Here is a 57660-nt window from a genome sequence, read left to right as displayed (position 1 = left end):
AAACACTCCTTCCCATTCCGAACAGGAAAGTTAAGCTCTATAGCGCCGATGGTACTGCATGGGTGACCGTGTGGAAGAGTAGGACGTTGCCAGGTATGGTGTGGCTCGATAGCTCAGTCGGTAGAGCAGAGGACTGAAAATCCTCGTGTCGCTGGTTCGATTCCTGCTCGAGCCACCATACAATATTTTTCTGGGGGTATAGCTCAGCTGGGAGAGCACCTGCCTTGCACGCAGGGGGTCAGGAGTTCGAATCTCCTTACCTCCACCAGTAAAAGATGTTCAATAGAACATCTTTTTTTATTTTAGAAATAATAAGAAAATATTCACAGAATTAGAAAAGATATGTGGGTAAAATACACAATTTCAATAAATTTTGTGGATAAAATTAAATAAACAGTAAAATTTTCATAAGAAGGCTTTAAGTTTCATTATTTAGATTGTTAAATTATTAAGATATTGATAGAATTAAGTAGTAAATAATTAATAAAGGAGACTTTAAAATGGAAAATAAAGTATTAGCAACAGTTGGTTCAGAAGAAATAACTGAAAAAGAATTAAATGAAATAATATCAAAATACCCAGATGATAGAAAAAAAATGTTTGAGAATGAACAAGGAAGAAAACAATTATTAGAACAAGTTATCTCTTTTGAATTATTAAACAAATTTGGAAAAGAATTAAAATTAGATGAAACTGATGAATATAAAGAAACAGTAAAACGTTTGGCTAAAGAAATTTTAACTCAAATGAGTATAGCTAAAATATTATCAGAAGTTACAGTTACAGACGAAGAAGTTAAAGAATACTATGAAGCTAATAAAGATAAATTCATAGAACAGCCTACAGTTTCAGCTAAGCATATATTAGTAGAAAAGGAAGAAGATGCACTTAAAATAAAAGAAGAAATTGATAACGGTATTACTTTTGAAGATGCTGCTAAAAAATATTCAAGTTGTCCATCAAAAGAACAAGGTGGAAATCTTGGTGTGTTTGGTAGAGGAATGATGGTTCCAGAATTTGAAGATGCTGCTTTTAATGCAGAAATTGGAAAAGTAACTGAGCCAGTTAAAACACAATTTGGATATCATTTAATTTTAGTTGATTCTAAAAATGAAGCAAAAACAAAAACTTTTGAAGAAGTTAAAGATGCAGTTCTTCAACAATTAATGCAAGAAAGACAACAAAGAAAATATTTAGATGTATTAAAAGAATTAGAATCTAAATATGGTGTAGTTAGAAAATAATAGTATTTAATTAAGTAAAAGGTAACTTTCGAATGAAAGTTACCTTTTATTATAAAATTTATTATATATATTTTTTTGTTTATTTAATAAATATGTAGTATAAGTATTAATTTTATATATTAACTTGCAAAGTTTTTATTTAGCAATTCAGAAAAGTCTGTAATAAATTCATCAGAAGCTTCTAAAAGCTTATCCTTATCACTCAAGCTTCTAGTATCTTCAACAGCAATAACCTTCATACCAGCCTTTTTTGCACCTATAACAGCTTGTATTATATCTTCAAAGACTAAACAGTTTTTTGGGTCTACACCTAATTTTTTTGCAGCTAATAAATATACATCTGGTTCATGCTTTCCAACGCTTACCTCATCTGTAAGAGTTATTGAGTCAAAATATTCATATATACCATTATTTTTTAAAGCAGCTTCTAAAAGATTCATTGAATTGCTTGTTGCTAATCCTATTTTTATATTTAAGCTTTTTAAAAAATCTAAAAATTCTTTTACTCCATTTTTTAGTTTAATATCAGTTGAATAATGATAGTATGCCATAGTGTTCCAAGAATTTTTTATATCATCTAATGAATCTTCTAAATTAAATCTTTTTTTAAAGTATTTTGCTACTTGATTAAAGCTTAAATGTGCAATTTCTGAATTTAAATTCTTAGGAACTTCTATATTTTTTTTTGATAGATAATCTTCATCTATTTGATCCCAAACCCACATAGAATCAATAAGAGTTCCATCTAAATCAAATATAACAGCTGTTATATCTTTTAACATTTTATACCTCCTTTAAAATAAAATAATTATTTTTTATCTTTATAATCAAAAATAATTAAAATTTATATTTTTGTCAATAATAAATAATATAAGATAATGGAAGGAAGATTAATAAAGATATGATATGGTTTGTTTTAGGGTATGCTTTGGTAGTATTAATAACAATTGCTTTATGTAAAGCTGCAAGTAGTGATAGAGAATATATAGAAAATTATGATGAAAAACAAAAAGACTATGAGTAAATCATAGTCTTTTTTTATGGTCGGGGTGACAGGTCTCGAACCTGCGACCTCATGGTCCCAAACCATGCGCGCTACCATCTGCGCCACACCCCGCAAACACAATGTATATTATATTCAAAAATAGGACACTTGTCAACATATTCATTTTTATTCAAAAAGTATTACAATTTTGTAATTTTTATGTTATTATATAAATGTATTTTTTTCATATTAAAAAATATCGTATATTTATTTGTAAACAATTACTTAGTATTAATATAAGTTACAAAAAAAATTAAAAAAATAGTTGACTTTAAGGAATATGTAATAAATTACGGTTGTACCGTTAATTATGTGATGATATAATAATAAATGTATTTCTAGTAGGAGACACAGAATTTGAAAGGGGGGTAGGTTCTTAGGAACCGTATAACTCATGAGAAGAAAAATTGTTGCTGCAATTATCGCAGGTATGTTAGTAGTAAATTCTGCTATTCCAGCATATGCTACTCCAACTAATAAAGAAGTAAATCAAGCAAGAGATGAATATGCCGAATTAGGGGCTAAGATAGCAAACGTACAAAATAAGATAGACGACTTAAATTCTAAAATAGAGCCATTAGTACAAAAGGTACAAAACAACAAAACAGAAATAGCAAATACTGAAAAAGAAATGGGTACTACTCAAAAAGAGATAGAACAAACTAAGGAAAAGATGTCTGAACAAAAAGAAGTTCTTGGAGGAAGACTTAGAGAACTTTATAAAACAGGTGGACAAACTAACTATATTTCTTTAATTTTTGGTGCACAAAACTTTTCTGATTTAATTAGTAGATTAGATTCTGCTAATAGATTAATACAATTAGATAAGAATGTTGTGGACGAGCTTGTTAATAACCAAAAGAGCTTAGATACTAAAATGACATCTCTTCAAGAAAAAGGAAAGAAATTAGAAGAGTTAAATAAGGAAACTAAACAAGAACTAGAAAAGTTTGAAAATTTAAAGGGTGAACAAGAGAAGTTAATAGATGATGCTAAGAAGCAACAAAAAGACTTTGATGCTAAATATCTTTCAAGAGTTGAAAGACAAATAATATCAGGTCAATTAGCTGTTATTAATAATTCAAATAGTTCAATTGATGCTTTAAAGAGTGCAGTATCTCAATTAAAGGATATAAAGAATAATCAAATAAAGAGTCCAACTGTAATTTCTGAAATTGATTCAGCAATTTCAAAGGGAAATAATTTAATATCACAAAAACAAGAAGCTGCTTCACAAAGTTCTCCAAATAGAGGAGGATCTGTTAGTGCACCATCAAATGGTGGATCATCAAACAGCGGATCATCAAATGGTGGAGGTTCAACTCACCATGGAAGTACTTCAGCTATAATAAATGAAGCATATAAGCATTTAGGAGCTAAATATGTTTGGGGAGCAACAGGTCCTAATACATTTGACTGTTCAGGATTTACAAGTTATGTTTATCGTAAAGCTGCAGGTATTGAAATAGGTAGAACTACTTATGATCAAATTGGTTCAGGAAGAGCTGTATCAAGATCACAACTTCAACCAGGAGACTTAGTATTCCCAAGTTCTCATCACGTTGGAATATATGTTGGTGGAGGAAGTATAATTCATGCACCTCAAACAGGAGATGTAGTTAAAGTATCACCAATATGGAGTTTCTACGCAGCTAGAAGAATATTAAACTAAAAATTAATTGTAATTTATAAAGGCTTTAGGTATACTAAGGCCTTTTTGTTTTGCTTTTTAGAAAATCATATAAACTAATATATGTAATAAATATAGAAAAAATACTAAATATATAATTTATGAATAAATAAAGTAGTATATTATAAGTGAATTAAGATAATAAGTATGTTGAGAAGTGATTTTTGTTAATGTATAATTAAAAAGAAATTTAAAATAAAAGGATGAAGAAAAGTATGGCGATAAACAATAATGTTGAAATAAAAGAAAATGAAAGTGTTGATGATTTACAGTTAAAAGGATTAATGCTTATACAAAAAAATGATGGATTTAGATTTGGTGTTGATGCTGTACTTCTTTCAGGTTTTTCAAATATTAAAAGAAAACATACTGTTATAGATTTTTGTACTGGAACTGGAATAGTACCGTTTTTAAGTTATGGTAAATATTCTCCAAAGAGTATAACAGGAATTGAAATACAAGAAGATATGGTAGAAATGGCAAGTAGAAGTGTATTATTAAATGAAATAGATAATATTAATTTTATACATAGAGATTTAAAAGATATAGAATTTCTAAAAAAATTAGAAAAGGTTGATGTAGTAACTGTTAATCCTCCATATAAATTAAATAATTCTGGAATAGTTAATCCTTCAGATAAATTATCAATTGCAAGACATGAAGTTTTGTGTAATTTAGAAGATGTAATAAAGGCTGCAAGAACTGTTCTTAAAGATAATGGAAGATTATATATGGTTCACAGACCAGAAAGAATTGCTGATATAATTACTATTATGAGAGCTTATAAGATAGAGCCTAAAAGAATAAAGATGGTTCATCCAAATAAAAATAAAGCACCAAATATAGTTTTAGTTGAAGGTCAAAGAGATGGAAAGGCATTTTTAAAATGGGATGCACCTCTTTATGTATATAATGAAGATGGAAGTTATTCAGATGAAATAAATAAAATTTATGGTAGATAGGAGAAATAGGATAAAATGGGTGAAGGAAAACTGTATTTAGTACCTACTCCAATAGGAAATCTTAAAGATATAACATTAAGATCATTGGAAGTTTTAGAAAATGCAGATGTAATTGCTGCAGAGGATACGAGACAGACAATAAAGTTATTAAATCACTTCAATATAAAAAAGACATTAATAAGTTATCATATGCATAATGAACAAGGTAAAAGTGATGAAATACTAAATAGATTAAGAGAAGGAGAAAATATTGCATTAGTAAGTGATGCTGGAATGCCAGGTATTTCAGATCCTGGAAGTGTTATAGTTAAAAAGTGCATTGAAGAAGGACTTGATTTTGAGGTTTTACCTGGAGCAACAGCTTTTGCAACGGCTTTAATATATTCAGGATTAGATAGTAGTGCTTTTACTTTTAGAGGATTTATTCCAAGGGATACTAAGTCAAGAAAGATTGTAGTAGAAGAATTAAAAAATCAAAAGGAAACTTTGATTTTTTATGAAGCACCTCATAGATTATTAAGTACATTAACTTTTTTATTAGATAGTTTTGGGGATAGAAATATTGCAGCTTGTAGAGAACTTACAAAAATCCATGAAGAAATAGTTAGAGGAAAAATTTCAGAAGTAATAGAACATTTTAAAATTAATTCTCCAAGAGGTGAATTTGTTCTAGTTTTAGATGGATTAAGTGAGGAAGAAATAGAAAGAGAAAGTAGAGCAAGTTGGGAAGGATTATCTATTGAAGAGCATATAATTAAATATATGGAAGATGGATTCAGCAAAAAAGATTCTATAAAAATGGTTGCAAAAGATAGAAAATTACAGAAAAATGAAGTATACAAATTTTCAACTAACATATAAATTTATAAAAATAGAAATATAAAAGACCAGATTTATTCTGGTCTTTTTATAGATAAACCAAAAACCACTGAATAACTTCAGTGGTTTTTTATGGTAAAATATAAAAACATTTTAGGGGAATGTTTTTATATCTTTAATGCTTTTTTAAATAAATCTAATTTAAATAATGCTTATTTTAATTTTATCTCTTTAATTCAGCTAAACAGTTTTTGCAGATGTTCTTTCCTTTGTAGTTTACAACGTCTCTAGCATCTCCACAGAAAATACAAGCTGGTTCATATTTTTTAAGAATGATTTGTTCACCATCTACATATATTTCTAAAGCATCTTTTTCTGCGATGTCTAAAGTTCTTCTTAACTCTATAGGAATAACTATTCTTCCTAATTCATCTACTCTTCTAACTACACCTGTTGATTTCATAAAAGTTTCCTCCTTAAATTATATACATTACCATCAAACCTACACAATACTGCAAGATTCGACAATTTACTATGTTATCTTACCAAAATTGTAATTTAAAGTCAACAATAAAAATATTAAGTTTTATTAAATTACAAATTTTTCTGGTAATACTATAGTAATTAATATACTACCAAATTTTAGAAATGTCAATACTTTACAAATTTAAAAGGTATTATTTATTATAAAATTTAAATTAAATCATTTATAAATATTAGATCAAATATTTTTTATAAATTAAAATCATACTAATTAAAAAATCTATATATAGTATTATATTATATAATTTAAACAAGTATTTAATAAAGATTTAAAAAAATAATATAATTTGTATAAAAATAAGGTAAATATAATAATATTATCAAAAACATGTTCTTGAACTTTAAAAAAATTTAAAATATTATTTAATAAGGGTAATATGTTTAAAAATAACTAATAAGGGAACAATAAAAGATAATAATGGTAAAAATAACTTGTAATAAGTTTATTTATACTATATAATATTATTAAGATTTAAATTTAGGTAAGGGTGAATAAGAATGAGCAAAAAAGTTACAGCAGATTATATTAATGAACTTGCTGAAGTTTCTAAAAATAGTATGATTTCATATGATGATTTGCCAAGATACGATTTATTTTTATCACAAGTTATAGATTATTTAAATGATAAGTTTGTTGATGACAAATATACAAATAATATAGTTCAAAACTATATAAAAAGTGAAGTTATAACAAAACCAGAAGATGGTAAAAAAAGAGGATATACAAAATTACATTTAGTTCAGTTAGTTTTATTAAGTTATATGAGACCAATACTTACTACAGAGGAAATAAAAAAGGTATTTAGTCTAGCATTTAATGAAATTAATGATAGAAGTGATGATATAATATCTTGGGAAACAGCTTATAAAATGTTTGCAGAAACTCAAAAGGAAAGTTTGGATTCATTTTTGTCATCATCTGTAGATACTGAAGAAAAACTTGATGAAATAATTAAAGAATTAAAATTAGATGAAAGTGAAGAAGAAAGAATTAGAACATTTTTATTAGTTTTATCTTTAATTGCCCAAGCAAGTGTAATTAAAAAACTTGTACAAAAGATAGTAAATGAATATCATGAAGATTAATTAATTGATGATGATTTAAACATCATCTTTTTTTTATTTTAAAAATAAGTTTGTTATTAAAATTTATTAGCTTCATAACTTTAAAGAATTTTAAAAATATTTCTGTTTATAATTATAAATTAGCATATTTATAATTATGAGGGGAGATGATAATATGGATGATTTTATTCAAATAGTTGGAAATGTTGGGTTTCCTATAGCAATATCAATGTATTTACTTATTAGGATAGAGGGAAAGCTTGAAATACTTACAAATAGTATAAATAATTTATCTAATGTTATGAGTAAATTTGAAAAGTAATGTATAATTATAGCTAAAGACAAGTTTGAGAGGAATTAAATATGGAAAAGGAAGTTATAAGAGAATCTGTAAGAGGATTAGTAGAATTTATACTTAAAAATGGAAGTATTGATAATAGATTTTCAACTTCAAAAAGAGCTGTTTTAGGAATAAGAGCTCATCAAAAGCTTCAAAAAAGTAATGAGAAGATTTTTGAAAAATATGAGAAGGAAGTTTATTTAAGTGAAGAATTTGAACTTGAAAGCTTCCTTCTAAAACTTGAAGGTAGAGCTGATGGTATAATACATGAAGGAAATGATATTATAATTGAAGAAATTAAGTCAACCTATAAACCTTTATTAGAAATTAATGATGATAATGAATTACATTGGGCTCAAGCTAAAGTTTATGGGTATATATATTCTATCCAAAATAATATAGAAAATATAGAGATACAGTTAAGTTATTATCAATTAGAAAGTGATGAAGTTAAAAGTTTTAGGAGAAGATATTCATTAAAGGATTTAGAAGAATTCTTAAATGAAATAATTCTTAAATACGAAAAATACATAGTATTATCAGTAAATCATAGAGATAAAAGAAACAAATCAATAAAAATGTTAGAATTTCCCTTTAAGAGGTATAGAGAAGGTCAGTTAAAGCTTGCCAAAGCTGTTTATGGAACTATGAGGGATGGCAAAGTACTATTTGCTCAGGCACCTACTGGAATTGGTAAGACTATATCTACAATATTTCCTTCTGTTAAAGCTTTAGGGGAGGGAATAAAGGAGAAGATATTTTATCTAACAGCAAAGACAGTAAATAGTGAGGTTGCAGAAAATACATTTAATATTCTTAGAGAAGAGGGATTAGAATTTAGAAGTATTACTTTAACTGCAAAACAAAAGATTTGCTTAAATGATAAAGTTAGTTGTAATCTAGATGAGTGCAAGTATGCAGCTTCTTATTATGATAAAAGTAAGGCTGTAATATATGATTTATTAAAGAAAAGTGGTCATATTGATAGGGAACTTATAACAGAGTTAAGTAAGGAACATGAAATATGCCCCTTTGAACTTTCTTTAGATATGATTAATTGGTGTGACGGAGTAATTTGCGATTATAATTACATTTTTGATAAGAGGGTAGGCTTAAAAAGAGTTGTAGAAGATATGGGTGATGAAATTGCCTTACTTATTGATGAGGGACATAATTTAGTTGATAGAGGAAGAAGTATGTATTCAGCAACTTTAAGTAAATCAAAAATTTTATATATTAGAAGAAAGATTAAAGGTAAGGTTCCAAACATTTATAAAATAGTAAATAGAATAAATTCTTATTTTGTAGAGCTTAGAAGAGAATGTGAAAGCAGAGAAGAAAATAGTTATTATCAAAAAGAAGAAGCAAAAAAGTTGTATAAAGATTTAAGAAAATTTATAACTGAAAGTGAAGATTTATTAATTAAATTAAAAGGTGAAGAATATTATGATGAATTTATAGACTTATATTTTGATATAAATAAGTTTCTTGGAATAAGTGAATATTATGGAGAGGATTATGTAACTTATGTAGATACATACAAAGAAGAAGTTAATATAACTTTATTTTGTGTTAATCCAGCAGAAAAAATAAAAAATATTACAGATATAATAAAGGGAACAGTAATATTTTCAGCAACATTAACTCCAATTGATTATTATATAGAACTATTAGGTGGAAATGAGGAATCTTATAGGTTAAGGTTAAAATCACCTTTTGATAGTAGTAAATTTGATGTAAATTTATGTTCAATTAATACTAGATTTAAATTTAGGAAAAATACAATTAAAAATGTAGAAGAACAAATTAGAAGCTTTTTAAAAGATATTAATGGAAATTGTTTAGTGTTTTTTCCTTCATATGATTATTTAGAGTTATTTATTAATGGATTAAATGAGGAATTTGAAGGCTATACTAAAATGGTTCAAAGTAGAGAAATGACTGAAAGTGATAGAGAAAATTTTATTAATGAATTTAGAACTAAAAATAATTTAGTAGGTTTTTGTGTACTTGGTGGAATATTTTCAGAGGGAATAGATTTGCCAGGGGATATGTTAATTGGTACTATTATTATAGGTGTAGGATATCCTAAAATTTCTATTGAAAGAGAAATAATTAAAGATTATTTTGAAAAAAAGGGATATGATTATTCATATATTTATCCAGGTATAAATAAAGTTCTTCAAGCAGTAGGTAGGGTTATTAGAACTGAAGAGGATGAAGGGAAAGCTCTTCTTATTGATGATAGATATTTAACATCAAAATATAAAGGTCTAATTCCTAATGAGTGGAATCAAAAATAATTTAAAAATTAAATTAAAAATCGTATTTATAGTGTTACTGTAAAAAGAAAATTTTAAAATATTATATATTTAATAAAAAGGCAAAATAATAAATTACTAAAACATTAGATTTTTAGTAAGATTATATTATTTTGCCTTTTTAATTTGTATTATTCAGATAAAGTTATTGTATATGAACATTCAAAAGAGTCATTAACATCTAAAGATCTAACACCATCTTTATCCTTAAACTCTCCATTAAAATCATAGAAATCTCCATGTCCATACCAAGGTTCTATACATACAAATGGTGAACCTGTTGCCTTAGACCAAAAAGCCATATATGGGAATCCATCAAAATCCATAGTAACAGATTTGTTGCTAACTTTTGATTTTAATGATACAACATTTGATTTTAATGTATCAAAAACTATTGTATTATCTTTTACAAATAAATCATCTGTTATATCTATTATATTTTCATTGTTAAGATAAGGTTTTCTTGAAGCTTTGTCAAAGAATCCATCTTCAGTAATTCCCATTATATCAACAGTTTCTTTTTTGTTAAATTCAAGATAGTAATCTGTGAATTTTTCATTTTCTCCAATTGGACATAAGAAAGCTGGATGACCTCCTATTGAAAAATACATTGTTTTATCATCTAAATTAGTAACTATATAAGTAACTTTAACTCCATTTTCAATAAGCGTATATTTTATTTTTAGCGAAAATTTAAAAGGATACATTTTTAATGTTTCATTTGAATATTTTAATTCAAATGTAATTGAGTCTTCAGTTTTTTCTGCAACTTCATAGTCAGAAATTCTTCCAATACCATGAGGTGGTATTTCGTAGGATTTGCCATCTACAATAATTTTAGAATTTGTAACTTTGCCAACGATTGGGAAAAGGATTGGTGAACTATATTTCCAGTACTTAGGGTCTCTATTCCATAAGTATTCGATTTCATTTTCTTTTAAAATTAAATTGTGAAGTTCTCCACCACATGTGCTAGCCTTTATTTTGATTGTTGAATTTTCAAGTGTATGTAGCAAGTTCAAACACTTCCTTTCATAATATTTATTTAGTAATATATTATAAATTATACTATATAAATAGTGGGGAATATATAACAATATTAAGTAAAAATAATAATACTAAATAAATATATTTATTTTTATATAATAATAAATGTATTTTTGCTACAATATAATAATAAGTGTGTTATACCTATAAAAATAAATTTAAAAATATAAGTTATATTGGTGAGGTTATGAAAAGTAGAAAAAAAAATTATAATGGTAAAAAATCAACTATGGATATTATTATATATCTATTTGTTAAAGTTAATAGGGATGATATATTTGCATTAGCGTCTCAATTAGCTTATTATTTAATATTAGCTTTTTTCCCTTTTTTGGTTTTTTTAATTACTCTTATTGGATTTAGTAATTTAAATTCTAATGAGGTTTTAGCAGGACTACAAAGAATATTACCAACAGCTGTATATCAATTAACATCAAACACTGTTGCAGAAGCTGTTGATTCTCAACATACAGGATTATTAGGAGTTTCTATAATTGTAACAATATGGGCAGCATCATCTGCTTTTAGAGCAGTTATAAAAGGCGTAAATAAAGCCTACAATATAAAGGAAAATAGATCTTTTATTAAGAGGTCAATAATAGGGATGATAAGTGTAGTTTCACTTGCCCTTACAATTATATGTACATTAGCTATGCTTGTATTTGGTGATCTTATAGGGGACTTTTTAAATAACATTCTTCCCTTTGAGCATTTAATAAATTTTATTTGGAATATATTAAGGTATGTAATTATAATTGTTATGATGATTGTAGTTTTTGCTACTATATATAAAGTGGCACCTGCTAAAAAGGTTACCTTTAGAAGTACAATACCAGGTGCAATAACAACAACTATGGGCTGGTTAATAGTTTCTCTTATATTTTCATTTTATGTAAATAATTTTAGTCATTATTCTAAACTTTACGGTAGTTTATGGACTGTATTTGTTTTAATGACATGGCTTTTTATAACGTCAATGGTATTTATTTTTGGAGTAGAAGTTAATTCAGTTTTAGATAATGAAAGCAAAAAGAGGATACAATAAAATTATTGTATCCTCTTTTTTTATTTTTCATATCCATTAGGATGATTTTTATGAAAGTTCCAAGCTGTTTCTATTATAGTTTCTACACTATTAAATTTAGGTTTCCAGTTAAGTTCCTTCATAGCTTTTTCACTTGAAGCTATAAGAACTGCAGGATCGCCAGGTCTACGGTCTACAACTTCTGCAGGAATAGGGTGATTTGTAACTTTTCTTGCAATTTCAATCATTTCTTTTACTGAGAAGCCAGTACCATTTCCTAAATTATAAATTGCACTTTCTCCACCATTTTTTAATCTTTCAAGAGCAAGAGAGTGTGCTGAGGCTAAATCTGATACATGTATATAATCTCTTATACAACTACCATCTTTAGTATTATAATCGTCTCCAAAAATTAGTATCTTATCACGTTTTCCAAGGGCAACATTTAGTATTAGTGGAATTAAGTGAGACTCTGGAGAGTGGTCTTCTCCTATTTTACCGTTTATATGAGCACCTGCTGCATTAAAATATCTAAGAGTAGTATATTTTATTCCGTAAGCACGATCACACCAATTTAAGATTTTCTCAACAATTAATTTTGATTCTCCATAAGCATTTGTTGGAATTGTTTTGCTGTTTTCTAATATTGGTATTTCATCAGGTTCACCATAAGTGGCAGCTGTTGAAGAAAATACAATATATTTTACATTATGATCTCTCATAGCCTCAAGAAGATTTATTGTTCCATATATATTGTTATTAAAGTATTTTAATGGTTCAGTCATACTTTCACCTACTAAAGAATAGGCAGCGAAATCAATTACAGCATCTATATCGTTTTCTGTAAATACTTTATCTAATATTTTTCTGTCTCTTAAATCACCAATATATAGTTTTCCACCAAGAAGTGCGTCTTTATGACCTTTTTCAAGATTATCTAAGACAACAACTTCATGTCCATTTTCTAATAATTCTGCAACCATGTGGCTTCCTATATATCCTGCACCCCCACAGACTAATATTGACATATAATCCCTCCTGTTTATATTAAAATTTTATAACTCATCTTACTATTAGGATAATTATAACATCAAATCTATTGAAATATAATACCTTAATATGAATAAAATTTACAAATAAGGAAATACTTTTAGATGTAATTAGTCAGGAGGTTGAATAAATGAATAAAATAGTATTACTTGGAAGGTTAATTAGGGACCCTGAACTTAGGCATTTAGAAAATAGTGATAAAGTAAATACAAAATTTATGATTGCTGTTGAAAGAAATTTTAAGTCATCAGATGGTACGAGAAAGTCAGATTTAATTCCTGTAACTGTATGGGGAAAGAAAGCTGAAGTTATATGTAAATATCTTAAAAAAGGAGACTATATAAGCTTGAGTGGAAGATTAAGAACTGGTAGTTATGAAGATAAAGATGGTACAAAAAAATATATAGCTGAAGTAGTTACAGAAGATTTTAAATTTGTTAGTAGAAAAAGAGAAGACAGCAACTATTATCAAGAAAGAAATAAAGCTATAGATTAGAAATAAATAAAATTTTTTAGAATATATTGTAATTTTCTAAATACATGTGTTATAATGTATTTAGAATTTATGGTAACGTATTCACGTTTCAATTATGGTTATTTAGGGAAAATGAGAAGGAGAGCCGAAAGGCTCTTTTTTGTTTGTTTAAATATATTAAAAAATTAATTATATAGTATAAATTGATTTGTAAAAATTTAATCTTTATTTGAAAGTCATAGGTTATATCTATGACTTTTTTAAATAATAATTATTTAATCAAAACAAATGTTGATTAAAAAACATTAAAAAAACATTAATAAAAATATTTTATTCATAAAAATGTAATAAAATTAAAAAAAAATTAATTAAATTGTTGAAAAATTCAAAATATAAAGGTAAAATTAAGAAAAGTTAGAGTTATGGAGGTTATAAAGTGATAGTAAATAGAAGAGAATTGAAATATTCAATAAGTGAAAGTGAATATTTCAGGCTTATTAGTGTATTTAAAAATATACTTACAGAGGATGCTAACAATAAAAAATATGGCTATAAAATAAGAAGCTTATATTTTGATTCAATAAATAATGATGATTATTATAGCAAGATATCAGGAGAAGAAGTTAGAAAGAAAATACGTCTTAGAATTTATGATGTAGATGATGAATTAGTAAAACTTGAAATAAAGAGAAAATTAAATATAAATCAAATAAAAGAAACAACTTTAATAAGTAGGGAGGATGCTAAAGCTTTAATAAATAAAGACTATAGTGTTCTTCTTAAATATGATGACAATATAGCAAAGACAGCTTATAACATAATGACATTAAGACAATATTCACCTGTTGTTTTAGTTGAATACAATAGGAGAGCATACATTCATAAAGAAAATAGAATAAGAGTTACTTTAGATAGTGATATGAGGTCAAATGAAACAAACTTTGATTTATTTTCTAAGGATGTAGTATTAATGCCAATATTTAATATGTATGATTCAATACTGGAAGTAAAGTATGATGGAGAACTTTTTTGTTGGATATCAGATCTTTTAAAGGGTAAAGATATAGTTAATCAATCTCTAAGTAAATATTGTTCAGGAAGAAAATTTTTTGAAAGTTACTTAGCTTAAAAATGGAGGGTTTATGAAGGAAATAATTTATAATTATTTAGCATCTAATAAAGGTGATTTAACTTTATTAAAAGCTATGGAAATTTTAACAATAGCATTAATATTAGCTTTTGTAGTTTTTTTTACTTACAAAATTACATTTAGTGGAGTTTTATATAATAGAAAATTTAATATATCTCTTGTAATGTTAACCTTAGTTACAACAATAGTAATGCTTGTAATAGGAAGTGATATAGCATTGTCACTAGGTATGGTTGGAGCTCTTTCTATAGTTCGTTTTCGTACAGCAATAAAGGATCCAAGGGATACTGCTTATATTTTTTGGTGTATTGCAATAGGTCTTTGTGTTGGAACTCAAAATTATATGATAGCAATAGTTGGTTCATTTTTTATATGTATAATACTTAGCTTATTTGGAATGTCTGGTGTAGGCAAAGAAGATAGATATATCCTAATAATAAGAGGGGCTAGATCAAAGGAAGAAGAAATTATGGGATGTGTATTTAACTCATTTAAGGGATGTCAGCTTAGAGCAAAAAATTCATCAGAAACTAATATTGAATTAGTTTATCAAATAAAGATAAAAGGCAATAATGATGAAAAAATAATAGATAGTCTTTATAACATTGGGGAAATTGATGTTGTTAATATTGTTGCTCAAAATGGAGAAACAATAGGTTAGGTGGACAAGCTATGCATAAAACAATATTAAAGATAATTGCAGCCTTGTTATTATTAGTAATGGCAACAATACTATCTATTACTATTAATTTTGAAAAAATGAAAGATAAGTCAAATAGATTAGTAAATAAAGAAGAGAATGAAGATAAGTTTGGATTTAATTTACCTGTTGTAGTTATTGATGCTGGAAATGGAAAGTTAAATAGAGATGAAAAAATAAAGGGAAGTATAAAGATATATAACAGAGGAGAAGAGAAATCTAAAAATTATTTATCTGATGATCCAGAGCTTATTTCTGATATTTTAATAAAAATAAGAGGAAATTCATCTGCAAATTATCCAAAACTTCAATATTCAATAGAACTTTTAAAAGAAAATGGAGAGAAGAGAGATAAAAAACTTCTTGGAATGGCAGAAGATTCAGATTGGGTTTTAAATGGACCTTTTGCTGATAAATCATTAATTAGAAACTATTTAGCTTATAATGTTTCAGATAAAATTATGGATTATGCACCAAAGGCAAAGTTTTGTGAAGTGTTTGTAGTAGATGGTTCAAGTAAAAATATAAAGAAGAGTCATTATAAAGGACTTTATTTAATGACTGAAAAAATAAAGATTGGAAAGAAAAAAGTTAATATTCATGAAACTCATAAAAATAGTGATGAAACAAGTTTTATAGCATCAAAGGATAGAATTAAAAATGATATTGATTTTAAAACCTATGGTAAGCAAACATTTTTATATGATTATGGTGTTATATCAACTTATCCAAAGAAAAATATAACAGAGAAAAATATGGAATATATAAATAAAACAATTAGTGAATTTGAAAGAGCCTTGTATGGCAACAAATTTAATAATTTAAAAGAAGGATATAGAAAATATATAGATGAGAATTCATTTATTGATTATTACATAATAAATGAATTCTTTCAAAATACAGATGCTGGAGTCTTTAGTTTTTATTTTCATAAAGATTATGGAGAAAAAATTAAGGCTGGGCCAGTTTGGGATTTTAATATAGCTATGGGAAACAACAAGGTTACTGGTAATTATTATATTCCAAATGGATTTTATATGAATCAAACTTCTTGGTTTGATAGATTACTTGAAGATAAGCTTTTTGTAACAAGTCTTATTGGAAGATATAGGATTTTAAGAAATACTTATTTAAGTGATGAATACTTAACAAAAACAATTGATGAGGCAGTTAAAGAAATAGGACCAGCAAAGGATAGAAATTTTAGTATTTGGCCAATGGAACTTTGCAATGAATCAGATGTATTTATAAAGTATGGATTTGACCACTTTAAAAATTTTAATAATAATCCTGAGAAGTTACTTAAATATTTTAAAGATAATCCTAAAATGCTAGAAAAAAATAATAGACAGGCTAAGAGTTATGAAGAGGAAATAACAAAACTTAAAAAGTTTATAGTAGATAGAGGCAAATGGATGGATGACAATATAGAAAAACTTTATAAGTGGACTAAGTAACTAGGAAGGAAGGGAAAGGTGAAGAGGTTTTTAATATTTTGTACTTGCGTATTTATAATTTTTTCGGGTATTAAGTATGGGTTAAAGGAGAATCCTAAAGAATTTAGTGAAGTTAATTATTTTACAAAAGTAGAAGGGGAAAATATAACCCTTTATAAAGATAATAATTTTAAAACTTTCGAAATAAGAGGAATAAATTTAGAAGGAGTTAAACCAGGAGAATTTCCAGTTGAAGACAATATATCAAAGGAAGAATACTTAAAGTGGCTTAATGAAATTTACAATATGAATGTTAATACAATAAGAGTTAAGGATTTACTTACAGAAAGTTTTTATGAAGCCTTTTATGAATTTAATAAGGATAAAGAAGACCCATTATATTTAATTCAGGGAATAAATTATGATGAAATAAGCTTAAAAGATGGTAAGGATATTCAAGATAAAGATTTAAGCAAAAACTTTAAAGATTATGCAAAATTTGTAGTAGATTCAATACATGGAAATAAATTTAATAATACAAATAAAAAGTTATTTGGCAAGTATGAAAATGATGTATCAAAATATGTAATAGCTTATACAATAGGCTTAGACTGGTCTGTTCAAGATATAATATACACAGAAATAATGAATGACAGTAAAGAACACAAGGGAGAATATTTCAAAACTGAAGAAGGTGCATCAGATTTTGAAGTATATTTAGCAAAATTAGCAGATGATGTTGTAAGTTATGAAAGTAATAGATATGGAAATCAAAGACTTATAACATTTTTATCATCAATTGAATATTCAATGGGAAAAGATAGTGATGTAGCTCATGACAAAAGATATGTAGATATAAATAATATAAAAGGAACAGAAAAGTTAAAGACAGGGATATTCGTTTCTTATAATCTTTATGAAACCTATTTAAGTAAATTAAATGAAAAAGATAGTATTAAAGATATATTACAAGAAATAAATAAAAAAGAAAATAATCCTGTAGTAATAACAGAATATGGGGCATCAACAAGTAGGATAGGAGCTTATTATGGAGATAAAACTTATCTTACAGAAAGAGAACAAGGGGAGAGAATTGTAAAGTTATATAGAGAAATAAAAAGTTCAGGATGTTCTGGAAGCACAATAAATGAATGGCAGGATGCTTGGTATAAAACAGCTTGGAATACAGTAGATTTTACTATATTAGATGGAAATGCAAGTTGGAAAGACAGTACAACTTATAGTCAAGCTTATGGAATATTATCCTTTGAACCTGGAGAAGAAAGTAGAGCTTCATATGTAGATGAAAGTATAAAAGAATGGAAAAAAGAAGATAGAGTAAATACTTCAAAAAAATTAGAAATATCAGCAAAAAGTGATTCTGAATATATATATTTAATGGTAAGAGGAATAAATGGATTCAATATAAATAATAAAGAAATATTTATAGATTTAGATACAACAAAAAAATCAGGATCTAAAGTAAGCAGTGAACACAATCTTAAATTTGAAAATGAAGTGGATTTTTTATTAGATATAAAAGATAAGGACAATTCCAAAATGTTAATTCACGAATATTATAATCCACAAAGTTTTATAAAGGATAAGTCAAAATTAAAAATACGTCCAGATATAATTGAAAGAACAAAAAATATGGACAAATTCTCAAAAATGATGAGATATTTAAGACCAAAAACTTATTCAGAGAGGGAAACTTTAATAAATGAAATAGAAGTTGAAGCTGGAAAGCTTATATATGGAAATAGCAATCCATCAAGTAAAGAGTATAATTCAGCTAGTGATTTTTATAGGGGAGATAATTTTGTAGAAGTTAGAATACCTTATAGTTTATTAAATTTTATGGATCCATCACAGAAGAAGATACAGGATGATTATTATGAAAATTTCAGTTTTGAGCCAATTACTATAGATGAAATAAATATAGGAGCTACAGTAAAGGCAGATAAAGGGAATTCAATAAGGTTAGAAAGTAATAATTATAACCTTAAATCATGGACAAAACCTAAGTATCATGAAAGATTAAAGGAGTCTTATTATATAATCAAAAAAGAATTTTCAGGTAAGGAAGGGGGAAACTGATGGAGTTTATAACATATATTTTTGATAGTATAAAATTTTTTGTCTATATAATACTTTGTGCAAGTTTATATATTGTATTTGATGGATATATGTATAAAAAAACAGAAAAGAGCAAAGAAAAAATAAAAAAGCACTTTAAAGAAGAAATTCTTTATGAATTAAATAGTATAAAGAATCATAAAAACTTAAAGGAATATGAATTAGATAGTATAAAAAATAAAATTAAAAAAAGAAAATATGAGGAAGTATTTAATGAAACAATTTCAGAATTTAATGCAATAGATGATAACTATAAAGTTACAAAAATATATATGGAATATTATCAAGATTATATTAAAAAACTTATAAAAAAGTTTAAAAATAGTGATGATATTAAGAAGGTTTATATAGTATGTCTATTAGGAGAATATGGGCTAGATAAGGATTATATAAATAACTTTTTAAAGAGAGCAATAAATACAAAATCATCCTATTTAAGATTTGCTATTTTAACTTCAATATCAAAAATAGGTAATAAAAAAGTTTTTATAGAAATTCTAGAAAGTATATCTAAAACTAAATTTAATATAAATGAAAAAATATTAATTGATATAATGGATAACTTTAAAAGTGATATGAATTTATTAGATAAAGAAATATTAACAAATTTTGATAAGTTTGATTCAAAAATTAAATCTATAGTTGTTAAACACTTTTCTAATACTAAATTTAAAGAGGCATCTTTAAAACTTTTAAATATTTTAAAGGATGAAGATGAAAATAGAGAGTTAAGACTTAGTATTTTAGACTATTTTAAAAATGTTAAATTTGAAAAAGCAAAGGATACATTACTATTAAATTTAAAATCTAAAGAGTGGGAATTTAGAGCATTAACAGCAAAAACATTAAAAAATTATAATGAGGAAAAGGTAATTAAGGCTTTATTAGAAAGCATAACAGATTTAAATTGGTATGTTAAATTTAATTCTGCAAATTCTCTTTTAAGTTTTAACTTAGAAGAGGAAATAGTACAAGGTATTTATAACAATGAAGATGAGGGCGCAAGGGAGATTTTATCCTATGCTATGAAGTTAAAGGAAGATGAAAGTAGAAAATTTTATTATGAAGCTTCTTTAACAATTACAAATTAAAATGGGAGGAAAATATGTTTAAAAATATACTTATTTTTATGAATGTATTATTTATGTATTATATTTTCATATATTCAATAATATTTTTTATATCTACAATATATTCAATTATAAATATGAATAATTACATTGTAAAAAGAAGATTTAAAAACATAATAAAAATAGAAAAAGACGAAAATTATATGCCTATATCAGTAATTGTTCCAGCATATAATGAAGAAAAAACTATAATAAATTGTATTAAATCATTAAAAAAATTAGATTATCCTATATTTGAAATAATTATAGTAAATGATGGTTCAAAGGATGATACAAAAAAGAGAATTATAGAAGAATTTAATTTGAAAAAGATTGAAAGACCAATAAGACGAGTTGTTAACTGTAAAGATCCAATTGATATATATGAAAGTGAAGGTGTAATAAAAATAACTCTTGTAAATAAAGATAATGGAGGAAAAGCTGATGCTTTAAATTTAGGTATAAATATTTCTAAATATCCATATTTTGTATCACTGGATGCAGATTCAATGCTTCAAGAAAATTCTTTAAAAAATGTAATGGAACCAATAATAGAAGATGATAGAACTATAGCTGTAGGAGGAAATATAAAGGGATCTAATAGTGCAATAATAGAAGATGGAAAAGTGAAGAAACTTAAAACACCAAGAAAATTTATAGTAATCTTTCAATTTATAGAATATTACAGGGTATTTTTGGTAAATAGGATTCTATTTAATAGATTTAATGGCAACTTAATAATATCAGGAGCCTTTGGGCTTTTTAAAAAACAGGCAGTTATAAATGTTGGTGGTTACAGTTTAGGCTCTATTGGAGAAGATATGGATTTAATAGTTAAACTCCATTCCTTTTACAGAAAAAATAGAGTAGATTATAAGGTTCAGTATGCACCTAATGCTATATGCTGGTCTGAAGTTCCAGAAAGATATAAGGATTTAAAAAATCAAAGAAAGAGATGGCATATTGGACTTATTCAAAGTCTATTAAGTCATAAATATATATTTTTAAATATTAAATATGGAATAGTTGGTCTATTTTCATTTATTTATTATGTAATATATGAAATGTTATCTTGTGTAATAGAAGTTATTGGTTTAGTTGTGATGGTTTTAAGTTATTCAATAGGGATAATAAACTGGGATTTTTTTAAAACTTTTATGTTTATGTATATAACTTATAGTTTTATATTGTCTACAGCATCAATAATATTAGAAGGATATATGTTTAAAGACATAGTGAAGATAAGAACAATAATAAAACTTATAATTTTTAGTTTTTTTGAGTCATTTGGATATAGACAACTTTGTTCTTTTTACAGAATAATAGGAATTATATCATATAAAAGAAGAAAATTTGAATGGAAAAAAATACAAAGAATAGATTACTTAAATGAAGATAAAGAATTAAAGGTTAGTTAGAAGCAGTATGAATTACTATATATTGGTATATTGTGAGAAAGTTAATGTAAATTTAAATTTAGCAATAATCGACAATAAAATGGAATTTAATATAAATATTAATATTTCAAACTGCTGAAATCCTAGTATAAAGTATGAAATTTACGAAAGATGTCAATAAAAAAATATTTAGATGAACATCCTTTGACATATTTCACAGATTAAATATGATATATTCTTAATGAAAGAAATATTTATGGGTTATGAAGGGGGATTAAATATGAATAAAGAGAATTTTGAATTTTTAAGAACTACAAATGGTATCCAAAGGAAATATGAGTACAAGCTTACAAAATGTTTGATTGGAAATGATGAGGTATTTGGAATTGAAGTACAAAGAATTGACTATAAAGCAGATTTGGTTATTGATTCTTTTAAAGATTCAGTAGAACTTATATCACCTATAAAAGATAAGGTTATTAATTTATTAAAGATGCTTTATGAAAATCAAGTATCACCTATACATTTAATTGATATAATAGGACCATTTGTTGATGAGTATGTTAATGACTTCAAGAATATTAAATTTGAGGATTTAAGTGCAATGAGAGCTTAACAAGAACAAACATCCTTAAAATATAGTAAAATATATTTTAAAGAAATATATTTTATATAGAAGGGATGGATTAATATGATATTAGGAATAGGTACTGATATTATTGAGATAGAAAGAGTTGAAAGAGCTGTAAATAGAAATTCTAAATTTATAGAAAGAATGTTTACTGAAGGAGAAATAGAATTTTTAAAAAGTAGAAAGTTTAATGGAGAAACAGTTGCAGGATCCTTTGCAGTTAAAGAGGCTATAAGTAAAGCGTTAGGTACAGGAATTAGAGGATTTGCTTTTAATGATATTGAAGTTTTAAGAAATTCATTAGGAAAGCCAGAAGTTGCTTTAAGCAAAAAAATAATAGATCTAATAGGAACTAGAAATATAAAAGTTCATGCTAGCATATCTCATAATAATGATACAGCTATTGCTTTTGTTGTAATAGAGGAGGTGTAATAAGTGGAAGTTTTGAGTAGAAAAGGTTGCAAAAATATAGACAATTACACTATAAAAAATATTGGAATTCCATCTATAGTATTAATGGAAAATGCAGCGAATGGAATCGTTAGTATAATTAGAAACCTAGGCAATAAAGTTATTATTTTTTGTGGAACAGGAAATAATGGGGGAGATGGCTTAGCTGTTGCAAGGAAGTTATGGCTTCTTAAAAAAGATATAGAAGTTATATTAGTAGGAAATATAGAAAAGTTAAGTGAAGAAACAAGGTTAAATTTAAATATAATAAATTCATTAAACATACCAGTATTTAATATAAAAAATATAGAAGAGATACAAGATAATATTATGAAAAAATTATCTGAAGCTGATTATGTAATAGATTCTATTTTTGGAATAGGATTAAATAGAGAAGTAAGGGGTATCTATAAGGACATAATAAATTTAATTAACAAATATTCAAATTATGTAGTATCTATAGATATTCCTTCTGGAATGGATGCAGATACAGGTGAAATTCTTGGATGCTGTATAAATGCTGATATAACTTGTTCTGTAGAGGTTATGAAGAAAGGGTTTATATCTAATAAAGCAGTTGAATTACTTGGGAAAATTGAAATAATAAATATTGATATTCCAGACTTTGTGAAGGAAAAAAATAGTGAGAAAACATACATACTATCAAATAATATATATAAAGATATGATCCCTTTAAGAGATAAAACAGGACATAAAGGAAATTATGGAAAGGTTTTAATAGTTGCAGGTAGCGAAAAATATTGCGGTGCAGCATTTATATCAACAGAAGCTTGTGTTAGAACTGGAAGTGGACTTGTTACATTGTTAACTCATAAAGATTCAGGACAAGCGTTAAAAGTTAGATTAACTGAAGCTATGATTCAGGAATACTTAACCTATAATGATGTTAAGGATTTAAGAGGTTTTGATATTATAGCTTGTGGACCAGGATTTAGTTTATCAGAAGATAGTAAAGCTATATTAGATAAAATAATAAATGAAACAAGTTGTAAATTAGTTTTAGATGCAGATGCTTTAAATATTATAAGTAAAAATAAAAATTTACTTAAAAAATTAAAAGGAAAAGCAATAGTAACTCCACATCCAGGAGAAATGGCAAGACTTATAGGAAATACAATATCTTATGTTGAGGCAAATAGAATAGAAGTTGCAAAGAAATTTGCAAAGGAAAACAATATTATAGTTTTATTAAAAGGATATAATACGATTATTACAGATGGAGAAAGGGTATTTATAAATCCAACTGGAAATAGCAAAATGGCATCAGGCGGAATGGGGGATTGTCTAACTGGAATTATAACATCATTTGTTGGACAAGGTTTGAATTTATTACAAGGTACACTTTTAGGAGCTTATGTTCATGGATTTATAGGGGATGAGCTTTCAAAGGAAAGTTATATTGTAAATGCAAGAGATATAATAAGTGAATTGCCTAAAACAATAGAAAAATTATGTGAAAAGTAGAATAAATCTCTCCAAAGTTTAATATTAGTGTATTAATGAGTAATTAAGCTTTGGAGGGGTTATGAAACTTTTAGAAAGATTAAAGGCTAAAAATAAAGAAAACAAGAATTTAAAAAAGAAAATATTTATTACTATTTTAATGATAATACCATTTATATCAATGATGTTAGTAATATCTTTTAGACATGTTGCAATACCAACAAATGAAGAAATTTTAGAAGATGTAAAGAATATGAAAAATTATGAATCTATTGTTGAATATAAAATAATGAATGATAGAGGATCATATACTGATAAAACTAAGGTTATATTTAGTGAAAAATATGGAACAAGAATTGATTTTGGGGAAGAAATTACTAAGATATATAAAGATGATTATATAAAAATGATATACAACAAAAAGAAAGAAAAATATGAAGTAAAGAGAGAATTGGATAAGTTTTACACTTTAGCAACTATGAGAGAAATATTTAATAATCCAATTATAAGTGTAGAAGAGGGAAAAGATGAGTGGGGAGATTTAGAATATTTAAAAGTAAATTTTGAACTTATATTTAACAATAATCATCTTGACAAAGCTACTTTGTATATAAATAAGTCTAAAAAGGAGCCAATGTTAATAAAAATTTATGATAATGAAGGAAAAGAAAGAGTTAAAATAGAATATAGGGAATTCCTTAAGACAAATAAAGATTTAGAAGAATATTTTAAAATTGATTAAATTTAAGAGGTGATTAAGTTGATTAATTACAGTTAGATTAATTTAATAGAAATATTTTAGAAAATTGCAACACAAAAGTAAAATTTGCAAAATACATATTTTTAGATTAGAGTAGGTTTTTATTTAAGTAGTAATAGATACGAAAAAGTAAATCAGTTATATATTTACTAGATAAAATAAGAGAATATACAAAAGAAACAATTTAATAATGACAATAATGGAAATTGACTGAGTTTAAATATATAAAGAAAATTAAAATAAAAAATAAAGCCAAGCATTAACATTTAATTAGAAAATTTAAATCAAAGTATATATTTTAAAATTATTAATCTAATTAATATTGATATATAAATAATATTATATTGTTTATAAAAGAAATGAATGTATATACTGGAATTTATTTATAATTTAAGACAAGTTAGAACAAATTAAAACAAATGTGACAAATCCTTTGACATAATGACATATTTTTATATATAATTAAATATACATAGGACTCTTTTTTTAATAGGAGGAATTATCATGTCATGTCAAGAGGAATTAAGAAAAATGTATCTAGAAAAAAATAATTGTAAATATAATAGCGAAAAATTAATAGTATATATAGATAAACAAAATAGTGAAGAAAGAGAAAGGCTTATGAAAAAAGGATATGAAGATATGGCTATTCTCAATTTAAAGCTAGCTATTATGACTGACCATGAACTAGATGATGTTAATGATTATGAGACATGGCTTTGCGGAGAGTGATAATTCTTATGACGACTATGGTAGTAAAAAGAGGCGATATATTTTATGCCGATTTAAGTCCGGTTATAGGATCGGAGCAAGGTGGTATCAGACCTGTAATAATAATTCAAAATGATATAGGAAATAGATATAGCCCTACAGTTATAGTTGCGGCTATTACATCTCAAATTAATAAGGCTAAGTTACCTACTCATGTTGAAATTTCATCTGAAGAGTATGGATTGAATAGAGATTCAGTAGTTCTTTTGGAACAAGTTAGAACTTTAGATAAAAGAAGACTTAAAGAAAAAATAGGACATATGACAGATGAAGATATGAACAAAGTAAACAAAGCTTTATTAATAAGCTTAAATTTAATTTAAAAAATAATAAAAAAAGTTTTTAAATAAGCTACGCAAATGTTTACATTTGGGTAGCTTTTATTTTGTTATAACATTTATTAAATAGGTAGTAATTTGGTTAAAATAAGCAAAAGTGATGTACTATTCAATATAGCATATACTATATTGTTAAATACACAATACTATTTGTAAATAGGATATATTATAATGTATACAAACAGGGAAATATGTGATAAAATAAAAATCGTAAATAACGGCAAACTAAGTCTATAAATTGTTAAATTAATTACTGGGAGGATATGAAATGAAAAAAAATAAACAAGAGCTTATGGATACAGCTAAAATCATAAGAAAAGATATAGTATCAATGTTAACAGAGTCAGCTTCAGGACATCCAGGTGGATCATTATCAGCAACTGATATTGTAACTACATTATTCTTTAATGAAATGAATATAGATCCAAAAAATCCTAAGATGGAAGATAGAGATAGATTTGTTTTATCAAAAGGTCATGCAGCACCATTATTATATAGTGTTTTAGCAAGAAGAGGATTTTTTGATCCTAAAGAATTACATACTTTAAGAAAGTTTGGATCAAGACTTCAAGGACATCCTAATATGAATGATTTACCAGGTGTTGATATGTCAACTGGTTCATTAGGTCAAGGAGTATCAGCAGCTGTAGGAATGGCTATTGCAGGAAAGACTGATAATAAAAATTATAGAGTGTATTCAGTACTTGGAGATGGAGAATTAGAAGAAGGCCAAGTATGGGAAGCAGCTATGGCAGGTGCACAATATAAATTAGATAATTTAACAATATTTATAGATTTTAATGGACTTCAAATAGATGGAGATATTACAACAGTAATGAACCCTTGTCCAATAGATAAAAAATTCGAAGCTTTTGGATGGAATGTATTAGTTATAGATGGACATAACTATGATGAAATCTTAGATGCTATTGAAAAAGCTAAAAACCATAAAGGACAACCAACAGCAGTTGTTTGTAAAACTATAAAAGGAAAAGGTGTTTCATTTATGGAAAATCAAGCAAGCTGGCATGGAAGTGCTCCTAATAAAGAGCAATGTGAACAAGCTTTAAAAGAAATTGGAGGGGAAGAATAATATGAGTAATAAAATGGCAACAAGAGAAGCGTATGGAAAAGCACTTAAAGATTTAGCAGCAATGAATAAAAATGTAGTTGTACTAGATGCTGACCTTTCAAAATCAACTAAAACTGCAGATTTTAAAGCTGTTGCACCTGAAAGATTTTTTAATATGGGAATAGCAGAAGGAAATATGATGGGAGTTGCAGCTGGTATGTCAACTTGTGGAAAAATTCCATTTGTAAGTACATTTGCTATGTTTGCAGCAGGAAGAGCTTTTGAACAAATAAGAAATTCAATTTGTTATCCAAAATTAAATGTAAAAATTTGTGCAACACATGCAGGATTAACAGTTGGTGAAGATGGTGCATCACACCAAGCTATTGAAGATTTATCATTAATGAGAAGTATACCAAATATGACAGTTATAAATCCATGTGATGGAGTTGAAACTGATGCTGTAATAAAAGCTATTGCTGAGTTTGATGGACCTTGTTATGTAAGACTTGGAAGAGCAGCTGTTAATATTATAAATGATAAAGAAACTTATAAGTTTGAATTAGGAAAAGGTGTTACTTTAAAAGAAGGAAATGATGTAACATTAGTAGCTACAGGAATAATGGTTGATGTAGCTTTAGAAGCAGCAGATATGTTAGAAAAAGAAGGAATTAAGGCAAGAGTAATTAATATACATACTTTAAAGCCAATAGATAGAGAAATTTTAGTTAAAGCTGCAAAGGAAACAGGTGCTATAGTTACTGCTGAAGAACACAATGTAATAGGTGGACTTGGATCAGCTGTTTCAGAAGTTTTAACAGAGGAGTATCCAGTACCTGTATTAAAGGTTGGAGTTTTAGATAAATTCGGTGAAAGCGGAAAACCAAATGAATTATTAGAAGCCTATGGATTAACTGCTAAAAATATAGCTGAAAAAGCTAAAAAGGCAATGAGTTTTAGAAAATAATAACAAAATTTATTGCAAATATGATATAACAGTATAGTAGGATACTATACTGTTATTTTTATGATTAAAAATAACAGGGGTAAAATTTTATGATTTTAGGAGGGTAATATGAAAGAGAAAATTAGAGAGTATGTAATTATAACTATAGGGATAATGCTAGTAGGAATTGCTATTCAATTTTTTTATGTACCAAATAACATAACTGGTGGTGGAGTTACAGGAATTGCACTTATTGTTAACCATTACATACCGAATGCTAATCTTGGTATTCTAATGGGAATTATGAATATATTTCTATTTATATTATCTTTTATTGTTATAGGAAAAAGCTTTGGTGGAAAAACAATTTATGCCGCTATGGGATTATCATTTATTAACTGGTTTGCAGAAGCTTTCATTAAACCTGTAGGTATTCCTAATAATCCAATGCTTGCTACTATTGCGGGAAGTACTTTTTTGGGAATTGGACTTGGAATAGTTTTTACTCAAAATGCTTCAACTGGAGGAACTGATATAATAGCTAAAATACTAAATAAGTTTTTTCATATTGATATGGGAAAAGGTATGCAGATGGTAGATATAGTTGTTGTAACCTTAAGTGCATTTACTTTTGGTATTGAAAAAGGTATTTATGCAGGTATTTGTGTATTACTAAATGGTATAGTTATAGATAAGGTTATATCAGGATTTAATACGTGTTATCAAGTTATTATATTTACTCAAAAAACTGATATTTTAAAGGAATATATTATAAACAAAATAGATAGAGGATGTACTATCTTTAATGGAAAAGGTGGGTATACAGGAGAAAGCAAAGACGTAGTATATTGTGTTCTTAGTAGGTCACAGCTTATGAGAGTTAGAAGGTTTGTTAGAGAAAATGAACCAAATGCCTTTGTTATAGTTAATGATGCATATGATGTATTAGGCAAAGGATTTTTGGATCTAGAATAATAAACTTATAAAATTTATAAGTTATTATTATAAAATAAAAATTAAATAATATGAGGTGATCGGATGAATAAAAAATTATTAAAAGATTATTTTGTAATTACAATTGGAGTAATATTAGTTGCTATTTCAGTGGAATATTTTTTTGCACCAAATAAATTAGCAGCAGGTGGGATCACCGGACTTGCCATTGTAATAAATAAATTTGTTCCAATTATTGGGGTAGGTATAATTACATTAATAATAAATTTAATTTTATTTGTTGTTGCATTTATTTTTATAGATGGAAATTTTGGAGGAAGAACAATATATGCAAGTATAGCTATGTCTATATTTATGTGGCTTATAGAGAAATTTTTAAGTCCATTTGCAATTACAACAGATTTAATAATAGCAACTATTTTTGGAACATTAATATCTGCTATTGGAATGGCTTTAGTATTTAATAAAAACTCATCTACAGGTGGAACGGATATTATAGCTAAATTAATGAATAAATTTTTACATATAGATATTGGAAAGTCACTACTTATAGTAGATCTTATAATAACTTTACTAGGTGCTTATGTATTTGGATTAGATTTAGGATTCTATTCAATGTTAAGTGTAATAATACTAGGGGTTACAATAGATAAGATTATAGAAGGATTTAATGTATGTAAAGAAGTAGTCATTATAAGTGAAGAAACTGAAAAAATAAGCAAATTCATATTAGAAGAACTTTCAAGAGGTTGCACATGCCTTAAAGGTATGGGAGGCTTTTCTAAAAAAGATAGTTATATTATATATACAGTTTTAAATAGAAATGAATTTATAAAGTTAAAAAATCATATTGCAGATATAGATAAAAAAGCCTTCGTTACTGTTGGAGAAGTTCATGAAGTTTTGGGAGAAGGATTTACAGAAATAATATAGCCTAAAAATTTACAAAAAAAGTTATAACATTTTGTTGAATTTTAGGATAATATTAAAAACTTAATAAAATTTTATATTATATGAACGAATACATGTGATATAATAGCCTTGTATAATGGACGACGGGGTTTATTAATTGAGTCCAAATCTATAAGGAGTGTTTAGAGAATGATAGAATTTAAGAATGTGTCTAAAATTTATGATAACAATGTAAAAGCTCTTTCAGATGTTAATGTAGAAATAGAAGCAGGAGATTTCGTATTTTTAGTTGGACCATCAGGAGCTGGTAAATCAACTTTTATAAAAATGATATTAAAGGAAGTTGAACCTACATCAGGGCATTTAATTGTTTCAGGTAAAGATTTAGCAGAAATAACAAGAAAGCAAACACCATACTATAGAAGAAAAATAGGAATGGTTTTTCAAGACTTTAGATTAATACCAAGTTTAAATGTTTATGAAAATGTAGCTTTTGCTATGAAGGTAGTTGAGGCTACTCCAAAAGAAATAAGAAGAAGGGTACCAATGGTATTATCTCTAGTTGGATTATCACATAAGTACAAAATGTTTCCTCATGAGCTGTCAGGAGGAGAACAACAAAGAGTTTCTTTGGCAAGGGCTATAGTTAATAATCCATCAGTTTTAATTGCCGATGAGCCTACAGGAAACTTAGACCCTGAAACATCAAAGGAAATAATGGAACTTTTAGATGATATAAATAAAGCTGGAACAACTGTTCTTATGGCAACACATGCTCAAGATATAGTTAATGACATGAAAAAGAGAGTTATTGCTATAGAAAAAGGAGAAATTGTAAGAGACGAGAAGAAAGGTAGGTACAATGATGAAAATTAATACGGTAAATCATTTTATTTCTGATGCTTTAAAAAGTTTAAGAAGAAATAAGACAATTTGTTTTGCTTCAGTTATTACAGTACTTATTACATTCTTCGTATTAGGTATATTCTTACTTATGACAAAGAACGTAGGATTAGCACTTGATAATGTCCAATCAAAAGTTGAACTTAAAGTATTCTTAAAAGACGATATTAAATTAATAGAAAAAAGAGAAGTTGAAATTAAGTTACATGAGCTTCCAGGAGTAAAGGAAGTTCAATACGAATCAAAGGATGATGCGTTTAAAAACTTCCAAGAAAGTACAAAGGAAAATAAAGGATTATTAGAAGGATATAGTCTTGATAAAAATCCATTCCCAGCATCATATATTGTAAAATTAAGTGATCCTAGCTATGCAAAATCAGTAACAGAAGGGGTTAAAAATTTACCTGGAGTTGAAAGTATAGGAAATCAACAAGATCTTATAAACACAATAACAAAGGTAGTAAATGCTATCAAGGGAGTAGGATTAGTATTATTTATAATACTAGTTGGTGTTGCAGTATTCTTAATAATGAATACAACTAAATTAACAGTATATTCAAGAAGAAGAGAAGTTGGAATAATGAAGTTTGTTGGTGCAACAGACTGGTTTATTAGATGGCCATTTATAATTGAAGGTATGATAATAGGGCTCGTTGGATCATTATTATCAGTACTATTAATATTTATTGCTTATAAAGGTTTCATTACTTGGATATCAGGAAAGTTACTATTAATATCATTAGTTCCTTTAAGCTATGTAGGAACATCATTATTGTTATACTTTGCTTTAGGTGGATTAGTAGTAGGTGGAGTTGCAAGTTATGCAGCTTTAAGAAAATTTTTAGTAGTATAAAATTTTTAAAAGTGAATAAAATATATTTAAAACTGAAACTCAGTAGGATTGTATTCCTACTGAGTTTAGTTTAATATAGAAAAAAAGTATAATATTATTATAAAATTAGAGGTGAGCGAGAGTTTTAGAAAGGATGTTTTGCTAATGAAACCGTATGGCGATAATAAAAATAAGAGAGTCTATTATGGAATAATAGGAGCAATTTTAGTTGTGATTTTATGTTTTGGAAGCTTTTATTTAGGAAATTTTGCAGCAACTAAAGGAATTGTTCTTCCAAATGCTAATGCAAAAGTTGAAAATACTTTTAAAGATTTTGATGATATAAGTAAATATCAAGAACTTTTTGAAGTTAGGAAAGCTTTAATTAAAAATTACGATGGTGAAATAAATGATAATAAATTATTACAGGGAGCTATTAAAGGTATGGTAAATTCATTAGGAGATCCATATACAGTATATATGAGCACTGATGAATATAAAAAGTTTAATGAACAAAATTCTGGAGAATACATGGGAATTGGAGTTTTTGTTGGAGTTAAAGATGGAAAAGTAACTATAATAGCACCTATAGATGGATCACCAGCTGCAAAGGCAGGATTAAAGAGTAATGATGTTATCCTTGCAGTAAATGGCAAAAAAGTTTCTGGAAATGTAGAGAAGGTAACATCTTTAATTAAAGGCAAAAAGAAAGAAGAAATAACATTAACAATTCAAAGAAAGGGAGAGAAGCCTTTTGATGTTAAAGTTATGAGGGATGTTATAAAAACAGATTCTGTTGCTGGGAAAATGTTAGAGAATAATGTTGGATATATTCAAATAGCATCATTTAATGCAGGAGTTACTAAAGACTTTAAAAGTGAAATAGAAAAGTTAAAGGCTAAAGGAATGAAGAAAATGATATTGGATTTAAGAGGTAATCCAGGTGGATATCTATCAGAAGCTGTAGGTGTTGCATCACAATTCATTCCTAAAGGAAAGATAATAACATATACAGTAGATAAATATAACAATAGAGCAGAAGAGGTTTCAAAAGGTGGAATTGCTGAAGGAATGCCTTTAGTAGTTCTTGTTAATGGAGGAAGTGCAAGTGCATCTGAAGTTGTTACTGGAGCTTTAAGAGATTATAAAGTACCAACTATAATAGGAACTAATACATTTGGAAAAGGTATAGTTCAAGCACCAGTTGAATTTAAAGATGGAAGTGCATTAAAGGTTACTGTATCAAAATATTATACTCCAGATGGAGAAAATATTAATCATAAGGGAATTAAACCTAATATAATAGTAAATTTACCTAAAGACTTTTTAGAGAAACCTTATAATATAAAAAATGATGTTCAGGTAAATAAAGCTTTAGAGGTTATAAATAAAAAATAAATAAAAATATGTAATTTAGGAGACAGTATGGATTTAATTTTAAATACCTTAAAATCAGTATCATATATATTTATTTCACCTTCTTTATTATTAGTTTTAATTATTATTGGGATAATATTTTATTCAAAAAATAGAAAAATTACTTTAATGCAGAAAATGATTCTAGGGGAGAGTATTAACTCTCCCCTAGAACTTACATTATCACAAATAACATTAGGGATAATTAGTGGAACTATAATAAGCGTAATTCTTAGTGTGTTAGGAATTGTATTTAAAGAAAATTCTGGAATTGAAATGTTGTTCTTGTTATCAATATTAATTATTTTTTCTAATAAAAAAATAATTAATATTGCTTATTTAGGTGGAATTATTGGAGGTTTAAGTATAATTGTAACTTATCTTAATATTTTTGGAACTAAGAATAATCTTTTAAAACTTGATATAAGAGAATTAGTTATTTTAGTTGGAGTAATTTATATAATTCAAGGATTTCTAATAATGTTTGATGGAAGTAGAGGAAGTATACCTATATTTTCTAAAAATAATGGAAGAGTAATAGGTGGATATATGTTAAATAGATCTTGGATAATGCCAATTGCACTTTTTATTTTATTATTAAATGGAATAAATTCAAATGGATTAATAGAAAACACAATCTATCCAAATTGGTGGCCTATAATATCTAATAATAAAGTTCTTCAGTTAATAGCAACAGGAACATTAATTATGGTACCATATTTTTCTGTAGTTAATTATTCTTCTATTACTTTTACTAAAACAAAGAAAATGAAAACTTTGAGTTCTGGAATATATATGGTATTATATGGAGTTTTGTGTTGTTTAATTTCATTTGTTACAGAAACTGGACTAGCAGGTAAAATATTCGTTGTAATTATGGTTCCATTAATTTATGAAGTGATTACAAGGTTCTCTAAGAAAATAGAAGATAAAAAGAAACCTATGTTTTATAGTGATGATAGAGGAATTTCTGTTTTAGAAGTTATTCCTTTATCTAAATCATATATAGCAGGGATAAGAGCAGGAGATAGAATAACTTCTATTAGAGGAAAATATATTGAAAGCGAAAAAGATGTATATGAAGCATTAATGAATAATGATATTAATGTTCAACTTGAAATAGAAAGCTTAAAAGGAGAAAGAAAAAATATTCAATTAGGTAAAGGTAAAAATCCAGGTTTTCTCCTTGTTCCAAGAACTATAAATGAAAAGAAAAAAGTAGATTTAACAAAAAAGAAAATTAATGAAATACTAGATAAACTTAAAAATAGTTAATAAATTTGAAAAATAGAGTTTAATATAAATTTAAAGTTTTGAATTGAGGTGGATTTATGGGAGAATTTAAAATAAAATCTAAGTTTAAACCTATGGGAGATCAACCACAGGCAATAGATACAATAGTAAATTCTATAAATGATGGTAATGAATTTCAAACACTTTTAGGAGTTACAGGTTCAGGAAAAACTTTTACTATGGCAAATATAATAGAAAGAACACAAAAACCAACTATTGTATTGGCACATAATAAAACATTAGCAGCACAACTGTGTTCTGAATTTAAAGAATTTTTTCCAGATAGTATAGTTGAATATTTTGTATCTTATTATGATTATTATCAACCAGAGGCATATGTTCCTCAAACAGATACCTTTATTGAAAAAGATGCATCTATAAATGATGAAATAGATAAACTTCGTCACTCAGCTACATCAGCCCTTTTTGAAAGAAAAGATGTAATTATTGTTGCATCAGTTTCTTGTATATATGGATTAGGTAATCCAGATGAATATAAGAAACTTACAATAAGTCTTAGAACTGGCATGGAAAAGGATAGAGATGAAATAATAAAAAAACTTATAGAAATTCAATATGAGAGAAATGATATTGATTTTTCAAGAGGAACTTTTAGAGTTAGAGGAGACTCTTTAGATATTATTCCAGCATCATCTTCAAATAAAGGAATTAGAGTGGAATTTTTTGGAGATGAAATTGATAGGATCAGAGAGTTTGATGTTTTAACAGGGAAAATTATTGGTGAAAGAAATCATGCTCAAATATATCCTGCATCTCACTTTGCTGCTTCAAAAGAAGTATTAGATAAAGCAATTGTTGTAATTGAAGAGGAACTTGAAGATAGATTAAGAGAATTGAATGCACAAGATAAATTATTAGAATCCCAAAGATTAAGACAAAGAACTAACTTTGATATAGAAATGATAAGAGAGATGGGATATTGTAGTGGAATAGAAAATTACTCAAGAATATTAGATGGAAGAGCACCTGGAACTCCACCTAAAACTTTACTTGATTATTTCCCAAAAGATGATTACTTAATGTTTATTGATGAAAGTCATGTAACACTTCCACAAGTTAGGGCAATGTATGCAGGTGATAGATCAAGAAAGGATTCTTTAGTTGAGTATGGATTTAGATTACCATGTGCTTATGATAATAGACCGTTAAAGTTTGAAGAATTTGAAAATAAAATAAATCAAGTTGTTTTTGTAAGTGCAACTCCAGGAAAATATGAAGAGGAACATGCAAAGGTTATTGCAGAACAAATAATAAGACCAACAGGACTTTTAGATCCAGAAATTATAATAAGGCCAGTAACAGGTCAAATTGATGACTTGTATGGAGAAATAAGAAAAACAACAGAAAAAGGATTTAGAACTCTTATTACAACATTAACTAAAAAAATGGCAGAGGATTTAACTAAGTATTTAATAGAACTTGGAATAAAGACAACTTATATGCATTCTGATATTGATACAATTGAAAGAATGAAAATTATAAGAGATTTAAGACTTGGAAAATATGATGTATTAGTTGGAATTAATCTTTTAAGAGAGGGGCTTGATATTCCAGAAGTTGCCTTAGTTGCAATCTTAGATGCAGATAAAGAGGGCTTTTTAAGGTCAGAAACTTCACTTATTCAAACAATAGGAAGAGCTGCAAGAAACTCAGAAAGTAAAGTTATTATGTATGCAGATAATATAACAGGTTCAATGGATAGGGCTATAAAAGAAACTGAAAGAAGAAGGGTTATACAACAAGATTATAATAAAGAACATAACATAACTCCAAAAACAATAATAAAAGATGTAAGAGAAGTAATTGAAGCAACAAAGATGACAGAAGATGAGACAAAGAAAGAAATGAAAAAACAAGGCAAAAAGTTAACTAAGAAAGAAAAGGAAAAATTAATTAAACAATATACAGATGAAATGATGGATGCTTCTAAAAACCTTCAATTTGAAAGAGCAGCAGAACTTAGAGATATGATTAAAAAATTAAATAAATAAAAAATAAAAGACAGAATATTTATCTGTCTTTTATTTTTTATAAAACTAGAACAATCAAACAATTTGACTATCAAAATATTTTGTGTATACTATTATAGTAAAAATAATATTAAAGAGGTGACCTAATGACAAAGTGTAAAAACATTTGGAGAGGATTTGCAGGTATTTTAATTTTATTAGCATTGATTGGATCTTTTGTTTGTCAAATAATATCAACAGAAATACCAACTTATTTTGGGAGGGCTTTAGGATATTTTTCATATTTTACTGAATATAGCAATATTTTAGTTATGTTATGGTTCATTAATAAATCATTTTTAAATGGGAAAATTAAATTTTTAAATAAAGATAGTGTAAGAGGAGCCTTAACATTATATATATGTATTGCGGGAATTGTGTATTTTTTAGTTTTAAATTTAGCATGGAAACAACAAGGAATTGAAAAAATTCAAAGTTATATATTACATGGTTTTGCACCTTTAGAATTTGTTTTTGATTGGCTAATTTTTGGTGAAAAAGGAAAATACAATTATAAAAATATTATTTTGTGGATTATATTTCCAATAGTTTACTTGTTCATAGCATTATTTTTAGGACATGCTATAAACAAATATCCATATCCATTTTTAGATTTAAATAGCATAAGTTTTAGTATATTCTTAAATAATATTTTTAAGCTTATTATAGAATTTTTAGTAATGGCATTTATTATAGTAAGTTTAGACAAGTTTCTTAAGAAATTAATTATATTAAAAAATAAATCTATAAAATTAGCAAATAATTAAAATAATTTAAAGCAATAGCTATGATAAAATATTATGTAAGGATGGTGAATTACTATGGATAAAAACGAATTAAAAAGAATTAGAGAAACAGCTGAAAAATATTATAGAGATGGAGACTTTTTTTGCTCAGAAGCAATTGTAAAAACATTAAAGGATGAGTTTATGCCAGAATTAAGTGATGATGTTGTAAAGATGGCATCTGGATTTCCAGTTGGAATAGGAAGAACTGGTTGCACTTGTGGAGCATTAACTGGAGGAATATTAGTACTTGGAATGATATTTGGTAGAAGTGAAGCTAGGGGACAAGAATCAGCTAAGGTTTTAGAATTATCTAAAGAGCTTCATGATAAGTTTGTTGAAATGAATAAGTGTACTTGCTGTAGAGTATTAACTAAAGGTATGGTAAAAGGTTCAAAAGAACATAAGGATCAATGTGTTAGATTTACAGGGGAAATGGCAGAAGAAACTGCTAAAATTATTATAAGGGAAAAAGAGTTATAGATAATAAAAAAAGCTGGTATTTCAGATACCAGCTTCTTTAATAAAATATACTATCTATAAATAATATAATAATATTTAACATAGATATTTTTGATATTATATAAATTTCAAAAAATGTAGACACTAAATATGCAATAGAAAATGTATATAATAATTTATTATAATTTTTAACAATTTCTTTAAAACCACTATATAAAACCAATATTGAAGTCATTAAACCAACTATAAAAATAATAATAGAAAATTTAAAGCTAATTATTGATATTATAGTTTGAATTAAAACAAAAGTTCCTCTAACTATTAATGCAGAAAGAAGTACTCTAAGAAAATCTTGTAGTTTAATTTCTTCTTTAAAAATAAATTTATAAATTGCAAATACCAAAAATAATATTATTCCATAAAAGATAACTAGATTAATTATATAAGATAAGAAAATTTCATAAAATGGTATTGAAATAGTTATGCTTGAATTGAATAATTTTAGTGATATAGTAAGCATAATAGATATTATCAATGTAATAATTCCTAAATAAATATAGTTATTATTATCGCTTAATGTTTCTTTAAGATTTGAAATTTCAGTTAGTGGATTTTTTATACATTTACCAATTGTTTTAAAGAAATCTTTGCTTGAATCAGAGTTATCCTTAGAATTTATTTTTTGTTCTATTTTTGTTCCACAATTTGGGCAAAAAGTAGAATCGTTTGAAATGTTACTTCCACAATTTGGACAAAACATAATCACGCCTCCTTTGTATTAACGCAAAAATTATATCTAAATTTGCATATAAATGTCAAATATATTATATATTTATAATAAAAATTTTTAAAATTTATATAAATTTGATTTAATTAAAATTAAGTTATTAAGTAATAAAATTTATTTTTTAGTAATAATAAAAAATAGTGATATAATTGACAATATAAAGATAAGAAATTACAATTAATTTACGAGAACTTATGTTCGGGAATTAATTAATAAATATAGGTTTAAAATAAGGTTATAAGTTAAAAGAGAGGAATTTAATATATGAAGGATAAGATTATAATAAAAGGAGCTAAGGTACATAATTTAAAAAATGTTAGTTTAGAAATACCTAGAGATAAATTAATAGTTTTTACAGGACTTTCAGGTTCAGGTAAATCATCTCTTGCCTTTGATACTCTTTATGCGGAAGGACAAAGGAGATATGTTGAATCATTATCAGCTTATGCAAGACAATTTTTAGGTCAAATGAATAAGCCTGATGTGGAATATATTGAAGGATTATCACCAGCAATTTCTATAGATCAAAAGACAACAAGCAAAAATCCAAGATCAACAGTTGGAACAATAACAGAAATATATGATTATTTAAGACTCCTTTATGCAAGAGTTGGTATTCCACACTGTCCAAAGTGTGGAAAAGTAATAAGTCAGCAATCTGTGGATCAAATTATAGATAAGGTAATGGAACTTGAAGAAAGAACTAAAGTTCAAATTCTAGCACCTGTTGTAAGAGGAAGAAAAGGGACTCACGAAAAAATATTAGAAAATATTAAAAAGAATGGATTTGTAAGAGCAAGAATTGATGGAGAAATTTATGATCTTACAGAGGATGAAGTAAAATTAGAAAAAAATAAAAAACATAGCATAGAAGCTATTGTAGATAGATTAGTTATTAAAGAAGGAATTGAAGGAAGACTTACAGATTCAATAGAAACAGCTTTAAATCTTTCTGAAGGTTTGGTTATAATAAATGAAATTGGAAAGGGAGATACATTATATAGTGAAAAATTTTCTTGTCCAGATTGTGGAATAAGCATAGAAGAGTTAGCACCAAGAATGTTTTCATTTAATTCACCCTTTGGAAAATGTGATTATTGTGATGGACTTGGAACTTTAATAGAGATTGATGAAAATCTAATAATTCCAAATAAAAATTTAAGTATTATGGAAGGTGCTATTGCTTGTTGGGGTGAAAGTAGATTAAAGGAGGATTCTTGGACATTTGCTTTTTTAAAAGCATTAAGTAAAGAATATAAATTTGATTTAAATACACCAATAAAGGATTTGCCTAAAGATGTAGTAAATATAATTTTATATGGAACTGAAGGAAAAAGAGTAAAGGTAGACTATGTTAAAGATGGAATAAAAGCAACTTATAATTCTTCTTGGGAGGGAGAAATAAATTCACTTCAAAGAAGATACAGAGAAACAAATTCAGATGTAATAAAAAGTGATATAGAACAATACATGAGTAATAAATATTGTCCAAAGTGTAAAGGGGCAAGGCTTAATAAAGAAGCACTTGCAGTAACTGTTGGGGATAAAAATATTTATGAATTTACAACTCTTCCAATAAAAGAAGAATTAGATTTTATAAATAATGTGGAATTTTCAGAGAAGAACAAAATAATAAGTGAGCAAATAGTAAAAGAAATAAGCAGTAGATTAAAATTCTTAGTAGATGTAGGATTAGATTATTTAACTTTATCAAGAAGTTCAGGAACATTATCAGGAGGAGAATCTCAAAGAATAAGGCTTGCAACTCAAATTGGATCTGCACTTATGGGAGTTTTGTATATTTTAGATGAACCTAGTATAGGACTGCACCAAAGAGATAATGATAGGCTTATAAAAACATTAAAACACCTTAGAGATGTTGGAAATACAGTTATTGTTGTAGAACATGATGAAGATACTATAAAAGAAGCTGATTTTATTGTTGATATTGGACCAGGTGCAGGAGAACATGGTGGAAATATTGTAGCTGCAGGAACATTAGATGAAATTAAAAAATGTAAAGATTCAATAACAGCACAATACTTAACAGGGAAAAAGGAAATTAAAGTACCAAAGGAAAGAAGAAAAGGTAACGGCAATAAAATTACTGTTGTAGGAGCAAAAGAAAATAACCTAAAAAATATAAAGGTAGATTTTCCTCTTGGAGTTTTAACAATAGTTACTGGTGTTTCAGGTTCAGGAAAAAGTACTTTAGTTAATGAAATATTATATAAAGGATTAAATAAATTAGTAAATAAGAGCAAAAATCCTGTAGGAGCTTATAAAGAGATAAAAGGATATAAAAATATAGATAAAATAATAGATATAGACCAAAGTCCAATTGGAAGAACACCACGTTCTAATCCAGCAACTTATACAGGAACATTTGATGTAATTAGAGAATTATTTTCTCAAACTCCAGAAGCAAAAATGCGAGGTTACAAACCTGGAAGATTTAGCTTTAATGTTAAAGGTGGAAGATGTGAAGCTTGCTCTGGTGATGGAATAATAAAAATAGAAATGCAATTTTTATCAGATGTTTATGTTCCATGTGAAGTATGTAAAGGAAAAAGGTATAATAGAGAAACTTTAGAAGTAAAATATAAAGGTAAAAACATAGATGATGTTTTAAATATGACAGTTGAGGAAGCTTTAGAATTCTTTGAGCATATTCCAAGAATTAAAAATAAACTTCAAACATTATATGATGTAGGTCTTGGTTATATAAGACTTGGTCAACCATCAACTCAACTATCAGGAGGAGAAGCACAAAGAATTAAACTTGCTTCTGAACTTTCAAAGAGAAGTACAGGAAAGACACTTTATATATTAGATGAACCAACAACAGGTCTTCATATTGATGATGTTAATAGATTAATAGGAATACTTCAAAGACTTGTAGATTCCGGAAATTCAGTGGTAGTAATAGAACATAATTTAGATATGATAAAATGTGCAGATCATATTATAGACCTAGGCCCAGAAGGTGGAGATAAAGGTGGAACAATAGTTGCTGTTGGAACTCCAGAAAAAATATGCAAAGTAGAAGAATCATATACAGGAAAATATTTAAATAATATATTAAATTAAATATTAGAAACAAAATATTATAAATAAATTAATTAGCTTTTATAAAAATTTACTACAAAAGTTACCTAATTATTTGTGTAAACAATAATTGTAATATAAATGTATGAAATTAATAGTATTTTGGTGTATAATCAAAAAGATAAAGTAATTTTTCGAGGTGAAAAGATGGATTTTTCAAAATTTATTGCAGGCGTATTTGGAATAATTTTTATCATACTATTATACTTTATAATTGTTTATGCTTTAAAGATAATGGCAAAGGATGTAAAGGGTGGAGGGAATTCTAAAAGACCAATACCTGTTAGAAAGAGACATCATGGAATAGAGATAATAGAAGTAGGAGAAAATACGTCATTAAAGATGGGGTCGATAATACCTATTAGAGATATAACAACAATAGGTAGAAGAGGTAGTAACACAGTAGTATTGACAGATCAATATGTATCAGGAAATCATGCTAAAATAACAGTTAAAAATAATACGCTTGTGTTAGAAGATTTAAATAGTACAAATGGTACTTTTTTAAATGGTCAAAAAATTACTGGAAGAGTAAAATTATTTGCTAAGGACAAGATAGCTATAGGAACAGCAGTGTTTAAAGTATTGTCTTAGGTATTATGGGGTGATTAAATGGTAAAAAGTAAAAAAGAAAGCATAATGCTAGGCTTAACGTATTTATTATGTATAGCTCTTTTCGGAAATTTAGCTATCCTAAAATCTCCTATAGACAAAAATGCTTTATATTTTGGAGGCATATTATGTGTAGTTATATTTGTCGCACATTTTATTGTTAGAAAGTTTTATCCAGACGGGGATAAATTCATTCTTACTTTTTCATGTATTTTAGTAGTTATAGGAATTGCTATGCTTTATAGGTTAAATCCAAGTGTAGCAGAAAAGCAATTAATGTGGTTTTTAGCTAGTATAGTTGTATTTGTAGTTATACTAAAGGCTTTTCCAGACTTTAGAAATTTTGCTAAATATAAAAAAATATATATGATATTAATTTTTATATTTATGCCAATGGCACTTGTTATTGGTAAAGAAGTTTATGGAGCAAAAAACTGGGTTATATTTGGTCCTATAAGTTTTCAGCCTTCAGAATTTGGAAAGATAGCATTAGTTTTATATTTATCATCAGCGCTTAGAGAATATAAAAATGGGGATAATTCTAAATTAAACTTTAAAAATCTTATACAACCAGGTTTAGTTGTAATGTTTAGTTTAGGTTGTATGGTATTACAGAGAGATTTAGGATCAGCCTTAATTTTCTTCGGAATATCAGTAACAATGTTATATATAGCCACAGCAAAGAAAAAGTATGTGCTAACATGCTTAGGACTATTTGCAGTTGGGTCAGTTGCAGCATACTATATGTTTGGTCATGTAAGGCAAAGAGTTTTAATATGGAAAAACCCTTGGGAGTATGCACAAAATCAAAGTTATCAATTAGTACAAGGATTATACTCAATATCATCAGGTGGAATGATGGGATCAGGACTTGGTCAAGGATACCCAGGATTTGTACCTGTAAATACAACAGACTTTATATTTGCAGCAATATGTGAAGAAATGGGTATGGTTTTTGGAATAGGGATAATGATTGTTTATTTCCTATTATTTTATAGGTGTATAAGAACAGCATTTGTTACAGATGATGAATTTTTACAACTTAATGCAGTTGGATTTAGTGCTATGATAGCTTGCCAAGTTTTAGTTATTATTGGTGGTATATTTGCACTTATTCCATTAACAGGTATAACATTACCACTTATAAGTTATGGTGGATCGTCAATGCTTACAATGTTTTTTGCATTAGGAATATTACAAAAGATATCAGAGGAGGGCTAGTATGAAGGGTGATATTAAAGACAGTGTAAAAAAAGTAATGATTGTTTTCTTATTTTGCTTTATAGCCCTTATATCATATATAGCCTATTTCCAAGTGTTTAAAGCACCTAAGATTGCAGAAATGCCAGGTAATCAAAGGGCTTGGGCTAGAAGAAATGAAGTCCTAAGAGGAGAAATTTTGGACAAAGATGGAAATGTTATTGCAAAAAGTGTTAGAAAGAAGAATAACAGTCAAGAAAGAGAATATAAATATGATGCAATATACGGACATCCAATAGGATATGTTAGTAATAAATATGGAATAACAGGTCTTGAAAAAGTTTATGATAAACAATTAACAACAAGTTCAAATATGTCAGCAAGCTTTAAAAAGTTAGTAGATAAGCCTAATATAGAGAACTTAAAAAATGCATTTTTTACAAGACAAGATGACAAAGATAAAGTAGGAAATAATGTTGTTACTACACTTGATACAAAGCTTCAAAAGGTAGCTTATAATGCGTTAGGAGATAGTAGAGGTGCGGTAGTTGCATTAGACCCTAAAACAGGTAAGATTTTAGCAATGGTTTCAAAACCAAGCTTTAACCCAAATAATTTAGAAAGTGAAATGAAAAAGGCTAATGCTGGTGATTATGAACATAGTCCATTTATAAATAGAGCGACTCATGGAATGTATCCACCAGGTTCAACATTTAAAATAGTTACAACAACAAGTGCTCTTGAAAATATGCCAGGAGTACAAAATAGAACTTTTGATGATGAAGGAAAAATTAAATTTAAAGATGGAAGAACTTTAAACAATGATAGTGGAGAAGTTAATGGAAAAATTCAATTAGAAAAAGCATTTATACTATCAAGTAATGTTGTTTATGGAACTTTAGGAATGGAACTTGGTAACACTAAGCTAAGAGATACAGCGGAAAAGTTTGGATTTAATAAAGATATTTCTGCAAATGGATTTAGTATAGAACCAAGTAAATTTCCAAAACTTAAAGATTGGCAAGTAGGTGAGATGGCACAATCAGGTATTGGTCAAGGTAGTATACTTGCAACTCCAATGCAAATGGCATTAGTTGCATCAGCAGTAGCTAATGATGGTGTTATAATGGAGCCAAGTCTTGTTAATAAGGTTGTTGATAAAGATGGAAATACTGTAGAAAGTATTAAGTCTAAAGAATTTAGTAAAGTAATGTCATCAGATGATGCAGCTTTAATTAAATCATATATGAAAGGCCTAGTTGATAAAAATATTAAAAATGGTTCATGGGGTTACTTAAAAGGAACAGATGCTGCTGGTAAAACAGGTACTGCAGACCATAGATTATCAAATGGGCAACTTGGTAAACCACATTCATGGTTTGTTAGTTTTGCACCTGCAAGTAATCCAAAGATTGCTGTAGCAGTAATTGTTGAAGAAGGTGGATATGGTGCTGGTAGAGCAGCCACTGTTGCAGGTAAAGTTATAAATGCAGAATTACAAAATTAATGTGATATTTAATATGAAAGGGTATCTTAATAGGGTACCCTTTTTATGATAATGGATGCAAGGAGGGGATTGAAATTTTTGACTTTGAGTATCAATTAAAAATATTACCTGATAAACCTGGAGTATATTTAATGAAAAATTCTTTAGGCGAAATAATATATGTTGGTAAGGCTAAGATATTAAAAAATAGAGTTAGACAATATTTTAGAAATTCTAAAAATCATTCAGAAAAAGTTAAGGCTATGGTTAAGAATATAGCTGAGTTTGAATATATAGTTACAGATTCAGAAATGGAAGCATTAATTTTAGAATGTAATCTTATAAAAAAGTATACCCCTAAATATAATATTGCATTAAAAGATGATAAGTTTTATCCATTTATAAAAATAACAACTAATGAAGAGTTTCCAAGGGTATTTGTAACAAGAAATTTTGCAAAGGATGGAAATAAATATTTTGGACCATATACAAATGGAGGAGCTGTATATGAGACTATTAATTTAATAAGAAAAGTATTTCCTATTAGAACTTGCAAAAGAAATATCATAGAGGGAGGAGAACCTACAAGACCATGTTTAAATTTTCATATAAATAAATGTAATGGACCTTGTGGAGGATATGTTTCAAGAAAAGATTATGGAATTATGATAAATTCTGTTATTGATATTTTAAATGGTAAAGATAAAGAAGTTACTAATAAATTAAAGAAAGATATGGAGAAGGCAGCTAGTAATCTTGAATTTGAAAAGGCAGCTTCTTATAGAGATAAAATTTTAGCAATAGATACTTTAATACAAAAACAAAAAATGTTTAAAGTAACAGATGAAGATGAAGATTTTATAAATATATATAGTGATGAAAAAGATAGTTGTGTTCAAGTATTTTTCTTAAGAGAAGGAAAAGTAACTGGTAGAGAGCATTTTATGATTGAAAATACAGCAGGAGATAAAATTTCGGAGATACTATCCAAATTTATTGTTAATTTTTATAGCGGAGTAGCTAAAATTGGTAAAAATATATATGTTCCAGAAATAGAAGACAAAGATATATTAGAGGAACTATTGACTATAAAAAGAGGTTCTAAAGTGTGGATTAAAATCCCTCAAAAGGGAAGTAAAAAAAGTATGTTAGATATGGTTAAAGAAAATGCAAAAGTAACATTAGAACAGTTTAAGGATAAAATATTAAAAGAAAAGGAAATTAATAAAATTTCTTTAATGGAACTTTCAAAGCTTTTAAGTTTAGATGATATTCCAAATAGAATAGAAGCATATGATATTTCTAATATTCAAGGGGTAGACTCTGTTGGGAGTATGATTGTATTTGAAGATGGAAAAGCAAAGAATAGTGATTATAGAAGATTTAGAATAAAAACTGTAAAAGGTGCCAATGATTATGATAGTATGAGAGAAATTTTAGAGAGAAGATTTTCTCATGGATTAAAAGAAATAAAAGAAATACAAAATAGAGAACTTGTATTTTCAAAAGGAAAATTTTCAAACTTTCCAGACTTAATTATGATGGATGGTGGAAAGGGACAAATTAATATTGCTTTAGAGGTATTAAAGAAACTTAATATAGAAATTCCTGTATGTGGTCTTGTAAAAGATGATAAACATCAAACTAGAGGAATAATATACAATAATGAGGAGCTTATAATAAATAGAAGTTCAAATCTTATGCAGCTTATAAGAAGAATTCAAGATGAAGTTCATAGATTTGCCATTACTTATCATAGATCCTTAAGAGATAAAAGGACACTTCATTCAATTTTAGATGATATACCTTATATTGGAAATAAAAGAAGGAAAGATTTACTTATGAAATTTGGAAGTGTAGAACAGGTAAAAAAAGCAAGTTTAGAAGAGCTGTTGGAAGTTCCAAGTATTGATAAAAAAGTTGCACAAAGTATAATTGAATACTTTAGAGGGCATGAGATAAATAAAAGTAACACAAATGTAAACTTATAGGACTTGTTTTAATTTCCAATTTAGAATATACTAAATAATTGTAAAAAATATATTTCAAGGAGTTTTTATGAATGAATAAATACGAAGAATTATTCAAAAACATATATTCAGAAAATCAAATAGAACTTAACGCAAATATGAGCGAACATATATATTTCAAGGTAGGTGGACCTGTTGATATATTACTTATACCAAAAACTAAAGAGCAAGTAATAGAAACAATAAAAATCTGTAATAAAAATAAAATAAATTATTTTGTTATTGGAAATGGTTCAAATTTACTTGTTAAAGATGGTGGTATAAGAGGTGTTGTTATAAAGCTTACTGAACTTAATGATATTAGAGTGGATAATAATAAAGTTATTGCTGAAACAGGTGCATTATTAAAAGACGCTTCAAAAGCAGCATTAGAAAATAAATTAACAGGATTAGAATTTGCTTGTGGAATACCTGGATCTATTGGTGGTGCTGTGTTTATGAATGCAGGAGCATATAATGGAGAAATTGCAGATGTAATTGAATGTGCAGAGGTTTTAACAGAGGATGGAGAAGTTAAAACTTATACTAAAGATGAATTAGAATTAGGATATAGAACATCAAGGGTTATGAAAGAGAAGGCAATAGTTTTAGAAGCTACCTTTGCTTTAAATTATGGTGAATATGAAAAAATAAAAGCAAGAGTTGATGATTTAACAGAAAAAAGAGAATCAAAACAACCTCTTGAATATCCATCAGCTGGAAGTACATTTAAAAGACCAGAAGGTCATTTTGCTGGAAAGTTAATTCAAGATGCAGGCCTTAAAGGTTACTCAATAGGAGGAGCTGCCGTTTCAGAAAAACATTCAGGATTTGTTATTAATAAAGGTGGAGCTACAGCAAAGGATGTATTAGATCTTATAAGTCATATTCAATGTGAAGTTAAGAAGCAATTTGGTGTTGAGCTTCATCCAGAAGTTAGAATAATAGGTGAAGATACTATATAAATTTAATTTATATAGCAAAACAAAAATGATATAATATAGTTGAAGATATTTATTAATAATTAGGCGGTATGTGTTTCATAGCGCCTTTTAAATTTAATAGTAAACATTATATATATGATATAATATATTATCTAGAGTGATAGCATTTTATTTAATAAGATAATGTGGTAGATACTCTCCTATAAATAAAGTTAAAAAAGGAGGAATAAGTTATGAGATTTGTAATAGTTACAGGATTATCAGGAGCAGGAAAGACAGAAGCAACTAGGAGTTTAGAGGATTTAGGTTATTTTTGCGTAGACAATTTACCACCACAATTAATACCTAAATTTGCTGAAGCCTGTAATAATGGAAGTATTGAAAAAGTAGCAATTGTTACAGACATAAGAGGTGGGATATTCTTTGATGATTTATTTGAAAGTTTATTATATTTAAAGAATAATGATTTTAAATATGAAATATTATTTTTAGAAGCATCAGATGAAGTTCTTGTTAAAAGATTTAAAGAAGCAAGAAGAAGTCATCCACTTTCACCAAAATCTCGTGTTCTTACAGGAATAACTGAAGAAAGAAATAAATTAAGAGAAGTTAAAGATAGAGCAGATGTAATAATAGATACATCAAAATATGCAATTAGAGATTTAAGAGAAAAAATGAACAGCTATTATGGATCTAGTGAGGAGCCAGATAAGGAATTATCAGTAACAATATTAAGTTTTGGATTTAAATATGGTATACCAGTTGATTCAGACTTAGTTTTTGATGTAAGGTTTATTCCAAATCCTTTTTACATTCCTGAATTAAAGAAATTTTCAGGAGCAGATGAACCTGTTAAAAAATATGTGTTAGATCAAAAAGAAACTACAGGATTTGTAGATAGATTTATGGATATGATTAAATTCTTAATACCAAATTATATTAAAGAAGGCAAGAGACAACTTATAATTTCAATAGGATGTACTGGAGGAAGACATAGATCAGTTGCAATAGCTAATAGAGTTCATGAGCTTCTAGTTGAAGAAGGGTATAAAGCAGGAATAGAACATAGAGATATAGTTGAAGATTTAAATAAGGGAGAAAAGAAGCTATGAGGCTTTCAGAATGGTTTAAGCCTGGAATAAAAGTTAAGAGATGGATAGCATTTGGACTTTTTGGAGTTTTATTAATTGCTTTTGGATTTACTGAACTTGTTACTCATAGAGTATATGATATGTATTATAAATTATTTTATATATGTCTTAATATAACTGGAGTATTTGTAATATATATATCAATTACAGAAGGAATGAAATCAGTAATTGCTCTTATGAACAAAGGATATATAAAAATGTCCCTAGATAGTAAGAAAATAGAAACCCTTATAACAGAAAAAAGACTTTTAGTTAAAGGACCTAAGATTGTAGTTATAGGAGGCGGTACAGGACTTTCAACTATGCTTAGAGGACTTAAGTATTATACTTCAAATATAACTGCAATTGTTACAGTTGGAGATGATGGTGGAGGTTCTGGAGATTTAAGAGAAGATCTTGGAATGCTTCCACCAGGAGATATAAGGAACTGTCTTTTAGCTTTATCAGATACAGAACCATTAATGGAAGATTTACTTGAATATAGATTTAAAGATGGAAGACTTAAAGGTCAAAGTTTTGGTAATTTATTTTTAGCAGCTATGGATGGAGTTTCAGAAAACTTTGTTGATGCAGTTAGAAAGATGAGTTCAGTTCTTGCAGTAACAGGTAAAGTATTACCAGTTACTTTAGATGATATGAAATTAATGGCTTATTTAGAAAATGGAAATCTTATAGAAGGTGAATCCTATATTCCTGTTGAAGCTATAAAACAAAAATCAAGAATAAAAAAGCTCACTATTGATCCAATTGATGCAAAACCTTTATCAGAAGCATTAAATGCCATAAAAGATGCAGATGCAATAGTAATGGGACCTGGAAGTCTTTATACAAGTGTTCTTCCAAATCTTTTAGTAAAGGGAATTACAACTGAAATAAGAAAAAGTGATGCTTTAAAAATATATATTTCAAATGTAATGACTCAACCTGGAGAAACTGATGGATTTAATGTTTGTGACCACCTTAATATACTAAGAAAATATGGTGGTAAAGACATAGTTAACTGTGTTATTGCAAATGTTGGAAGTATTAGTGCTGATATGAAGGAAAAATATAAGGAAAAAGGTTCTGAAGTTGTTAAGATTGATAGAAGCAAAATAAAAGATATTGATGTAGATATAGTAGAGCGAAATTTAGTAAGAATTAAAAATGGAACTATAAAACATGATTCTGATTATTTAGCTCAAGTACTAGTTGAAACAATTATGGAAAAGAAACTTCTTTATGATAGAAAGAAGATTATTGAATATATGTATCTTTCTCAAAGAATTAAGGAGAGAGATAAAATAGAAAAGAAAATAAAGAGAGAGAATTCTAATAATGTAGAATCTTAAAATAATAAGGTTAGCAATTTATTTTGCTAGCCTTATTATTTTTTTGATAATTTTTTGTTATATATTAATCTTTATTTAAGAATTGGAAGTTATAATCTTATTAAAGAATATTTTTAGGGTTATTTTATAAATTTTAATTTATATTATGTATTCATAATTTGTTAATAATAATTAAAAAACTTATAGAAATTTAGTGTGAATTAGAATTTTGTATAAATATTTGAATATAAATTTGTTATTTTTACATATAGATGAAAATGTTTAACTGATGTAATATTAAGGCATAACTTTGAAAATAAGAGGAGGGATTTATATGGCAAGTGTAGTACTTGATCATGTTTATAAAATTTATCCAGGAGATGTAGTAGCAGTTAAAGATTTTAATTTAAAAATTGAAGATAAGGAATTTATAGTTTTTGTTGGACCATCTGGCTGTGGTAAATCAACTACTTTAAGAATGATAGCAGGATTAGAAGAAATTTCAAAAGGAAGTTTATATATAGGGGATAAGTTAGTTAATGATGTAGAGCCAAAGGAAAGAGATATAGCGATGGTATTCCAAAGTTATGCTTTATATCCACATATGACTGTGTATGATAATATGGCTTTTGGACTTAAGTTAAGAAAACTTCCAAAGGAAGAGATAGATAAGAAAGTTAAAGAGGCAGCTAAAACATTAGATATAGAACATTTATTAGATAGAAAGCCAAAGGCATTATCTGGAGGACAAAGACAAAGAGTTGCCCTTGGAAGAGCAATAGTTAGAGAACCAAAGGTATTCTTAATGGATGAACCTTTATCAAACTTAGATGCAAAACTTAGAGTTCAAATGAGAACAGAAATTTCTAAATTATATCAAAGATTACAAACAACATTTATATATGTAACTCATGATCAGGTAGAAGCTATGACTATGGGAACTAGAATAGTTGTTATGAAAGATGGAATAATACAGCAAGTAGATACTCCACACAAAATATACAGTCATCCAGCAAATATGTTTGTTGCAGGATTTATAGGAAGTCCTCAAATGAATTTTTTAGAAGGAAAAGTTGAAAAAGAGGAAGAGGAGTTTTATGCTTACTTTAAAAAAGGTGGAAGAGTTAAATTTCCAAAAGAAAAGGGAGAAAAATTAAAAGAACTTGGAAAATTAGGTGAAAGTGTTATATTTGGTATAAGACCTGAAGAAATAAAAGATGATGAAGAATTAATGAAAAATCATTTAGATAGTGTTATTGATGTTTCTGTTGAGGTTACTGAACTTATGGGAGCAGAAAGTTATGTTTATACTAAATTTAATAATCAAGATGTAACAGTTAGATTAAATGGAACAAGTAATTTAAAAACAGGAGATAAGGCTAAATTCTATTTAAATGGGAATAAACTCCATGTATTTGATAGAGAAACTAACTTAAGAATTGAAATAGAATAGTAACTATAAGGAGGGCTTTATATGAATAGTTTTCATGATTTTTTAGAAGATATATATTTAAGTACGAATATGTCTTTTATTATAAAAATAGATGGAAAAGAAGTCTTTAAAAGTATTGACAATGAATCTTTAATAAATGATGAGATAATAGCAAATGTATTAGAAATTGAAAATAGAAAAGTTAGTATTATAATTTTAAAAAAAGACAAAAATTGTATAAATTTATTAAGATATTTAATTGAGGATAGAATAAAAAAGACTTTTGATATTGATAGAAACTTAATTATAAGGCTCTTAAATGGTGAGAATATTAACAATAATATTTTAAAAAAAGAAATATCATTTTTAAAAGAAAAATTTTATGTAATAAATGTATATGTTGAAAAAGATAGATTAGTTGAATCTAATAATTTAATTAAAGAATTATATTTAGATAGAAAAATAATAAATTTAATTTTTAAAGATAATATTATTCTAATAGGAAACTTTAAAGAAATAGAAGAACATATGGAGAGTTTAAGGGAATCTATAGAATCTAATATGTATTTAAAGTGTTATATTTCATATAAAAAAATTAATGATTTTCAAGAGGTAAGAGATGCTTTTAAAATTAACAAATATAAAATAAATTTATCAATAAAATATAATTTAGAAAAATATATTTTGGGAGAAAAAGATTTAATATTTGAAAGCATTATAGATAAAGTGGAGAAGGATTTTAAAGATAGGATGTTAGATGATATTAAATTAGATTTTTCAAAATTAGATGATGAATTAATTAGAACTATAGATATATTATATAAGTCAGATATTAATTTAAGTAAAGCTTCTAAGATGCTATATATTCATAGAAATACTCTTATATATAGAATTGAAAAGATAGAAAAAATAACATCTTTTGATTTAAGAAAATTTAATGATTCGGTTATATTTAAAATATTATTTTGTATTTATAATGAATATAATAGAAGCAAATAAAAATGTAACATAAAGTTCATATTTTTTTTGTACGAATTTACAAAAAGTCGGAATTTTAAGTGAATAGGTTGAAAATGTTTACTGAGTAATATAAAATAAAATTGGAAACGATACCAAAAACAGTTAAATATATTTATAATATTTTTATATAAAGTAAAAATTTTTTTGAAATTTTGGAATCGGTACCAAAGAGAATAAAAATTTGTGTAAGGGGGATTTTAAATGTTAAAAAGAAAGAAAACTTTAGCTGCTATTATTGCTGCTATGGTTTTAACAGGATCATTAGTAGGTTGTTGAAGTTCAGGAAGTACAGCAAGCAGTAACTCAAAGGAATTAAAGGTTTGGTCACACTTAACAACACAAGAAATTAATGCAATGAAACCAATAGCTGAAAAATGGGGAAAAGACAATGGAGTAAAAGTTACTATTGTTGAAGACAAAGCAAAAACTCAAGAAGATGTTCAAGCTATAAAAGCAGGTAAAGGGCCAGATATAATGTTTGGAGCACCTCATGATCAATTAGGAATATATCAAAAGGCAGGACTTTTAGATGAAGTACCTAAGGATACAATAAAAGCAAAAGATTATGGCTCAAAACAAATTATAGATGCAGTAACTATAAGTGGAAAGCAATATGCTCTTCCAATAGCTCAAGAAACAGTTGCTCTTTTCTATAATAAAGATAAAGTTAAAAATGTTCCTAAAACAATGGAAGATGTAATAAAACAAGGTAAAAATGTTGGATTTAAATTTGATATAAATAATTTTTATAATGCTTATGGATTTATAGCAGCAAATGGAGCTTATGTATTTAAAAATAATAATGGGACATTAGATCCAAAAGATATTGGACTAGATACTAAAGGAGCTGTAAAAGGTTATACATTCCTTCAAGATTTAGTTATTAAGGATAAATTAATGCCAGCAGATATTAAAGGTGATATGGCAAAGGGAGATTTCTTAAATAAAAAAATAGGTTTATATGTTTCAGGACCTTGGGATGTACAAGCATTTAAAGATGGAAAAGTAAATTTTGGTGTTGTACCAATGCCAACTTTAAATGGAAAGAAGATTCCAACATTTATGGGGGTTCAAACAGCATTTGTAAGCACAAACACTAAAGATAAAGATTTAGCTTGGAAATTAGCTAAATACTTATCAGACAATAGTGCAGAAACAGTATTAAATAAAGGACATAGAATTCCAGTACTTAAAAAAGATCTAGAGAGTAAGAATTTTAAAGATAATAAAGAAATGGCAGCTTTTGCAGAACAATTAAAATTAGCTACACCAATGCCAAATATTCCAGAAGTTCAAGCAATGTGGGAACCTGCTGAAAATGACTTGAAGTTATTAACAGCTGGAAAACTTACTCCACAAGAATGTGGTAAAAAAATAGTAGAACAAATTAAACAAGGAATAGCACAACAAAAATAATTGCTTAGTAAATAAGGGGATTTAAATCCCCTTATTTTATAAAAATCAAAAAGGGGAGATTTGTAGTGTCAAAGAACAAAAAGAAAAATAAGGGCTTTAAAGAAACAATAAAAGCTATGCCATATTTATTACCGGCACTTATATCAATTTTAATATTTACTATTTTCCCAATAATATATACAGTCTATATAGCATTTACTGACTATACAATATTTACTAATGGGAGTCCTCATTTTGTAGGATTTAAAAATTTTATAGAAGTATTTACAGGACCATTTAAGGAAGTATTTTTCCCAGTACTTGCATGGAATATAATTTTTGCACTTTTATCAACAGGACTTACATTTTTATTAGGACTTGTAGTTGCTATGGCAGTTAATAATCCTAATATGAAAGAAAGAGGAATATATAGGGCAATATTAATAATTCCATGGGCATTACCTGCAACTGTTGCAGTTTTATCATGGCAAGGACTTTTAAATGGTAGTTATGGAGCAATAAATAACTTATTGATACATCTTCATTTTATAAGTAAGCCAATAGAGTGGTTAACAGATCCTATTATGGCGAGAATATCAATAATAATGGTAAATGTATGGCTTGGATTCCCATATATGATGAATGTGTGTTTAGGAGCCCTTGGAGCAATACCAGATAGTTATTATGAAGCTGCAGATGTTGATGGAGCTAGCAAGTTTCTTCAATTTAGAAAGATAACTTTACCAAGTTTAGCTCAAACTGCATATCCACTTTTAATTTCATCCTTTGCATTTAATTTTAATAACTTCGGTTCAGCTTTCTTAATTACAGAAGGGGGACCACCAAGAATTGCAACACAATTTGCTGGATATACAGATATTTTAGCATCAGTAAACTACAAATTATCAACACAATTCGGTAGATTTGATATAGCATCTACAATAAGTATTATATTATTTTTAGTTTTAGCAACAATGTCATATTATCAAATGAAGATGTCAGGACAATTTGAGGAGGTGGAATAGTATGGAAAAGGAAAATTTAAAATATAAGAAAAAATTAAGACCAGCAGAAGTTAGAGGTCTATGGATTTCTAGAATATTTTTATTATTAATGATTTTCATAGTATTGTTCCCTCTTATATCAATAGTTGGAGCATCAATGGCTAAGGGAGAAGCATTTACTCAAACTACATTATTACCAGAGGCATTTTCTTTAGATAATTATAAAAAGGTTTTAACTCAAACAGATTTTTTAGTATGGCTTAAAAATTCATTAATTGTATGTACATTAATATCAATAATACAATTAATATTTACAATACCAACAGCCTTTGCTTTTTCAAAACTAAGATTTACAGGAAGAAAAAAAGGGCTAATGTTTTTATTATTACTTCAAATGTTCCCAGCTGCAATGACACTACCTGCAATACTTGCAATTGCTTATAGAATAAATGCTATGGATCATATTTTAACATTGGTTGTTATACAATGTGGTGCTAGTGCTTATAATATTTGGCTTATGAAAGGATTTATAGATGGAATTCCAAAGGAGCTTGTAGAAGCTGCAAAGGTTGATGGAGCTAGTACATTTGAAACATTTAGAAAAGTTATATTACCACTTACAAGAAATATGGTATTAGTAATATTCTTATTTACTTTTATAGGAGCTTATAGTGAATTTGTTTTCTCAGCAGCCCTTATGAAAGATCCTATGAGTCAAACTATACCAATAGGATTACAACAATTTATAACAAACCAATTTTCAGCAAACTGGACACAATATTCAGCAGCTGCAATAATGGCATCAGTTCCAATTGTTGTTTTAGCAACATTAGGTCAAAAATATATGGCAAAGGGATTAGTTGCAGGTTCTGTTAAAGGTTAATTCAAAAATTTATGGAGGTTTATTATGAATTTACATGCAATATTTCATATTTCCGAAGTACCTTATGCTTATGGAGTAGATAAGGATACTTTATTTATAAAAATAAGAGTTGCTAGCAATGAGGTTAAAAAAGTAGTTTTACACTATAAAGACAGATATAACTGGAGAGGAGATTTTATAAGTGTAACTATGGAGAAAGCTTCTTCTACAACATTATTTGATTTTTATGAAAAAAAAGTAAAGGTATCAGAAGGAAGGCTTAGATATTTCTTTGAAATAGAAGGAAATAAAGGAGAAAAGGTTTATTTAAATGAAAGAGGAGTTTTGGAAAATGAACCAGAAACATTAGGACAATTTCAATATCCTTATGTTCATGTTAATGAACTATATAAAAATGTTCCGTGGGCAAAAGAATCTATAGTTTATCAGATTTTCCCAGATAGGTTTTGTAATGGAGATAACAAAAATGATCCAGAAAATATTCAAAAGTGGGGAGAAGAAGTTAATTCTAAAAGTTTTTTTGGAGGAGATTTAAGAGGGATTATAAATAATATAGATTATTTAAGTAATTTAGGAATAAATATTATTTATTTAACACCTATATTTAAATCCACAACAAATCATAAATATAATACAAAGGATTATTTTGAAATTGATGAGCATTTTGGAACAAAGGAAGAATTCAAGGAGTTAGTTACAAAGTGTCATAACAATGGAATAAGAGTTGTATTAGATGCTGTTTTTAATCATACAGGAAATGATTTCTTTGCCTTTGAAGATTTAAAGAAGAATGGCAAAAAATCAAAATATAAAGATTGGTATTTCTTGGAGGAAGATGAGGTTAATGAGGATACTATAAATTATAGAACCTTTGCCAATAAATTAAGATATATGCCAAAACTTAATATGAGCAATGAAGAAACAAAAAATTACTTCTTAGATGTTGCAGCATATTGGATAAAAGAATTTGATATAGATGGATGGAGACTTGATGTTGCAGATGAAGTTTTACATACATTTTGGAAAGAGTTTAGAATAGTTGTAAAAAATGTTAAGGAAGATGCATTTATAATTGGTGAAGTTATGCATGAAGGTAAACTATTTTTAAAGGGTGATGAATTTGATTCAACTATGAATTATCCATTTAGAGAAGCCTGCTTAGATTTCTTTGCTTATAGAAAAATAGATTCAAAAGATTTAATAGATAGGGTGCTTCTAAGAAAAGAAGGATTAATAAGAGAAATATATTCTCAAATGTTAAACTTACTTGATTCCCATGATACAGCAAGGTTTTTAACAGAATGTAATGATGATATTAAAAAATTAATTCTTGCAACAGTATTCCAATTTACAATTGAAGGAATCCCATATATTTACTATGGAGATGAAGTTGGAATAAATGGAGGAGAGGATCCTCATTGTAGAAAATGTATGATTTGGGATAATGAAAAACAAAATAAAAATTTATTAAAACATTATAAAAAGCTTATAGAAATAAGAAAAAACAATAAAGCTTTAGTTAATGGAAAATATGAAGAATTATATGCAAAAGATAGAGCTTTAGCTTATAAAAGAGTACTAGGTAATAATGAAATATTAGTTTTAATAAATAATGAGAATGAGAAACAAAATTTTGATTTAAATATTAATGGAGAATTTAGTGATATTTATTCAGGAGAAAAATTATTAATAAATAAAAGTATAGAATTAGAAAAGATGAGTTTTAAGATTATATCTTTAAAAT

Annotated in this window: 52 protein-coding genes, 3 tRNA genes and 1 rRNA gene (1 of these 56 cut by a window edge); 50 read left to right on the top strand and 6 right to left on the bottom strand. The window is 26.9% G+C overall.

The genetic code is table 11. The annotated features are described in order from the left end of the window. From rrf to J2Z53_RS10060, 4 genes are all read left to right on the top strand, one after another. Positions 1-95: ribosomal RNA gene (gene rrf / locus J2Z53_RS10075) — 5S ribosomal RNA — on the top strand; the annotation flags it as partial. 7 nt (positions 96-102) lie between these two features. Beyond that, positions 103-178: transfer RNA gene (locus J2Z53_RS10070), tRNA-Phe, on the top strand. Between the two features lie 14 nt (positions 179-192). After that, positions 193-268: transfer RNA gene (locus tag J2Z53_RS10065), tRNA-Ala, on the top strand. Between the two features lie 232 nt (positions 269-500). Then, on the top strand, positions 501-1244 hold the full coding sequence (locus tag J2Z53_RS10060) for a peptidylprolyl isomerase (RefSeq protein ID WP_209797361.1): 744 nt from the start codon (positions 501-503) through the stop codon (positions 1242-1244). A gap of 119 nt (positions 1245-1363) precedes the next feature. Here the strand turns inward: J2Z53_RS10060 and J2Z53_RS10055 are convergent, their stop codons facing one another. After that, entirely contained in the window at positions 1364-2026 is a 663-nt protein-coding gene (locus J2Z53_RS10055) for an HAD family hydrolase (protein ID WP_209797360.1), read from the bottom strand. A 119-nt stretch (positions 2027-2145) separates the two neighbouring features. On the opposite strand from J2Z53_RS10055, the gene J2Z53_RS12935 reads away from it, so the two are divergent. After that, positions 2146-2268 (top strand): hypothetical protein, encoded by a 123-nt coding sequence (locus J2Z53_RS12935; protein ID WP_268835917.1) that lies wholly within the window; start codon positions 2146-2148, stop codon positions 2266-2268. Between the two features lie 17 nt (positions 2269-2285). On the opposite strand, the gene J2Z53_RS10050 is transcribed toward J2Z53_RS12935, so the two are convergent. Beyond that, positions 2286-2361 (bottom strand) — tRNA-Pro (locus tag J2Z53_RS10050). A 322-nt stretch (positions 2362-2683) separates the two neighbouring features. Between J2Z53_RS10050 and J2Z53_RS10045 the strand changes: the two genes are divergently transcribed. From J2Z53_RS10045 to rsmI, 3 genes are all read left to right on the top strand, one after another. Further along, positions 2684-3961 carry a C40 family peptidase gene (locus J2Z53_RS10045; RefSeq protein ID WP_209797359.1) on the top strand — a complete coding sequence of 426 codons (1278 nt, stop codon included), beginning with the start codon at positions 2684-2686 and terminating at the stop codon, positions 3959-3961. Positions 3962-4194: 233 nt separating this feature from the next. Continuing rightward, positions 4195-4941, top strand: coding sequence for a tRNA1(Val) (adenine(37)-N6)-methyltransferase (locus J2Z53_RS10040; RefSeq protein WP_209797358.1), 747 nt, complete (start codon positions 4195-4197; stop codon positions 4939-4941). Positions 4942-4956: 15 nt separating this feature from the next. After that, a complete protein-coding gene (gene rsmI, locus J2Z53_RS10035) occupies positions 4957-5802 on the top strand; it encodes a 16S rRNA (cytidine(1402)-2'-O)-methyltransferase (protein ID WP_209797357.1) in 846 nt (281 codons plus the stop codon). A 181-nt stretch (positions 5803-5983) separates the two neighbouring features. Here the strand turns inward: rsmI and J2Z53_RS10030 are convergent, their stop codons facing one another. Further along, entirely contained in the window at positions 5984-6223 is a 240-nt protein-coding gene (locus J2Z53_RS10030) for an AbrB/MazE/SpoVT family DNA-binding domain-containing protein (RefSeq protein WP_039311870.1), read from the bottom strand. A 578-nt stretch (positions 6224-6801) separates the two neighbouring features. Between J2Z53_RS10030 and J2Z53_RS10025 the strand changes: the two genes are divergently transcribed. From J2Z53_RS10025 to J2Z53_RS10015, 3 genes are all read left to right on the top strand, one after another. Next, positions 6802-7389: a DUF1836 domain-containing protein gene (locus J2Z53_RS10025; protein ID WP_209797356.1), complete on the top strand. Its 588-nt coding sequence runs from the start codon at positions 6802-6804 to the stop codon at positions 7387-7389. 154 nt (positions 7390-7543) lie between these two features. Then, positions 7544-7690 (top strand): YvrJ family protein, encoded by a 147-nt coding sequence (locus tag J2Z53_RS10020; protein ID WP_209797355.1) that lies wholly within the window; start codon positions 7544-7546, stop codon positions 7688-7690. A gap of 41 nt (positions 7691-7731) precedes the next feature. Beyond that, positions 7732-10011, top strand: coding sequence for an ATP-dependent DNA helicase (locus tag J2Z53_RS10015; RefSeq protein WP_209797354.1), 2280 nt, complete (start codon positions 7732-7734; stop codon positions 10009-10011). A 149-nt stretch (positions 10012-10160) separates the two neighbouring features. Here J2Z53_RS10015 and J2Z53_RS10010 read toward each other — a convergent pair whose 3' ends face one another. Beyond that, complete coding sequence (locus tag J2Z53_RS10010; protein ID WP_209797353.1) at positions 10161-11045, bottom strand: aldose 1-epimerase family protein; 885 nt, start codon at positions 11043-11045, stop codon at positions 10161-10163. A 218-nt stretch (positions 11046-11263) separates the two neighbouring features. Here J2Z53_RS10010 and J2Z53_RS10005 point away from each other — a divergent pair, with 218 nt between their 5' ends. Next, positions 11264-12121 carry a YihY/virulence factor BrkB family protein gene (locus tag J2Z53_RS10005; RefSeq protein ID WP_209797352.1) on the top strand — a complete coding sequence of 286 codons (858 nt, stop codon included), beginning with the start codon at positions 11264-11266 and terminating at the stop codon, positions 12119-12121. A gap of 20 nt (positions 12122-12141) precedes the next feature. On the opposite strand, the gene galE is transcribed toward J2Z53_RS10005, so the two are convergent. After that, a complete protein-coding gene (galE, locus tag J2Z53_RS10000; RefSeq protein ID WP_209797351.1) occupies positions 12142-13128 on the bottom strand; it encodes a UDP-glucose 4-epimerase GalE in 987 nt (328 codons plus the stop codon). A gap of 152 nt (positions 13129-13280) precedes the next feature. Between galE and J2Z53_RS09995 the strand changes: the two genes are divergently transcribed. From J2Z53_RS09995 to J2Z53_RS09880, 24 genes are all read left to right on the top strand, one after another. After that, a complete protein-coding gene (locus J2Z53_RS09995; protein ID WP_209797350.1) occupies positions 13281-13646 on the top strand; it encodes a single-stranded DNA-binding protein in 366 nt (121 codons plus the stop codon). A gap of 415 nt (positions 13647-14061) precedes the next feature. Then, positions 14062-14754, top strand: coding sequence for a polyphosphate polymerase domain-containing protein (locus J2Z53_RS09990; RefSeq protein WP_209797349.1), 693 nt, complete (start codon positions 14062-14064; stop codon positions 14752-14754). A 13-nt stretch (positions 14755-14767) separates the two neighbouring features. Continuing rightward, positions 14768-15436 (top strand): DUF4956 domain-containing protein, encoded by a 669-nt coding sequence (locus J2Z53_RS09985; protein ID WP_209797348.1) that lies wholly within the window; start codon positions 14768-14770, stop codon positions 15434-15436. An 11-nt stretch (positions 15437-15447) separates the two neighbouring features. Beyond that, a complete protein-coding gene (locus tag J2Z53_RS09980) occupies positions 15448-16932 on the top strand; it encodes a CotH kinase family protein (RefSeq protein WP_209797347.1) in 1485 nt (494 codons plus the stop codon). 18 nt (positions 16933-16950) lie between these two features. Beyond that, the gene (locus J2Z53_RS09975) at positions 16951-19011 is read left to right on the top strand and encodes a hypothetical protein (RefSeq protein WP_209797346.1); all 2061 of its coding nucleotides are present in this window, start codon (positions 16951-16953) and stop codon (positions 19009-19011) included. Then, the gene (locus J2Z53_RS09970) at positions 19011-20141 is read left to right on the top strand and encodes a HEAT repeat domain-containing protein (RefSeq protein WP_209797345.1); all 1131 of its coding nucleotides are present in this window, start codon (positions 19011-19013) and stop codon (positions 20139-20141) included. Before J2Z53_RS09975 ends, J2Z53_RS09970 begins: the two co-directional genes overlap by 1 nt. A gap of 14 nt (positions 20142-20155) precedes the next feature. Next, a complete protein-coding gene (locus tag J2Z53_RS09965) occupies positions 20156-21577 on the top strand; it encodes a glycosyltransferase family 2 protein (RefSeq protein ID WP_209797344.1) in 1422 nt (473 codons plus the stop codon). 259 nt (positions 21578-21836) lie between these two features. Continuing rightward, complete coding sequence (locus J2Z53_RS09960) at positions 21837-22172, top strand: DUF6514 family protein (protein WP_209797343.1); 336 nt, start codon at positions 21837-21839, stop codon at positions 22170-22172. A gap of 75 nt (positions 22173-22247) precedes the next feature. Then, complete coding sequence (acpS, locus tag J2Z53_RS09955; protein WP_209797342.1) at positions 22248-22619, top strand: holo-ACP synthase; 372 nt, start codon at positions 22248-22250, stop codon at positions 22617-22619. A 3-nt stretch (positions 22620-22622) separates the two neighbouring features. Then, positions 22623-24122, top strand: a complete 1500-nt coding sequence (locus J2Z53_RS09950) for an NAD(P)H-hydrate dehydratase (protein WP_209797341.1) — start codon at positions 22623-22625, stop codon at positions 24120-24122. 61 nt (positions 24123-24183) lie between these two features. Beyond that, a complete protein-coding gene (locus tag J2Z53_RS09945; protein ID WP_209797340.1) occupies positions 24184-24843 on the top strand; it encodes a germination lipoprotein GerS-related protein in 660 nt (219 codons plus the stop codon). Between the two features lie 522 nt (positions 24844-25365). Beyond that, on the top strand, positions 25366-25593 hold the full coding sequence (locus tag J2Z53_RS09940) for a hypothetical protein (protein ID WP_209797339.1): 228 nt from the start codon (positions 25366-25368) through the stop codon (positions 25591-25593). Between the two features lie 8 nt (positions 25594-25601). Next, on the top strand, positions 25602-25955 hold the full coding sequence (locus J2Z53_RS09935) for a type II toxin-antitoxin system PemK/MazF family toxin (protein WP_327786720.1): 354 nt from the start codon (positions 25602-25604) through the stop codon (positions 25953-25955). Between the two features lie 283 nt (positions 25956-26238). Further along, complete coding sequence (locus J2Z53_RS09930; protein ID WP_209797337.1) at positions 26239-27063, top strand: transketolase; 825 nt, start codon at positions 26239-26241, stop codon at positions 27061-27063. A gap of 1 nt (position 27064) precedes the next feature. Further along, positions 27065-28009, top strand: coding sequence for a transketolase family protein (locus J2Z53_RS09925; RefSeq protein ID WP_209797336.1), 945 nt, complete (start codon positions 27065-27067; stop codon positions 28007-28009). A gap of 108 nt (positions 28010-28117) precedes the next feature. Beyond that, positions 28118-28963, top strand: coding sequence for a YitT family protein (locus tag J2Z53_RS09920; protein WP_209797335.1), 846 nt, complete (start codon positions 28118-28120; stop codon positions 28961-28963). A gap of 63 nt (positions 28964-29026) precedes the next feature. Beyond that, positions 29027-29875, top strand: a complete 849-nt coding sequence (locus J2Z53_RS09915) for a YitT family protein (protein ID WP_209797334.1) — start codon at positions 29027-29029, stop codon at positions 29873-29875. Between the two features lie 168 nt (positions 29876-30043). Continuing rightward, on the top strand, positions 30044-30730 hold the full coding sequence (ftsE, locus tag J2Z53_RS09910) for a cell division ATP-binding protein FtsE (protein WP_209797333.1): 687 nt from the start codon (positions 30044-30046) through the stop codon (positions 30728-30730). Then, positions 30720-31610: a permease-like cell division protein FtsX gene (gene ftsX, locus J2Z53_RS09905; RefSeq protein WP_209797369.1), complete on the top strand. Its 891-nt coding sequence runs from the start codon at positions 30720-30722 to the stop codon at positions 31608-31610. Before ftsE ends, ftsX begins: the two co-directional genes overlap by 11 nt. A 144-nt stretch (positions 31611-31754) precedes the next feature. Then, on the top strand, positions 31755-32987 hold the full coding sequence (locus tag J2Z53_RS09900; protein ID WP_209797332.1) for a S41 family peptidase: 1233 nt from the start codon (positions 31755-31757) through the stop codon (positions 32985-32987). 27 nt (positions 32988-33014) lie between these two features. Then, a complete protein-coding gene (locus J2Z53_RS09895; RefSeq protein ID WP_209797331.1) occupies positions 33015-34280 on the top strand; it encodes a PDZ domain-containing protein in 1266 nt (421 codons plus the stop codon). Positions 34281-34336: 56 nt separating this feature from the next. Next, positions 34337-36310, top strand: coding sequence for an excinuclease ABC subunit UvrB (gene uvrB / locus J2Z53_RS09890; RefSeq protein WP_209797330.1), 1974 nt, complete (start codon positions 34337-34339; stop codon positions 36308-36310). 125 nt (positions 36311-36435) lie between these two features. Further along, complete coding sequence (locus J2Z53_RS09885; RefSeq protein WP_209797329.1) at positions 36436-37095, top strand: Pr6Pr family membrane protein; 660 nt, start codon at positions 36436-36438, stop codon at positions 37093-37095. A gap of 54 nt (positions 37096-37149) precedes the next feature. Beyond that, on the top strand, positions 37150-37596 hold the full coding sequence (locus J2Z53_RS09880) for a C-GCAxxG-C-C family (seleno)protein (RefSeq protein ID WP_209797328.1): 447 nt from the start codon (positions 37150-37152) through the stop codon (positions 37594-37596). 37 nt (positions 37597-37633) lie between these two features. Here the strand turns inward: J2Z53_RS09880 and J2Z53_RS09875 are convergent, their stop codons facing one another. Further along, on the bottom strand, positions 37634-38335 hold the full coding sequence (locus J2Z53_RS09875; protein ID WP_209797327.1) for a zinc ribbon domain-containing protein: 702 nt from the start codon (positions 38333-38335) through the stop codon (positions 37634-37636). Between the two features lie 291 nt (positions 38336-38626). Between J2Z53_RS09875 and uvrA the strand changes: the two genes are divergently transcribed. The 14 genes from uvrA to J2Z53_RS09805 all read left to right on the top strand — a co-directional run. Further along, positions 38627-41452 (top strand): excinuclease ABC subunit UvrA, encoded by a 2826-nt coding sequence (uvrA, locus tag J2Z53_RS09870; RefSeq protein WP_209797326.1) that lies wholly within the window; start codon positions 38627-38629, stop codon positions 41450-41452. 165 nt (positions 41453-41617) lie between these two features. Then, positions 41618-42064 (top strand): FHA domain-containing protein, encoded by a 447-nt coding sequence (locus tag J2Z53_RS09865; RefSeq protein WP_209797325.1) that lies wholly within the window; start codon positions 41618-41620, stop codon positions 42062-42064. 18 nt (positions 42065-42082) lie between these two features. Then, the gene (locus J2Z53_RS09860; RefSeq protein WP_209797324.1) at positions 42083-43303 is read left to right on the top strand and encodes an FtsW/RodA/SpoVE family cell cycle protein; all 1221 of its coding nucleotides are present in this window, start codon (positions 42083-42085) and stop codon (positions 43301-43303) included. Between the two features lies 1 nt (position 43304). After that, positions 43305-44789 (top strand): peptidoglycan D,D-transpeptidase FtsI family protein, encoded by a 1485-nt coding sequence (locus tag J2Z53_RS09855; RefSeq protein WP_209797323.1) that lies wholly within the window; start codon positions 43305-43307, stop codon positions 44787-44789. 74 nt (positions 44790-44863) lie between these two features. Beyond that, a complete protein-coding gene (gene uvrC / locus J2Z53_RS09850; protein ID WP_209797368.1) occupies positions 44864-46759 on the top strand; it encodes an excinuclease ABC subunit UvrC in 1896 nt (631 codons plus the stop codon). A gap of 71 nt (positions 46760-46830) precedes the next feature. Then, positions 46831-47742, top strand: coding sequence for a UDP-N-acetylmuramate dehydrogenase (murB, locus tag J2Z53_RS09845; RefSeq protein WP_209797322.1), 912 nt, complete (start codon positions 46831-46833; stop codon positions 47740-47742). A 212-nt stretch (positions 47743-47954) separates the two neighbouring features. Continuing rightward, positions 47955-48833, top strand: coding sequence for an RNase adapter RapZ (rapZ, locus tag J2Z53_RS09840; RefSeq protein ID WP_209797321.1), 879 nt, complete (start codon positions 47955-47957; stop codon positions 48831-48833). Beyond that, positions 48830-50203 carry a gluconeogenesis factor YvcK family protein gene (locus tag J2Z53_RS09835; RefSeq protein ID WP_209797320.1) on the top strand — a complete coding sequence of 458 codons (1374 nt, stop codon included), beginning with the start codon at positions 48830-48832 and terminating at the stop codon, positions 50201-50203. The genes rapZ and J2Z53_RS09835 overlap by 4 nt, the downstream gene beginning before the upstream one ends. A 313-nt stretch (positions 50204-50516) precedes the next feature. Continuing rightward, positions 50517-51635, top strand: coding sequence for an ABC transporter ATP-binding protein (locus J2Z53_RS09830; protein WP_209797319.1), 1119 nt, complete (start codon positions 50517-50519; stop codon positions 51633-51635). Between the two features lie 21 nt (positions 51636-51656). After that, positions 51657-52613, top strand: a complete 957-nt coding sequence (locus J2Z53_RS09825) for a PucR family transcriptional regulator (RefSeq protein WP_209797318.1) — start codon at positions 51657-51659, stop codon at positions 52611-52613. A 375-nt stretch (positions 52614-52988) separates the two neighbouring features. Then, positions 52989-54050, top strand: a complete 1062-nt coding sequence (locus J2Z53_RS09820; protein ID WP_234925829.1) for a sugar ABC transporter substrate-binding protein — start codon at positions 52989-52991, stop codon at positions 54048-54050. A 116-nt stretch (positions 54051-54166) separates the two neighbouring features. Further along, a complete protein-coding gene (locus tag J2Z53_RS09815; RefSeq protein WP_209797367.1) occupies positions 54167-55054 on the top strand; it encodes a carbohydrate ABC transporter permease in 888 nt (295 codons plus the stop codon). A gap of 1 nt (position 55055) precedes the next feature. After that, the gene (locus J2Z53_RS09810; protein WP_209797317.1) at positions 55056-55916 is read left to right on the top strand and encodes a sugar ABC transporter permease; all 861 of its coding nucleotides are present in this window, start codon (positions 55056-55058) and stop codon (positions 55914-55916) included. A gap of 24 nt (positions 55917-55940) precedes the next feature. Next, positions 55941-57660, top strand: partial view of a glycoside hydrolase family 13 protein gene (locus J2Z53_RS09805; protein ID WP_209797316.1) — the 5' portion only. 2 nt of this gene lie beyond the right edge of the window; the window shows 1720 of its 1722 coding nt (coding positions 1-1720); the start codon lies at positions 55941-55943; the stop codon is cut by the window's right edge — 1 of its three bases falls inside, at position 57660.

Source organism: Clostridium moniliforme (assembly GCF_017873235.1).
Classification (GTDB): Bacteria; Bacillota; Clostridia; order Clostridiales; family Clostridiaceae; genus Clostridium; species Clostridium moniliforme.
The sequence above is the reverse complement of the archived record's forward strand: the minus strand, read 5'-3'. Positions and strand labels throughout refer to the sequence as shown.

Bases quoted from the DNA above. Each gene is read 5' to 3' on its own strand.
- J2Z53_RS10060 (WP_209797361.1), top strand. From the start codon at position 501: ATGGAAAATAAAGTATTAGCAACAGTTGGTTCAGAAGAAATAACTGAA.
- J2Z53_RS10055 (WP_209797360.1), bottom strand. From the start codon at position 2,026: ATGTTAAAAGATATAACAGCTGTTATATTTGATTTAGATGGAACTCTT.
- J2Z53_RS12935 (WP_268835917.1), top strand. From the start codon at position 2,146: ATGATATGGTTTGTTTTAGGGTATGCTTTGGTAGTATTAATAACAATT.
- J2Z53_RS10045 (WP_209797359.1), top strand. From the start codon at position 2,684: ATGAGAAGAAAAATTGTTGCTGCAATTATCGCAGGTATGTTAGTAGTA.
- J2Z53_RS10040 (WP_209797358.1), top strand. From the start codon at position 4,195: ATGGCGATAAACAATAATGTTGAAATAAAAGAAAATGAAAGTGTTGAT.
- rsmI (WP_209797357.1), top strand. From the start codon at position 4,957: ATGGGTGAAGGAAAACTGTATTTAGTACCTACTCCAATAGGAAATCTT.
- J2Z53_RS10030 (WP_039311870.1), bottom strand. From the start codon at position 6,223: ATGAAATCAACAGGTGTAGTTAGAAGAGTAGATGAATTAGGAAGAATA.
- J2Z53_RS10025 (WP_209797356.1), top strand. From the start codon at position 6,802: ATGAGCAAAAAAGTTACAGCAGATTATATTAATGAACTTGCTGAAGTT.
- J2Z53_RS10020 (WP_209797355.1), top strand. From the start codon at position 7,544: ATGGATGATTTTATTCAAATAGTTGGAAATGTTGGGTTTCCTATAGCA.
- J2Z53_RS10015 (WP_209797354.1), top strand. From the start codon at position 7,732: ATGGAAAAGGAAGTTATAAGAGAATCTGTAAGAGGATTAGTAGAATTT.
- J2Z53_RS10005 (WP_209797352.1), top strand. From the start codon at position 11,264: ATGAAAAGTAGAAAAAAAAATTATAATGGTAAAAAATCAACTATGGAT.
- galE (WP_209797351.1), bottom strand. From the start codon at position 13,128: ATGTCAATATTAGTCTGTGGGGGTGCAGGATATATAGGAAGCCACATG.
- J2Z53_RS09995 (WP_209797350.1), top strand. From the start codon at position 13,281: ATGAATAAAATAGTATTACTTGGAAGGTTAATTAGGGACCCTGAACTT.
- J2Z53_RS09985 (WP_209797348.1), top strand. From the start codon at position 14,768: ATGAAGGAAATAATTTATAATTATTTAGCATCTAATAAAGGTGATTTA.
- J2Z53_RS09980 (WP_209797347.1), top strand. From the start codon at position 15,448: ATGCATAAAACAATATTAAAGATAATTGCAGCCTTGTTATTATTAGTA.
- J2Z53_RS09970 (WP_209797345.1), top strand. From the start codon at position 19,011: ATGGAGTTTATAACATATATTTTTGATAGTATAAAATTTTTTGTCTAT.
- J2Z53_RS09965 (WP_209797344.1), top strand. From the start codon at position 20,156: ATGTTTAAAAATATACTTATTTTTATGAATGTATTATTTATGTATTAT.
- J2Z53_RS09960 (WP_209797343.1), top strand. From the start codon at position 21,837: ATGAATAAAGAGAATTTTGAATTTTTAAGAACTACAAATGGTATCCAA.
- acpS (WP_209797342.1), top strand. From the start codon at position 22,248: ATGATATTAGGAATAGGTACTGATATTATTGAGATAGAAAGAGTTGAA.
- J2Z53_RS09945 (WP_209797340.1), top strand. From the start codon at position 24,184: ATGAAACTTTTAGAAAGATTAAAGGCTAAAAATAAAGAAAACAAGAAT.
- J2Z53_RS09940 (WP_209797339.1), top strand. From the start codon at position 25,366: ATGTCATGTCAAGAGGAATTAAGAAAAATGTATCTAGAAAAAAATAAT.
- J2Z53_RS09935 (WP_327786720.1), top strand. From the start codon at position 25,602: ATGACGACTATGGTAGTAAAAAGAGGCGATATATTTTATGCCGATTTA.
- J2Z53_RS09930 (WP_209797337.1), top strand. From the start codon at position 26,239: ATGAAAAAAAATAAACAAGAGCTTATGGATACAGCTAAAATCATAAGA.
- J2Z53_RS09925 (WP_209797336.1), top strand. From the start codon at position 27,065: ATGAGTAATAAAATGGCAACAAGAGAAGCGTATGGAAAAGCACTTAAA.
- J2Z53_RS09920 (WP_209797335.1), top strand. From the start codon at position 28,118: ATGAAAGAGAAAATTAGAGAGTATGTAATTATAACTATAGGGATAATG.
- J2Z53_RS09915 (WP_209797334.1), top strand. From the start codon at position 29,027: ATGAATAAAAAATTATTAAAAGATTATTTTGTAATTACAATTGGAGTA.
- ftsE (WP_209797333.1), top strand. From the start codon at position 30,044: ATGATAGAATTTAAGAATGTGTCTAAAATTTATGATAACAATGTAAAA.
- ftsX (WP_209797369.1), top strand. From the start codon at position 30,720: ATGAAAATTAATACGGTAAATCATTTTATTTCTGATGCTTTAAAAAGT.
- J2Z53_RS09900 (WP_209797332.1), top strand. From the start codon at position 31,755: ATGAAACCGTATGGCGATAATAAAAATAAGAGAGTCTATTATGGAATA.
- J2Z53_RS09895 (WP_209797331.1), top strand. From the start codon at position 33,015: ATGGATTTAATTTTAAATACCTTAAAATCAGTATCATATATATTTATT.
- uvrB (WP_209797330.1), top strand. From the start codon at position 34,337: ATGGGAGAATTTAAAATAAAATCTAAGTTTAAACCTATGGGAGATCAA.
- J2Z53_RS09885 (WP_209797329.1), top strand. From the start codon at position 36,436: ATGACAAAGTGTAAAAACATTTGGAGAGGATTTGCAGGTATTTTAATT.
- J2Z53_RS09880 (WP_209797328.1), top strand. From the start codon at position 37,150: ATGGATAAAAACGAATTAAAAAGAATTAGAGAAACAGCTGAAAAATAT.
- J2Z53_RS09875 (WP_209797327.1), bottom strand. From the start codon at position 38,335: ATGTTTTGTCCAAATTGTGGAAGTAACATTTCAAACGATTCTACTTTT.
- uvrA (WP_209797326.1), top strand. From the start codon at position 38,627: ATGAAGGATAAGATTATAATAAAAGGAGCTAAGGTACATAATTTAAAA.
- J2Z53_RS09865 (WP_209797325.1), top strand. From the start codon at position 41,618: ATGGATTTTTCAAAATTTATTGCAGGCGTATTTGGAATAATTTTTATC.
- J2Z53_RS09860 (WP_209797324.1), top strand. From the start codon at position 42,083: ATGGTAAAAAGTAAAAAAGAAAGCATAATGCTAGGCTTAACGTATTTA.
- J2Z53_RS09855 (WP_209797323.1), top strand. From the start codon at position 43,305: ATGAAGGGTGATATTAAAGACAGTGTAAAAAAAGTAATGATTGTTTTC.
- murB (WP_209797322.1), top strand. From the start codon at position 46,831: ATGAATAAATACGAAGAATTATTCAAAAACATATATTCAGAAAATCAA.
- rapZ (WP_209797321.1), top strand. From the start codon at position 47,955: ATGAGATTTGTAATAGTTACAGGATTATCAGGAGCAGGAAAGACAGAA.
- J2Z53_RS09835 (WP_209797320.1), top strand. From the start codon at position 48,830: ATGAGGCTTTCAGAATGGTTTAAGCCTGGAATAAAAGTTAAGAGATGG.
- J2Z53_RS09830 (WP_209797319.1), top strand. From the start codon at position 50,517: ATGGCAAGTGTAGTACTTGATCATGTTTATAAAATTTATCCAGGAGAT.
- J2Z53_RS09825 (WP_209797318.1), top strand. From the start codon at position 51,657: ATGAATAGTTTTCATGATTTTTTAGAAGATATATATTTAAGTACGAAT.
- J2Z53_RS09820 (WP_234925829.1), top strand. From the start codon at position 52,989: ATGAAACCAATAGCTGAAAAATGGGGAAAAGACAATGGAGTAAAAGTT.
- J2Z53_RS09815 (WP_209797367.1), top strand. From the start codon at position 54,167: ATGCCATATTTATTACCGGCACTTATATCAATTTTAATATTTACTATT.
- J2Z53_RS09810 (WP_209797317.1), top strand. From the start codon at position 55,056: ATGGAAAAGGAAAATTTAAAATATAAGAAAAAATTAAGACCAGCAGAA.